This window comes from Streptomyces atratus, assembly GCF_014648655.1.
Taxonomy (GTDB): Bacteria; Actinomycetota; Actinomycetes; order Streptomycetales; family Streptomycetaceae; genus Streptomyces; species Streptomyces atratus.
In genome coordinates this window covers 115,344-172,070 of the sequence record NZ_BMRN01000011.1, presented here as the reverse complement: position 1 = coordinate 172,070, position 56,727 = coordinate 115,344, and the positions used below count along the sequence as shown (strand labels likewise).

At 69.6% G+C, this 56,727-nt stretch carries 53 protein-coding genes, 1 tRNA gene and 1 pseudogene (2 of these 55 running past the window's edge); 33 read left to right on the top strand and 22 right to left on the bottom strand.

Annotated features, from left to right (window positions below; translation table 11 throughout):
- The 3 genes from IEZ15_RS20545 to IEZ15_RS20535 all read left to right on the top strand — a co-directional run.
- Positions 1-149, top strand: partial view of a class I SAM-dependent methyltransferase gene (locus tag IEZ15_RS20545; RefSeq protein ID WP_189278741.1) — the end only. It extends 688 nt beyond the left edge of the window; only the last 149 of its 837 coding nucleotides appear in the window; its start codon lies beyond the left edge, outside the window; it ends in the stop codon at positions 147-149.
- Positions 150-202: 53 nt separating this feature from the next.
- Positions 203-592 carry a nuclear transport factor 2 family protein gene (locus tag IEZ15_RS20540; RefSeq protein ID WP_189278739.1) on the top strand — a complete coding sequence of 130 codons (390 nt, stop codon included), beginning with the start codon at positions 203-205 and terminating at the stop codon, positions 590-592.
- Between the two features lie 128 nt (positions 593-720).
- Positions 721-1,176: an MFS transporter gene (locus IEZ15_RS20535; RefSeq protein WP_189278737.1), complete on the top strand. Its 456-nt coding sequence runs from the start codon at positions 721-723 to the stop codon at positions 1,174-1,176.
- Between the two features lie 136 nt (positions 1,177-1,312).
- Here IEZ15_RS20535 and IEZ15_RS20530 read toward each other — a convergent pair whose 3' ends face one another.
- Positions 1,313-2,116: an SGNH/GDSL hydrolase family protein gene (locus IEZ15_RS20530; protein ID WP_189278735.1), complete on the bottom strand. Its 804-nt coding sequence runs from the start codon at positions 2,114-2,116 to the stop codon at positions 1,313-1,315.
- A gap of 416 nt (positions 2,117-2,532) precedes the next feature.
- On the opposite strand from IEZ15_RS20530, the gene IEZ15_RS20525 reads away from it, so the two are divergent.
- Positions 2,533-3,234 (top strand): response regulator transcription factor, encoded by a 702-nt coding sequence (locus IEZ15_RS20525; RefSeq protein WP_114245286.1) that lies wholly within the window; start codon positions 2,533-2,535, stop codon positions 3,232-3,234.
- The gene (locus IEZ15_RS20520) at positions 3,231-4,862 is read left to right on the top strand and encodes a sensor histidine kinase (protein ID WP_189278733.1); all 1,632 of its coding nucleotides are present in this window, start codon (positions 3,231-3,233) and stop codon (positions 4,860-4,862) included. The genes IEZ15_RS20525 and IEZ15_RS20520 overlap by 4 nt, the downstream gene beginning before the upstream one ends.
- A 93-nt stretch (positions 4,863-4,955) precedes the next feature.
- Here IEZ15_RS20520 and IEZ15_RS20515 read toward each other — a convergent pair whose 3' ends face one another.
- From IEZ15_RS20515 to IEZ15_RS20500, 4 genes are read right to left on the bottom strand one after another with little or no spacing between them, the layout of a single operon-like run.
- Entirely contained in the window at positions 4,956-6,173 is a 1,218-nt protein-coding gene (locus IEZ15_RS20515; RefSeq protein WP_189278731.1) for an ABC transporter permease, read from the bottom strand.
- A complete protein-coding gene (locus IEZ15_RS20510) occupies positions 6,170-6,913 on the bottom strand; it encodes an ABC transporter ATP-binding protein (RefSeq protein ID WP_189278729.1) in 744 nt (247 codons plus the stop codon). The genes IEZ15_RS20515 and IEZ15_RS20510 overlap by 4 nt, the downstream gene beginning before the upstream one ends.
- Positions 6,910-8,274, bottom strand: coding sequence for a peptidoglycan-binding domain-containing protein (locus tag IEZ15_RS20505; protein WP_229845999.1), 1,365 nt, complete (start codon positions 8,272-8,274; stop codon positions 6,910-6,912). Before IEZ15_RS20505 ends, IEZ15_RS20510 begins: the two co-directional genes overlap by 4 nt.
- Positions 8,275-8,287: 13 nt before the next feature.
- The gene (locus IEZ15_RS20500; protein WP_114249133.1) at positions 8,288-8,866 is read right to left on the bottom strand and encodes a hypothetical protein; all 579 of its coding nucleotides are present in this window, start codon (positions 8,864-8,866) and stop codon (positions 8,288-8,290) included.
- A gap of 694 nt (positions 8,867-9,560) precedes the next feature.
- On the opposite strand from IEZ15_RS20500, the gene IEZ15_RS20495 reads away from it, so the two are divergent.
- Together IEZ15_RS20495 and IEZ15_RS20490 are read left to right on the top strand one after the other, a co-directional pair.
- Positions 9,561-10,064, top strand: a complete 504-nt coding sequence (locus IEZ15_RS20495) for an FBP domain-containing protein (protein ID WP_114249132.1) — start codon at positions 9,561-9,563, stop codon at positions 10,062-10,064.
- Positions 10,065-10,244: 180 nt separating this feature from the next.
- A complete protein-coding gene (locus IEZ15_RS20490; RefSeq protein WP_114245281.1) occupies positions 10,245-11,303 on the top strand; it encodes an NAD-dependent epimerase/dehydratase family protein in 1,059 nt (352 codons plus the stop codon).
- A gap of 39 nt (positions 11,304-11,342) precedes the next feature.
- Here IEZ15_RS20490 and IEZ15_RS20485 read toward each other — a convergent pair.
- Positions 11,343-11,477 (bottom strand): annotated as a pseudogene (locus IEZ15_RS20485) (DNA-binding response regulator); the annotation flags it as partial.
- Between the two features lie 98 nt (positions 11,478-11,575).
- Between IEZ15_RS20485 and IEZ15_RS20480 the strand changes: the two are divergent.
- Positions 11,576-12,283, top strand: coding sequence for a glycosyltransferase family 2 protein (locus IEZ15_RS20480; protein WP_114245280.1), 708 nt, complete (start codon positions 11,576-11,578; stop codon positions 12,281-12,283).
- Positions 12,280-12,903, top strand: coding sequence for a TIGR04282 family arsenosugar biosynthesis glycosyltransferase (locus IEZ15_RS20475; RefSeq protein ID WP_189278727.1), 624 nt, complete (start codon positions 12,280-12,282; stop codon positions 12,901-12,903). The genes IEZ15_RS20480 and IEZ15_RS20475 overlap by 4 nt, the downstream gene beginning before the upstream one ends.
- A gap of 291 nt (positions 12,904-13,194) precedes the next feature.
- On the opposite strand, the gene IEZ15_RS20470 is transcribed toward IEZ15_RS20475, so the two are convergent.
- Entirely contained in the window at positions 13,195-14,811 is a 1,617-nt protein-coding gene (locus IEZ15_RS20470; protein ID WP_189278725.1) for an MFS transporter, read from the bottom strand.
- Between the two features lie 328 nt (positions 14,812-15,139).
- Between IEZ15_RS20470 and IEZ15_RS20465 the strand changes: the two genes are divergently transcribed.
- From IEZ15_RS20465 to IEZ15_RS20455, 3 genes are all read left to right on the top strand, one after another.
- Complete coding sequence (locus IEZ15_RS20465; RefSeq protein WP_189278723.1) at positions 15,140-15,469, top strand: ArsR/SmtB family transcription factor; 330 nt, start codon at positions 15,140-15,142, stop codon at positions 15,467-15,469.
- On the top strand, positions 15,466-15,735 hold the full coding sequence (locus IEZ15_RS20460; RefSeq protein ID WP_189278721.1) for a hypothetical protein: 270 nt from the start codon (positions 15,466-15,468) through the stop codon (positions 15,733-15,735). The genes IEZ15_RS20465 and IEZ15_RS20460 overlap by 4 nt, the downstream gene beginning before the upstream one ends.
- A 237-nt stretch (positions 15,736-15,972) precedes the next feature.
- Positions 15,973-18,183 carry an MMPL family transporter gene (locus IEZ15_RS20455; protein ID WP_229845998.1) on the top strand — a complete coding sequence of 737 codons (2,211 nt, stop codon included), beginning with the start codon at positions 15,973-15,975 and terminating at the stop codon, positions 18,181-18,183.
- A gap of 364 nt (positions 18,184-18,547) precedes the next feature.
- Here the strand turns inward: IEZ15_RS20455 and IEZ15_RS20450 are convergent.
- Together IEZ15_RS20450 and IEZ15_RS20445 are read right to left on the bottom strand one after the other, a co-directional pair.
- Positions 18,548-18,621 (bottom strand) — tRNA-Pro (locus IEZ15_RS20450).
- Positions 18,622-18,721: 100 nt separating this feature from the next.
- A complete protein-coding gene (locus tag IEZ15_RS20445) occupies positions 18,722-19,660 on the bottom strand; it encodes a metallophosphoesterase (RefSeq protein ID WP_189278718.1) in 939 nt (312 codons plus the stop codon).
- Between the two features lie 79 nt (positions 19,661-19,739).
- Here IEZ15_RS20445 and IEZ15_RS20440 point away from each other — a divergent pair, with 79 nt between their 5' ends.
- Positions 19,740-20,204: a GatB/YqeY domain-containing protein gene (locus tag IEZ15_RS20440; RefSeq protein WP_114245277.1), complete on the top strand. Its 465-nt coding sequence runs from the start codon at positions 19,740-19,742 to the stop codon at positions 20,202-20,204.
- Positions 20,205-20,301: 97 nt separating this feature from the next.
- Here the strand turns inward: IEZ15_RS20440 and IEZ15_RS20435 are convergent, their stop codons facing one another.
- A complete protein-coding gene (locus IEZ15_RS20435; protein WP_189278716.1) occupies positions 20,302-22,575 on the bottom strand; it encodes a transglycosylase domain-containing protein in 2,274 nt (757 codons plus the stop codon).
- A 386-nt stretch (positions 22,576-22,961) separates the two neighbouring features.
- On the opposite strand from IEZ15_RS20435, the gene IEZ15_RS20430 reads away from it, so the two are divergent.
- Positions 22,962-23,312, top strand: coding sequence for a WhiB family transcriptional regulator (locus tag IEZ15_RS20430; protein WP_176740522.1), 351 nt, complete (start codon positions 22,962-22,964; stop codon positions 23,310-23,312).
- Positions 23,313-23,325: 13 nt separating this feature from the next.
- Here the strand turns inward: IEZ15_RS20430 and bagB are convergent, their stop codons facing one another.
- Together bagB and bagA are read right to left on the bottom strand one after the other, a co-directional pair.
- The gene (bagB, locus tag IEZ15_RS20425) at positions 23,326-24,705 is read right to left on the bottom strand and encodes an ATPase BagB (protein WP_189278713.1); all 1,380 of its coding nucleotides are present in this window, start codon (positions 24,703-24,705) and stop codon (positions 23,326-23,328) included.
- Positions 24,702-25,700 carry an ATPase BagA gene (gene bagA, locus IEZ15_RS20420; RefSeq protein WP_189278711.1) on the bottom strand — a complete coding sequence of 333 codons (999 nt, stop codon included), beginning with the start codon at positions 25,698-25,700 and terminating at the stop codon, positions 24,702-24,704. The genes bagB and bagA overlap by 4 nt, the downstream gene beginning before the upstream one ends.
- Before the next feature lie 71 nt (positions 25,701-25,771).
- Between bagA and sp36 the strand changes: the two genes are divergently transcribed.
- From sp36 to IEZ15_RS20400, 4 genes are all read left to right on the top strand, one after another.
- Positions 25,772-25,930, top strand: coding sequence for a Sp36 family protein (gene sp36 / locus IEZ15_RS20415; RefSeq protein ID WP_003967454.1), 159 nt, complete (start codon positions 25,772-25,774; stop codon positions 25,928-25,930).
- Positions 25,930-26,400 carry a RidA family protein gene (locus tag IEZ15_RS20410; protein ID WP_114245273.1) on the top strand — a complete coding sequence of 157 codons (471 nt, stop codon included), beginning with the start codon at positions 25,930-25,932 and terminating at the stop codon, positions 26,398-26,400. The genes sp36 and IEZ15_RS20410 overlap by 1 nt, the downstream gene beginning before the upstream one ends.
- Positions 26,401-26,667: 267 nt before the next feature.
- A complete protein-coding gene (locus IEZ15_RS20405) occupies positions 26,668-27,576 on the top strand; it encodes an NUDIX hydrolase (protein WP_189278709.1) in 909 nt (302 codons plus the stop codon).
- On the top strand, positions 27,573-28,403 hold the full coding sequence (locus IEZ15_RS20400; protein WP_189278707.1) for an MBL fold metallo-hydrolase: 831 nt from the start codon (positions 27,573-27,575) through the stop codon (positions 28,401-28,403). The genes IEZ15_RS20405 and IEZ15_RS20400 overlap by 4 nt, the downstream gene beginning before the upstream one ends.
- An 84-nt stretch (positions 28,404-28,487) precedes the next feature.
- Here IEZ15_RS20400 and IEZ15_RS20395 read toward each other — a convergent pair whose 3' ends face one another.
- Positions 28,488-29,162: a Crp/Fnr family transcriptional regulator gene (locus IEZ15_RS20395; protein WP_014046869.1), complete on the bottom strand. Its 675-nt coding sequence runs from the start codon at positions 29,160-29,162 to the stop codon at positions 28,488-28,490.
- A 301-nt stretch (positions 29,163-29,463) separates the two neighbouring features.
- Here IEZ15_RS20395 and nth point away from each other — a divergent pair, with 301 nt between their 5' ends.
- From nth to IEZ15_RS20380, 3 genes are all read left to right on the top strand, one after another.
- Entirely contained in the window at positions 29,464-30,354 is an 891-nt protein-coding gene (gene nth / locus IEZ15_RS20390) for an endonuclease III (protein ID WP_373302593.1), read from the top strand.
- 62 nt (positions 30,355-30,416) lie between these two features.
- Positions 30,417-31,244, top strand: coding sequence for an NUDIX hydrolase (locus tag IEZ15_RS20385; RefSeq protein WP_229845997.1), 828 nt, complete (start codon positions 30,417-30,419; stop codon positions 31,242-31,244).
- 88 nt (positions 31,245-31,332) lie between these two features.
- A complete protein-coding gene (locus tag IEZ15_RS20380; RefSeq protein WP_114245269.1) occupies positions 31,333-32,538 on the top strand; it encodes a MarP family serine protease in 1,206 nt (401 codons plus the stop codon).
- A gap of 121 nt (positions 32,539-32,659) precedes the next feature.
- Here the strand turns inward: IEZ15_RS20380 and IEZ15_RS44860 are convergent, their stop codons facing one another.
- The 6 genes from IEZ15_RS44860 to IEZ15_RS20355 form a co-directional block, all read right to left on the bottom strand.
- Entirely contained in the window at positions 32,660-32,863 is a 204-nt protein-coding gene (locus IEZ15_RS44860; protein WP_229845996.1) for a hypothetical protein, read from the bottom strand.
- 106 nt (positions 32,864-32,969) lie between these two features.
- Entirely contained in the window at positions 32,970-34,061 is a 1,092-nt protein-coding gene (locus IEZ15_RS20375) for an alpha/beta fold hydrolase (protein WP_189278703.1), read from the bottom strand.
- Positions 34,058-34,591: a phage holin family protein gene (locus IEZ15_RS20370; RefSeq protein WP_114245266.1), complete on the bottom strand. Its 534-nt coding sequence runs from the start codon at positions 34,589-34,591 to the stop codon at positions 34,058-34,060. Before IEZ15_RS20370 ends, IEZ15_RS20375 begins: the two co-directional genes overlap by 4 nt.
- 47 nt (positions 34,592-34,638) lie before the next feature.
- Positions 34,639-36,045 (bottom strand): Na+/H+ antiporter NhaA, encoded by a 1,407-nt coding sequence (gene nhaA / locus IEZ15_RS20365; protein WP_189278701.1) that lies wholly within the window; start codon positions 36,043-36,045, stop codon positions 34,639-34,641.
- A gap of 218 nt (positions 36,046-36,263) precedes the next feature.
- Positions 36,264-38,264 (bottom strand): acetate--CoA ligase, encoded by a 2,001-nt coding sequence (gene acs, locus IEZ15_RS20360; RefSeq protein ID WP_189278699.1) that lies wholly within the window; start codon positions 38,262-38,264, stop codon positions 36,264-36,266.
- Between the two features lie 209 nt (positions 38,265-38,473).
- Entirely contained in the window at positions 38,474-41,263 is a 2,790-nt protein-coding gene (locus IEZ15_RS20355; RefSeq protein ID WP_189278697.1) for a bifunctional SulP family inorganic anion transporter/carbonic anhydrase, read from the bottom strand.
- A 357-nt stretch (positions 41,264-41,620) separates the two neighbouring features.
- Here IEZ15_RS20355 and IEZ15_RS20350 point away from each other — a divergent pair, with 357 nt between their 5' ends.
- Complete coding sequence (locus tag IEZ15_RS20350) at positions 41,621-42,985, top strand: polysaccharide deacetylase family protein (protein ID WP_373302592.1); 1,365 nt, start codon at positions 41,621-41,623, stop codon at positions 42,983-42,985.
- Between the two features lie 57 nt (positions 42,986-43,042).
- On the opposite strand, the gene IEZ15_RS20345 is transcribed toward IEZ15_RS20350, so the two are convergent.
- Complete coding sequence (locus IEZ15_RS20345; protein WP_114249129.1) at positions 43,043-44,038, bottom strand: ATP-binding protein; 996 nt, start codon at positions 44,036-44,038, stop codon at positions 43,043-43,045.
- 102 nt (positions 44,039-44,140) lie between these two features.
- On the opposite strand from IEZ15_RS20345, the gene IEZ15_RS20340 reads away from it, so the two are divergent.
- The gene (locus IEZ15_RS20340; RefSeq protein WP_114245262.1) at positions 44,141-44,965 is read left to right on the top strand and encodes a Fic family protein; all 825 of its coding nucleotides are present in this window, start codon (positions 44,141-44,143) and stop codon (positions 44,963-44,965) included.
- A 538-nt stretch (positions 44,966-45,503) separates the two neighbouring features.
- On the opposite strand, the gene IEZ15_RS20335 is transcribed toward IEZ15_RS20340, so the two are convergent.
- Positions 45,504-46,343, bottom strand: coding sequence for an HAD family hydrolase (locus IEZ15_RS20335; protein WP_114245261.1), 840 nt, complete (start codon positions 46,341-46,343; stop codon positions 45,504-45,506).
- A gap of 567 nt (positions 46,344-46,910) precedes the next feature.
- Here IEZ15_RS20335 and ssd point away from each other — a divergent pair.
- From ssd to IEZ15_RS20300, 7 genes are all read left to right on the top strand, one after another.
- On the top strand, positions 46,911-47,972 hold the full coding sequence (ssd, locus tag IEZ15_RS20330) for a septum site-determining protein Ssd (RefSeq protein ID WP_229846012.1): 1,062 nt from the start codon (positions 46,911-46,913) through the stop codon (positions 47,970-47,972).
- A complete protein-coding gene (locus IEZ15_RS20325; RefSeq protein WP_114245260.1) occupies positions 47,969-49,117 on the top strand; it encodes a TadA family conjugal transfer-associated ATPase in 1,149 nt (382 codons plus the stop codon). The genes ssd and IEZ15_RS20325 overlap by 4 nt, the downstream gene beginning before the upstream one ends.
- Positions 49,118-49,197: 80 nt before the next feature.
- On the top strand, positions 49,198-49,995 hold the full coding sequence (locus IEZ15_RS20320; RefSeq protein ID WP_189278824.1) for a type II secretion system F family protein: 798 nt from the start codon (positions 49,198-49,200) through the stop codon (positions 49,993-49,995).
- On the top strand, positions 49,992-50,786 hold the full coding sequence (locus IEZ15_RS20315; protein WP_189278696.1) for a type II secretion system F family protein: 795 nt from the start codon (positions 49,992-49,994) through the stop codon (positions 50,784-50,786). Before IEZ15_RS20320 ends, IEZ15_RS20315 begins: the two co-directional genes overlap by 4 nt.
- 59 nt (positions 50,787-50,845) lie before the next feature.
- Positions 50,846-51,046 (top strand): DUF4244 domain-containing protein, encoded by a 201-nt coding sequence (locus tag IEZ15_RS20310; RefSeq protein WP_189278694.1) that lies wholly within the window; start codon positions 50,846-50,848, stop codon positions 51,044-51,046.
- Entirely contained in the window at positions 51,033-51,443 is a 411-nt protein-coding gene (locus IEZ15_RS20305) for a TadE family type IV pilus minor pilin (RefSeq protein WP_189278692.1), read from the top strand. The genes IEZ15_RS20310 and IEZ15_RS20305 overlap by 14 nt, the downstream gene beginning before the upstream one ends.
- Positions 51,440-51,946, top strand: coding sequence for an Rv3654c family TadE-like protein (locus IEZ15_RS20300; protein WP_189278690.1), 507 nt, complete (start codon positions 51,440-51,442; stop codon positions 51,944-51,946). Before IEZ15_RS20305 ends, IEZ15_RS20300 begins: the two co-directional genes overlap by 4 nt.
- Here IEZ15_RS20300 and sftH read toward each other — a convergent pair.
- A complete protein-coding gene (gene sftH, locus IEZ15_RS20295) occupies positions 51,828-54,365 on the bottom strand; it encodes a DEAD/DEAH box helicase (protein WP_229845993.1) in 2,538 nt (845 codons plus the stop codon). The two genes, IEZ15_RS20300 and sftH, sit on opposite strands and share 119 nt — an antisense overlap.
- A gap of 78 nt (positions 54,366-54,443) precedes the next feature.
- Here sftH and IEZ15_RS20290 point away from each other — a divergent pair, with 78 nt between their 5' ends.
- The 3 genes from IEZ15_RS20290 to IEZ15_RS20280 form a co-directional block, all read left to right on the top strand.
- Positions 54,444-54,797 (top strand): STAS domain-containing protein, encoded by a 354-nt coding sequence (locus IEZ15_RS20290; protein ID WP_003967428.1) that lies wholly within the window; start codon positions 54,444-54,446, stop codon positions 54,795-54,797.
- A gap of 420 nt (positions 54,798-55,217) precedes the next feature.
- Positions 55,218-55,682, top strand: a complete 465-nt coding sequence (locus IEZ15_RS20285; protein ID WP_189278686.1) for an ATP-binding protein — start codon at positions 55,218-55,220, stop codon at positions 55,680-55,682.
- Between the two features lie 294 nt (positions 55,683-55,976).
- Positions 55,977-56,727 carry the start of a sodium-translocating pyrophosphatase gene (locus IEZ15_RS20280; RefSeq protein ID WP_189278684.1) on the top strand. Its footprint extends 1,691 nt past the window's final position, so the window shows 751 of its 2,442 coding nt (coding positions 1-751); its start codon is at positions 55,977-55,979; the stop codon falls past the right edge of the window.

Below are 56,727 nucleotides of genomic sequence, written 5' to 3'. Positions count from 1 at the left end.
TCGAGTTCCTGCACGAGCACGACTTCTCGCTCTTCGCCCGCTTCTCGGCGCTGGAGCGGGACGGCGACGGCTTCTACCGCTTCCCCGCCGGCCGTCCGCGCATCCCGCTGATGTACTCGGTCAAGGCGTCGCGCCCGGCCGGCTCCTGACCGGAGGCCGGCACGCAAGGCCCGTTGTCAGTGGTGGGGGTCAGACTCGAACCATGACCACGACTGCTGATCTGCGTACCGCGGTGAAGACGTACTGGACCGCGGCCGACAATCGCGACTGGGACATCTTCGCCACGACGCTCGCCGACGAGGTGCTGTACGACCTGCCGCAGACTCGCGAACGCATCCGCGGGAAGGAGCGGTACGTGCAGTTCAACCGGGAGTACCCGGGGGACCGGCACGTCCGCGTCGAACGGGTCGTGGCCGACCGGGAGGGGCAGCAGGTCGCTGTCCGGACGCTTTTCACGGTCGGCCCGCAGGAGTTGCACGCCATCCACTTCTTCACGTTCGACGCGGAGGGGCGGATCAGCGGGATCACCGACTTCCGGCCCGAGCCGTACGAGCCCCCGGCGGGCCGGGAGCACCTCGTCGAGCGGTACTGAGGCCGAACGGACGGGGGCGGGGGGCGAACGGGGTACGGGAGACGGGGAACGGGGAGCGGGGAACGTGATGGCGGCGGTGGGCGTCAGCCGGGCCGCGGGTCCTCCGGTCGCCCCATCGCCCGGGTCCGTTGGTCGTACCCGCGCTCGCCGTGCTCTCGGGCCCGGTCGGCAGCCGCATCGGAACGGGCCGCACCGCCGCACTCGGCTGTCTGCTGTTCGCTGTCGGGCCGGCCTGGTGGGCTGTCGCACCCGATACGGCTCCGCACTGCGCGAGCGGTGTCCTTCCCGGCATGATGATCACCGGCATCGGCGTCGGCTTCGCCCTTCCCACCCCGGTCGGCGCGGCCGCTGAGGCTCTCCCGCCCACCCGTTTCGCCACCGGATCAGCGGTCACCACGATGGCCCGCCGGACGGGTTCGGTGCTGGGTGTCGCCCTGGTGGTCACGCTGCTCGGTGCCCCCGACGGACCGGCCGAGGCGCTCGGCGCATTCCGGCACGGCTGGTGGGCGGCCGCAGCCACCGCCGTACTCGCCGCTGCGACCGCCCTCGCTCTGCACCGACGGGGCACGGCTGCCCGCACCTGAAGCGACACGCCCGTGCGCGAAGCAACACCGCCTGCGCCGGAGGCAGTGTGCGCGTGCCTGAACACAACAGAAGCGCGGTGGGCGGCCGGAACTCCCCGGCGGCCCGCCGCGCTTCTGTACCTCCGTCGTCCGCGTCCTACGCGGCCGAGCGGAAGGCCGGAAGATAGCCGCCCGACTGTCCGGCGGCCTTGGGGTGGTACGAGTTGTAGACGGGGAGCGTCACACTGTGGAGCCATGCGTCACCGGAGCACAGCTCATGCCCGGTGAACTCGTCCACCACGCTGGAGAACGTGAACCCGGCGTTGACCGCCTGCTTGGCGATGACACCGTTCAGGACGTCGGACGCGTTGTTGATGGCCGCCCGCTCCTTCTCCGAGAGCCCGGCGATGCAGCTGCCGCTCAGCTGGTAGAAGCGCGGGTATCCCAGCACCACGACATGTGCCTGCGGGGCCCGCGACCGAATGGAACCGTAGAGTGAACTCAGGCCGGACGGAAGCGAGTTCTGCATCTGCGACACGGCCGAGCTCACGCTGCTCAGACAGGTGGCCTCGCTGGACAGCACGCAGTCCTGCATGACATCGGCGAAGCCGACGTCGTTGCCGCCCGCCGTGACGCTGACCAGGCCGGTGGACGAGCTCAGTGCGCCCAGCTGGCTGCCGGCCACCGAACTCGTCGTGGCGCCCGAACAGGCGACGAAGGCGAAAGAGGAAGGTGAGTTCGCGGCTGCCCAGAGGTAGGGGTAGGCGTTGGTGCTGCGGCGGCAGTCGCCGCTGCCGGAGAGATAGCTCCCCGCGCCGACGCCGGACGAGTACGAGTCGCCGAGCGCGACGTACCCGCCGGCGGCGGCCGAGGATGCCGAGGCCGGCTGGGCGACGCCCAGAGCGGCCACGGCGGCGAGGACCAGAGTGGATGCGGACGCCCAGAATCTCCGTACTGACATGGCTGTCAGCCCTCCGAAGTGTGGGGGGTGGGTGGGGGGTTGAGTGAGCGCCACGTTTCTAGCAGCTGTTGGTACTCGCCGGTAATAGCTGCGAAAGAACTGGTCTGATATGCCCGAATGATCGTTCGGTCGCGATGGCTCCGCGCGTAGATAAACCTCTCGGAGCGCCTGAATCCACGTGCGAGACCTGAGTGTTCGGGCGGCGGCGGGCCCCGCGCCATGGCCCCTGAGGTGTGGGAGTCGACCCCGCGCGAGGCCGGTTGTCTGCGCCTGAACAGGCTGACGACGGGCTCTGTATGACGGGCCATCGGCCGCCTTGAGCGATCCGGTATCCGCGTCCGGAGTCCGGCTCCGCGGCAGCGGCTCATACGGATACTGGTACCCCTGTCACGACGGATCCCGGACGAGGAGTCTCGTTGAGCGCACGCATACTGGTTGCCGAGGACGACGTGAAGCAGGCGCGGTTGATAGGCATCTATCTGGAGCGTGAGGGGAACGAGGTCCAGATCGTCGCCGACGGCCGCTCGGCGATCGACCGGGCAAGGTCCTCCCGGCCCGACCTCATCGTGCTCGATGTGATGATGCCGAACGTCGACGGCCTGGACGTATGCCGGATCCTGCGCGCCGAATCCCAGGTCCCCATCCTGCTGCTCACGGCACGCACGACGGAGGAGGACATGCTCCTGGGGCTGGACCTGGGGGCCGACGACTACATGGCCAAGCCGTACAGCCCCAGGGAGCTGACAGCTCGGGTCAGGGCGCTGCTGCGCCGGTCGAAGGCGGCCGGGCGCACCGGTCCGGCGGTGCTCACGGCCGGCGACCTGGAGATCGACACCGCCCGTTTCGAGGTACGGGTGGCCGGGGTGCCCGTGGTGTTGACCGGCAAGGAGTTCGCCATCCTGACCGTGCTCGCGGGGGAGCCCGGACGGGCCTTCACCCGGGCGCAGATCATCGACCAGGTCTTCGGGTTCGACCAGAACGTACTGGAACGCACCGTCGATGCCCATGTGATGAACCTGCGGCGGAAGCTGGAGCGGGGGCGAGCGGACCGGAGGTATGTGGAGACCGTCTACGGCCGGGGATACCGATTGGCGAACGGGCCCGGTGCGGGGCAGTGAGCTTCAGACTGCGGGCGCTCGGCCTGCTGATGCTTGTCGCGATGGCCGCCACGGCGGCGACCGCCTGGCTGACTCTGCGGCAGGCGAACCTCCAGGTCCGCGACTCCGTCGCCGCCGGGCAGCAGGAGGTCTCGCGGATCACCGGCGAACTGTACGCGTACGGCTTCGCGCACGGCACTTGGGACGGGGTCTCGCCGACGGTGGGCGCGCTGGCGAAGGACACCGGTCAGCGCATCCGCGTCGCCACGGAGGCCGATGTTCTGGTCGTCGACTCCGACGCCCTTGCGGGCCGCGAACCCCGCACGGCCGGCAGTCGGCCCCCGGTCCTGGTCGATCCGCGCCCCACCCTGCGGTTGCCCACGGAGAAGGTCCCGCGGGTCTCGGTCAAGCTGACGGTGACCGCGATCACCGAGTACCGGGCTGCCGCGACGTACGCCGCATGCCTGACACGTGCGGGGGCCGCGGTGACGGCCCGGCCGAACGGTATCGGCATGCCCGTGATCAGCACGGAGCGCCGGCCCGCGCAGTGCAGGGAGCCGTCGGCCGACTCGGATCCCCGGATCGCCCAGGATCACGAAGCGGTGCAGACGTGCGAGTTCGATCCGCGGCTCGCGGCCTGTCTCCAGCGAGCCTTCAACAAACAGATCGCGGCCGCTGCGCCGCCCCGACTCCAGGTCCGTCTCGGAGCCAAGGACGAATCCCCGCCCACCCTGGCCGCCGCGCCCACGATGGCCGTCGCGGCGGGCGTCTTTCTCGCGGCTGTCCTCGGCGCCCTGCTCCTGTCCAGGGCCGTACTGCGCCCGATCCGGGCCCTGACCATGGCAGCGCGGGGGCTGGGAGAAGGCGACCTGGGGCGGAGGGTCGTCGTCTCCGGGCGGGACGAGATCGCCGAACTCGGTGGCGCCTTCAACCGGATGGCCGACTCCATCCAGGCGGGTGAGGACCGCCAGCGCCGCCTCACCGGCGACATCGCGCATGAGCTGCGCACCCCGCTGGCCAATCTGCGTGGCTATCTGGAGGCGCTGCAGGACGGCTATGTCGAGCCGACCCCCGAACTGCTGGAGTCCCTCCACGAGGAGGCGATGCTGCAGCAGCGGATCGTGGACGACCTGCAGGATCTGGCCCTGGCCGAGGCCGGTGCGCTCACCTACCATCGCGTCGATGTCGATCTGGGCGACATGCTGGAGACCTGCCGCACCGCCCACCGGGCCAGGGCCGAGACGGCCGACGTCGTACTGGAGCTCGACGTACCGCAGTCGGTACGTGTGTTCGCCGACGCCGACCGGCTGCGCCAGGTCGTCGGCAACCTGGTCGTGAACGCGGTACGGGTCACGGCGCCAGGCGGCACCGTGAACCTTGCGCTGGTCCGCGACGGCGACCTGGCGGTCATTCAGGTGCGGGACACCGGGAAGGGGATACCTCCCGAGGACCTGCCGCACCTTTTCGACCGCTTCTGGCGCGCGGACGCGGCACGGGGCCGCGCCACGGGTGGCAGTGGCCTGGGGCTGTCCATCGCCCGCCAGATCGTGACCGACCACCGGGGGAGGATCGATGTGGAGAGCACCGTGGGGGTCGGTACGACGTTCAGCGTCGTGCTCTCCACGGGCCCGGGGGGTATTGGAGGGTGAGCGGAGGCGGCCGACCGGCACGGGGCGGGCACAGGCTGACCGGCTCCGGCCAGCCGGAAACGCTGCCGCAGTCGCACGGCCGGCCCGCGCCCGTCACACCCCCGCGAGCGCCTCAGTGGGGGCGAGACGTCCGGCCCGAACCGCCGGGTAGAGGCCCGCGATCCCCCCGATCGCCAGTGTGACGGCGATGCCCGCCGCCCCGGACCACATCGGTACCTCGGTCGGCCAGCCCCGGGCATACGCGTACCCGGCGGTGATGACAGTACCCAGCACCAGGCCGCCGAGACCGCCCAGCGCGGACAGCAGCAGCGACTCGGTGACGAACTGGCCCCGGATCTGGCCGCCGGTGGCGCCCAGCGCCCTGCGCAGACCGATCTCCGGACGCCTCTCCAGTACAGAAATGATCATGGTGTTGCCGACGCCGACCCCGCCCACCAGCAGCGCGACCCCGCCGAGGCCCAGCAGCAGCCCGGTCAGCGCGGACTCGGTGGCCTCCCGTGCGGCCAGCGCATCGGAGGGCCGGGAGACCATCACCTCGTTGGGTTCGGCCGGATTCGCCGTCGCCGCGAGCACATCGCGCACGGCCGTCACCTGGCTGTTCCGGGCGCGTACGTAGATGTTCGACGGGTGGCCGTCGAAGTGCAGATACGTCTGCGCGGCCCGCCAGCCGACCAGCGCCGAGTTGTCGATCTCCGGCGCCAGCGGCACCGGATCGAGCACACCGACCAGGGAGAACCACTTCCCGCCCAGCCACAGGCGCATCCCGGGCGTGTACGCGTCCAGCCGCCGGGCCGCCCGGGAGCCGAGGACCACGGCCGGGTAGTCCTCGGTCGCCGACTCGAGCCATCTGCCCGTGTCGACGTGCCCGCCGATCGCGGGCAGGAGCCGCGGCCCGGCCGCGGCCACCTGAACACTGCTGGTGCGTCCGACCGGCACATGCTCATTGCGGTAGACCGCGGCGTCCTCGATCGCGCCGACCGCCGCCACCTGCTGCACCGGTCCGATGCGCCCGATCATGGGCACCGCCTCTTCGGGGAGGCTGCTCTTCCTGCCGTCGGGAGTCTGCCCGGGGGCGACCCGCAACAGATTGGTCCCCAGTTTGTCGAGTCTGCGGTCGACCTCGGCCCGGCTGGAGCTGGAGATACCGACGACGGCGACCATCGCGGCGACACCGATCGCAATGCCCAGCGCCGACAGGAACACCCGCAGAGGGCGGGTTCGCAGACCGGTTCCGCCGAGCCGGAAGATGTCGGCGGGTCGCAGCCGGGCGGGGCGCAGCGCGGTGACGTGCCCGTGCCTCGGGCGGCTCATCGCTCGGTTCCCGTACGGGGCAGGACGGGACCGCTGTCGGCGACTATCCGGCCGTCGCGCATCTCCACCCGCCGGTCGAACACCGCGGCCATCTCCCGGTCGTGCGTGATGACCACCACCGTGGTGCCGGCCGCGTGCAGCTCGCACAGGAGCTCCAGCACCGCCACACCTGAGGCGGAGTCGAGGTTGCCGGTGGGCTCGTCGGCGAGCAGAAGGGCCGGCTCGCCGATCACTGCCCGGGCGACTGCGGCCCGCTGCCGTTCGCCACCGGAGAGCTGGTGGGGGAGGTGGCCGATCCGGTGGTCGAGCCCCACACGGGTCAGCGCCTGAGCCGCCCTGCGGCGGCGCTCCCGCAACGGCACGCCCGCGTACAGCAGGCCGTCGGCGACGGTGTCCAGCACGGGCACCCCCACGGCCAGGTGGAACTGCTGGAACACGAAGCCGATCCGTTGCGCCCGCAGTGCGGAGATCTCACCGTCGGACAGCCCGGCGATGTCGTAGCCGTCCACGGTCACCCGGCCGCTCGAGGGCCGGTCGAGGGTGCCCATCAGATGGAGCACGGTCGACTTCCCCGAACCGGAGTGGCCGACGACGGCGACGAGTTCTCCGTACGTAATGGCGAGGTCGACCTCGCTGACCGCGGTGACGCGGCCCGGGTAGGTCTTCGACACGGCCGCGAACTCGACGACGGGTGTGCCCGGGAGCGGGCCGGACGGGCGGGACGGTCTTGCCGAGGTCACCTGGGGATCCTCACCTTCATGCCCTCGTGGACCTGGGGGCCGCTCACCTCGACCCGGCCGTCGGCGAACAGACCGGTCTTGACCGGTACGAAGCGGCCGGTACCGCCGCCCTCGCCGCCTTCGGCGAGTTCCAGTCCGTGGCCGCCCTCGGCCAGGGCGACCAGGGCGGCGACGGGAACGGTGAGTACGTCCTTGTGCTGGGTGACCACATGGCGGACCGTGACAGGCCCGCTCTCCAGCCTGCCCAGAGAGCTCTGGTCGTCGAAGGCGATCACGACGGATACGGTGGCCGCCTTCGCCCCGGAGCCGCCGTCCCCGCCTCCGTCCGCGCCCCCGCCACTGCCCGTGCCCCCACCGCCGGGCGCGGACGCGTCCTTGCCCACGCGGGTGACCTTCCCCTTGACCGAACGCCCGTCCGGGAGCTCCACCGTGACCTCGCTGCCCCGCCGCGCCCAGTTCATGTCGGAGGCGGGGGCATCCACGTCGACCATGCGCGAGGTGCTCGTGTAACTCAGCGGATTGCCGACGGCATCGGCCCCGACCCGCACACCGGTGCTCGCGATACGGACCGGACCGGGTGCGTAGACGATGTCCCCGGCGTCGACCTCGCCGGTCTGCGGCAGGCCGAGATCCTTCTGCCAGCGCTTGACCGCGGCGGCGGTCAGCGAGGAGTACGTCTCGTCCACGGTGAAGCCCGAGTAGCCGAGGGCGCTGAGGTTGGTCTCGAACTGGTTGACGTCCATACCGTGCAGCGGCACGGGCGGCTGCTGAGCGTCGCCGCCCCGACCGACTTCGGCACCACTGGCACCGTTTGAGCGCCGGCTGTCTGCGTCACTGCTCTCAGCGGTCTCGCCGCCCGGGTCGCCGCCGTGGCCGCCGCCGGCGCCGCTTCCCGCAGCCGAACCTTCGGCTTCCGTCATGCCCAGGCCGCGATACATGGGCAGAGTGCCGTACAGCAGCACCACGGGGCGGTCGTCGACACGTAGCACCGTCTCGCCGCGCCGCACGATCTTGTCCGATTCGGGCAGCCAGGTCACCGTTCCGCTCTTCTTGATCCGGAACGGAACTTCAGGCCCGTGCCCGAGGCGGCCGTCGATCTCGGTCCGGTCGGTCAGCGTGCCCCGAGCGACCCGCACCGCCTGGCCGCCGGTCCCCCGGCCGCCCGCACCGTCAGTACCCGCGCCGCCCCCGCCCAGCCCCAGGGCTCCGACCACGCCGACCGCGGCGACCAGCAGAATCCCGGACCCCAGGATGACGGGTCCGCGCCTGCGGCGCCTGGCCCCCCGGTCGTCCGCGCCCCTCTCCGTCACGTCTTCCCCCACTGCTGTCGGCTGATTGCCCGTGCCCTTCACGACGTTCACGGCGCCGGTTCCATCAGCCCTTGGGTGTGGGTGCGTCGACCGGGATACCGATGACCGGGGCGCACGCGCGCGCGGCGCGCTTGGCACCCGCCGATGCCGAGTCCCAGGGGGATTCCTGGAAGTGGCCGTCGGCACCGGTGTCGGGGAAGTCGGGCGCTCCGTGCTCCTGCATGCACTTCGCGTACCGCCGGTTCTTCCCGATCTCCTCCTCGGAGAGTTCGGGCCGCTGCTCCTTGAGGACGCTCTCAGGGATGGGCAGGCTGAGGCTCGCGCACTTCTCCTGAGCCTTGAGGGCTTTCGGATCACGCTTCCACTTGGAATTGTCGCCGAATTCGACCCTGCCCCTGGAGTCGGGATCGGGGGTGTCGAACCCTTCGTCGCGCAGGCATTCGACCCACTTCCGCTGCCCCTCGACATAGTCGGCCAGCTCGCTCGAACCGCTCTTGGAGGCCGTGGCGCCGGTCTTGCCGTTCGACGCCGAGGCGACCTCGTTCCCGCTGTTGCCGCCGCCTCCGCAGCCGGTCACGGTCAACGTCGCCACCGACACCACCCCGATCAGCAGCCTTCCCCCGTACCACCGACGCGCACTCATGCTCATGGGCTCCTCGCACATTGGCCGTCGCCCGGCTTCCGCTCCGGCCGGACGGCGACGAATGTAGGACCGCGCCCATGAAGGACCTGTGAAGAAGCCATCAAGAACTCTTCCGGGACCGCTCCGGGCCGGCGGACGGCCAAAACCGTCGGCCCTGACGACAACCGCCCTCTGTGGTGGCAACCCCGACGCGGGGTTGCCACCACAGAGGGCGGTTGTCGTAGATCTACGAGGGTCAGTTGTGACCGAACCTCCGCTGCTTCCGGTGGGAGACCTGTTCTGAGATCGAGTGCACCGTGTCCTGGGCAGCCGTTCGCTGCGTCGGCTGTTCCTTCGTCTCCGGAGCAGCGCTGCGTTCGTGGCCGCCGGTGCGGGCACCTCGGTTCTGCCGACTCTGCTTCTTGCCCACGATCGTGCCTCCTGTAACGGATCTCGGACGATGGGCCACTTCCAGATTCGCATTTGAGTGCGAAAGGTGCATCTCGGGCTTCCGTTGCCGAGAGCGCTTGTCCCGACGCAGGCGGCAGGGACTGGCCGCAGGCCGGGTATCCGCCCCTTCGCGGACCGGATCCGTGCCGCACGGGCATCCGTGGGCGGGGCACCGTCCAGGAGAAGGCCGCCCCTCGGCCGGGCGCTCACCGCACCGGGATATTGAGATGCGGGCCGGTCGGGGACGGACATAGGGTCGATGCTCGTGGAGCCGCTCAGTGAGAAACAGATCCGCTCATCCTTCGTGAACTGCACCAAGGGTGAGGCGGCGCGGCTTCGGCTGCCGCTCGACTTCGACGAACTTCCCTGGGATGACCTGGACTTCTTGGGATGGGTGGATCCTGGAGCGCCGCTGCGGGCACACCTCGTGGTGTCCCGCGCACAGGGTCCGCTGGGGATATCTCTGCGTATACCCTCCGTGAGGCGTACCAGCGCCGTGAAGTCCAGCATGTGCCAGATCTGCCTGACAGGTCACGCCTCCTCCGGGGTCACCCTGCTCGCTGCCCCCTTGGCGGGCGCCCGGGGCCGCGAGGGCAACACAGTCGGTATCTACATCTGCGCGGACCTCGCCTGCCCTCTGTATCTGCGGGGCAAGCGGCAGCCGAAGCTGCGTTCCGGGCGGTACGAGGAGTCCCTGACGCTGGACGAGCGCCTCGCGCGCATGTCGGGCAATCTGGATGCCTTCGCGGCCAAGGTCGCCGCGGCGTAAGCCCTCACGAGCACAGCCCGTCACCCCGTAAGGAAGCAAAAACGTCCGACGGGGAGGGGGAGGTGTCCCGACCGGGCCGTAATGAGCCGGGGCCGGGGCCGTGACGGCCCGCTTTCTTACGGCTCGCTGACGTGCGCGCGTACCGGGACGCGGCGCCGCCCGGTCCGTACGGTGGGGCGCATGCGTGTACTTGTGACCGGTGGTGCGGGGTTCATCGGGTCGCACATCGTCAAGACCCTGATCTCCCGTGGGCACGAACCGGTCGTGCTGGACAGCCTGCTCCCGACCGCGCACCGGAGCGTGACCGGGCCGCCGGAGCTGGGCGGTGCCGCGTGGGTGCGCGGGGACGTACGAGACCGGGACGTGGTGCGGCAGGCGTTGAGCGGGATGGACGCGGTGTGCCATCAGGCCGCGATGGTCGGTCTCGGAAAGGACTTCGCGGACGCGCCCGACTACGTGGGTTGCAACGATCTCGGGACCGCCGTGCTGCTCGCCGCGATGGCGGAGACCGGGGTGGAGCGGCTGGTGCTCGCCGGGTCGATGGTCGTGTACGGCGAGGGGCGCTACGAGTGCCCGAGCCACGGGTGGGTGCGGCCCGGTCCGCGCGCCGAGCAGGATCTGGTGTCGGGGCGGTTCGAGCCGCTGTGCCCACAGTGCGGTGCGGAGCTGTCGCCCGGGCTGGTGGGGGAGGACGCGCCGGCTGATCCGCGCAATGTCTACGCGACGACCAAGCTGGCCCAGGAACACCTGGCGGCCGCATGGGCCCGTACCACCGGTGGTCGTGCGGTGTCCTTGCGCTACCACAACGTCTACGGCCCTCGGATGCCCCGAGACACCCCTTACGCCGGAGTGGCTTCCCTCTTCCGTTCGGCACTCGCACGGGGGGAGGCGCCCAGGGTCTTCGAGGACGGCGGACAGCGCCGGGACTTCGTCCATGTCCGGGACGTGGCCGCAGCCAACGCGGTGGCGCTCGAAGCCATCGACGTCCGGGTGCCCGGAGCTCTGACCTCGTACAACACCGGCAGCGGCGATCCGCACACGGTGGGAGAGATGGCGGCGGCCCTCGCGGCCGGGCACGGCGGGCCGTCCCCGGTGGTGACCGGGGAGTTCCGGCTCGGGGACGTACGGCACATCACGGCCGACTCCAGTCGTCTGAAGTCGGAGCTGGGCTGGCGGCCCGAGGTCGGATTCGCCGAGGGCATGGCCGAGTTCGCTACGAGCCGGCTGCGGGGAGGATGACCTCGAAGCGGCAGCCGCCCGTCACGTTCCGCACGTCGGCGCGGCCGGGCCGTCGGCGGCCCGGTCCACGGTGAAGCCCGCGCGCTCCGGACAGCCGGTCAACACTTCGGCGACGGTCGGATCGTCGTCCACGACCAGGACGTGCTGCGCTGTGTGCACGGGGCCGCCTCGCACCGGGCTCCGGCCGACGGACGCACCGAAGTGGCGCAGGGGAGCGATGTCCGCGTTTCGTAAGGACTTCGGATGCCTTCTGCCCGGTTCGGATTCGTACGGTGAAATCCGTGACCGACTCGAATTCCGCGGCCCCGTACGCGGTGAACGTTGTCCTGCCCTGTCTGGACGAGGCAGGGGCCCTGCCCTGGGTCCTGGAACGGATCCCGCCCGGCTGGCGGCCGATCGTCGTCGACAACGGATCGACCGACGGATCCCCGGAGATCGCCCGTTCTCTCGGTGCCACCGTGGTGAGCGAGCCGAGGCGGGGCTTCGGCGCCGCCTGCCATGCGGGCCTGCTCGCGGCGGACGCGGACATCGTCTGCTTCTGTGACTGCGACGCCTCGCTCGACCCCGGCCTGCTCACCTCCTTCGCGGCCCAAGTGGCCTCAGGAGAAGCCGACCTGGTTCTGGGGCGGCGGCGTCCGCAGTCTCGCGGGGCCTGGCCCCCGCACGCCCGCGCGGGCAACCTCGCTCTCGCCCGGATGCTGCGCCGTCGCACCGGTCTGCGCCTGCACGACCTCGGCCCGATGCGGGCCGCGCGCCGCGAGGCGCTGCTTTCCCTCGGCCTCACCGACCGGCGCAGCGGCTACCCGCTCCAGATGGTGGTGCGCGCCGCCGACGCCGGCTGGCGGGTGCGGGAGAGGGACGTCCCGTATCTGCCCCGCACGGGGAAGTCGAAGGTCACCGGAACGTGGCGGGGCACCTGGCACGCGGTACGGGACATGCGGAAGGTGCTGGGCGAGGAGCCGCTGGAGGCGGCCCGGTGAGCACCGTGCTGGTCATCGCCAAGGAGCCGGTGCCGGGCCGGGTGAAGACCCGGCTCACTCCGCCCTTCAGCCCCTCGGAGGCGGCCCGGCTCGCCGAGGCCGCGCTCGCCGACACTCTGGAGGCGGTGCTCGCCACGCCCGCCGACCGCCGAGTCCTGGTCCTGGCGGGGAATCCCGGCGCCTGGCTGCCCGTCGGCTTCGAGGTGGTGCCGCAGTCCCCGGGAGGGCTCGACGAACGGCTGGCCGCGGCCTTCGTCCGATGTACCGGGCCGACACTGCTGATCGGAATGGACACCCCGCAGGTGACTCCGGCACTCCTGGCCACCGGACTGGAATTCGGTCGTTGCGACGCCTGGTTCGGGCCGGCGCACGACGGCGGCTTCTGGGCCCTCGGACTCGCCGCGCCGGACCCGGAACTGCTGCGCGGTGTCCCCATGTCCGTACCGGAGACCGGGAGGGTGCAGCGCCGTCGGCTGACGGAGGCCGGTCTCACCGTCCGGGACCTGCCGGCGCTGCGGGACGTGGATACCGCCGCCGACGCCCTGGCGGTGGCCGGGAAGGTCCCGGGCAGCCGTTTCGCCGTGCTGTACGCGGCGCTGACCGGGACAGGCGTCAGGTGAGCGCCCTGGAGCCGGCGCGGCCGGTGGAATCCGTCGGGCCGTCGGCTCCCGGGCATCCGCGCGGTCCTTGGATCCGCTTCGGGCCCGGCGGGCCGACCCGTACGACCGCGCCCTGCGTTCCGGGCGCGGCCCGCTCTTCCTGTGACGTGGTGACGGCTGGTTGCCGCCCCTGGAGATCGAGCGCTGGTGTGCGGCGGCGCACAGTGCCGACAGCAGTGTGCCGGCCCGGTGCCGGGGCCCAGTGCTCGACATCGGGTGCGGACCGGGGCGGCTGGTGACCTGTGTCAGCGGCTATGGCTCCGTCGACCGGGGCTGGGACGTCGGGATCCGGTGGGTGAAGAACATCGCGAGGACAGCGGCGAGGGCGAGGATGGCGAGTGCGGCGCGCAGGCCGTCGAGCCTCGCTTCGGCGTTCGCGTCGAGCGTCGCCCGAGTCACCTCCGTGCTTGTGCCGGCCTCTTCGAGGGCGGTCTTGAGCTGGGCGTCCGACAGGAAGGTTGCTCCGCTTCGGAGCTCGACGGTCGCCTTGCTCTTGACGCCGGCCGGGACCGCCGGATTCTGTTCGACGTTGGCCAGGAACGAGGACGTGAGCGCGGCGATCATGATCGACCCGGCGAGTGCGGTTCCGAGCGAGGCGCCGAGGTTGGTGACGGCGTTCTGGACGCCGCCGACTTCTGCGCTCTGCTGCTCCGGCACTGCGGACACGGTGACTGACCCGAGCTGGGACGCCAGCGATCCCATGCCTAGCCCGATCAACAGGAGTGGGATGGTGACGATTTCCGCACCGGCGTCTGCATCGAGCGCGGCCATCAGGGCGACGGCGCCCGTGAGCAACGCGAGAACCCCGAGCCGCACCACGCGCCGCGGCGAGACGTCGGGGAAGAAGCGTGGGATCAGGACTGCGGCAGCCAGCAGCGTGATCGAGAGCGGCAGGAGGCGGGCACCGGTCGTGAGCGCGGACAGGCCCAGCGCAACCGACAGATAGAGCGGTACGACGAAGAACACGCCCATCTGCACGAGGTACTGGAAGAAGAACATCGTCAGCCCGCCGGTGAGCTGTTTGTTCTCCAACATGGATGGGTGAATGAGCGGCTCCCTGCGCTGCTCCACGAGTCGGGCCTCCCGGCGGAGGAAGAGCCAGACCAGAAGCAGCCCTGCCAGCATCAACCACACGACCAGGGAAACCCCGAGCCACGAAGGCGCGTCGGGCTTCGGCCTGAACCAGCCCCATTCGTCCGAGCGGAGCACCCCGTAGACGAAGATCCCGAGCCCGAGCGCGGAGAGCGCGGCGCCGACGAGATCGATGCGTGGGCGTTCGTCGCTCGCAGTGTCAGCGATGCGACGGGCAAGCACCAGGATGCCGAGGACCACCAAGACCTCCCCGGCGAAGACCCACCGCCACGAGAAGTACGTCGTGGCGACACCCCCGATGAGAGGCCCGAGCGCGATCGCCACGGCCCCTGCTGCCGCGACGAGTCCGTAGGCCGCAGGACGACGTTCCGTGGCGAAGTTGCCGGCCACGAGCGCCACGATCGCGGGGAGGATGAGCGCCGCTCCGACCCCCTCGAGGAACGACCAGCCGAGCAGCAGCACAGGCAGGTTGGGCGCGAGCGCCGTGATGAGGGATCCGCAGCCGTAGATGCCGCAACCGATCACGAACGCGCGTTTGCGGCCGATCAGCGCCCCGGCCTTACCTCCGGGGATCATGAACATCGCCATCACGAGGGTGTATGCCGTGATGGCCCCTTGGATACCCGTCACCGTCGTGCCCACGTCGTCGGCCACGGTCGCGATCGAGACGTTCATGACAGAGCTGTCGAGCGCCATCAGGAACTGACCGGCAGCGAGCGTCAACAGGACGAGTCGCGCCGTTGCCGAACTCGGAGCAGTGCCTGCCCTGGGTGCCATGGGCGAATCGTCCCAGCCGCCCCGGCGGGCGGATCCGCGACCCGCCATGGAGATCAACCGGTTGGCAGGCGTGAGGTCGGCGTAGCGGCTTTGGGCGGGAGCTGCCATGGGGCCTCGCTATTGAGCGGCGTCCGTACTGAGGAGGCGCGCCGAAGCCATGGACGAGGGGTCTCTGCCCGACCCGGCCGGGGGGTGAAGGCGCTGCTCGCCTCGGCGGCCGATCGCCTCGTGGCCTACGCGACGCAATCGAAGAGAGCAGTGGTCGCATTTCCCATGCTCACACGAGAAGGCACCTGCTAACATTTTTTGGCATGTGCTGGATGTTGACATGAGAGACCGCACGCCGACGGGCGACGACCTGGTGCGGGTGCTGGCCACCCTGTCCAACCCGCACAGGCTGCGGGTCGTTGCGGCCCTCGTGGGGGGACGGAACTACGTGAGCCAACTGGCGCGCGAGCTGGACATCAGCAGGGCGCTGCTCCAGGTCCATCTGAAAAAGCTGGAGGCGGCCGGTCTGGTCTCCTCCCGGCTGGAGCTGTCGGAGGACGGAAAAGCGATGAAGTTCTACGAGGTGAGCCCTTTCTCGGTCCACCTGACACCGGAGTGCATCGAGAACGCCGTCGAGACGCTGACCATCGAGAAGGGATCACAGCGATGAACGATCACGAGTGGCAGGAAGTCATCGGAACCATCGGCATCTTCGTCCTGCTCATCGCCGTGGTTGTCACGATCATCTGGCAGGGCGCCATCAGCTTGCGGGCCAAGGCTCAGCTGGCGCGCGAGAGCGAGTACAAGAAGCTCGCCGAAGCCGCTGTCACCGGGCAGCAGAACATCGAGCGACAACTGGCCGAGATCGGTGGCCAGGTCTCCGAACTGCAGAGCCGTACGGACTCGATCGAGCGGGTCCTCAAGGACGTCGAGTAACCCGCGCGGGGGCTCCGACAGAGCCCTGGGCCGTCGAGCGGCAACTCGACGGCCCAGGCATGGAGAGACGAACCACCTCGCCGCAGGCGAGTTTGCGCAGGAACACCCCACCAATGAAGAGGAGAGCAGCTCATGCTGCCCAGGAGCAAGTCCGCCCCCCGCCCGCCCGACGGCCCCGATACGGGCGCAGGGGGCTTACCGCCCCGCTCCGATACGGCCGGGCCCGACCGTCCCGGCGTGATAGCGGCTGTCGCGGGCTGGTCCACCCGGCACCGCGCCCTGGTGATCGCCGGGTGGCTCGCACTCGTCGTGGTCGCCTTACTGTCCAGCGCACTTGCGACGGGGGACGGCGCCCGCTCGGTCGATCCCGGAGAGGCAGGCCGTGCCCAGCAGATGGTGCAGGCGCAGGGCAGCGGCGACTCCATCCGGGAGAACGTGCTGATCCAGTCGCGTGACGCCGGCGGCGACCACCGGTTCGTGGACGACCCCGAACTGCGCGAGGCCGCGGGGGATTTGGTGGCCGAGCTGCGCCGGACACCGGGCGCGGTGCGCGATGTCGGTTCCCCGCTGGTGGCGCACGGTGAGCGCTGGGTGTCACAGGACGGCCGCTCCGGTCTGATCACCTTCGAAGTGGCAGGCAACGAGGGACAGTTCAAGGCCCACTACACGGCTGCGGTGAAGGCCGTGAAGCAGGTGCAGGAGAGCCATCCGCGGGTACGGTTCGCCCAGGCGGGCGACCACAGCCTCTCCGAGGCGGTCAACGACGGAATCAAGGACGACCTCAAGCGCGCCGAGACGACCTCTCTACCGCTGACGCTCCTGATCCTGCTCGTCGCCTTCGGCTCTCTCATCGCCGCCGGCATCCCACTGCTGCTGTCGGCGACCACCGTGGCGGCCGCGTTCGGGCTGCTGCAACTCGTCAGCCAGTGGGTACCGTTCAACAGCGCCGCTTCCGCCATCGTGTTGCTGATCGGCATGGCTGTCGGCATCGACTACTCGCTGTTCTACCTACGTCGGGTGCGGGAGGAACGGGCCGCCGGGCACGACGTGCGGGAGGCGCTGCGGATAACGGCACGCACCTCGGGCCATGCCGTCGTGGCGTCCGGCCTGACCGTGATGGTCTGCATGACCGGCCTGCTGTTCACCGGTGTGGATGTCTTCAAGGGCCTGACCGCAGGCACCGTCCTGGTGGTCGGCCTCGCGGTGCTCGGCTCCGTGACGGTCCTGCCCGCGCTGCTCGCCGCACTCGGCGACCGGGTCGACAAGGCTCGTATCCCTTGGCTCGGCCGCCGCAGGATCGCGGCGAAGGAGTCGCACCTCTGGAGGCGGGTGGCACGGGCGGTCGTACGCCGGCCCGTGGCGGCCGGCGCTACGGCAGCCGTGGCCCTGCTGCTCATGACGCTGCCCGCGCTCGGGATCCGGTTGCAGGACGCCGCAGTGACCGCCAGCCTGCCGCCCGGTGTCTCGACCGCGGTGGACGCCGCGACCGCCATGCAGCAGGAGTTCCCGGGGTCCGCGACCGCGGCCCGGGTGGTCTTCGACCGTGCAGACGGTACGTCGGCCGACACCCCCGAGGTACGAGAGGCGATCGACGGGCTCCACGAGCAGGCCGCCGTCGGCCACGGTGCGCTGCGGGAACCGATCACGGTCGTGCCGGTCGGCGACGCGATGGTGGTACGCGTGCCGCTGGAGGGCGCCGTCACCGATCCCGTTGCGAATCGGGCCCTGGCGACCCTGCGCGACCAGGTTCTCCCCTCGACTCTCGGCACGGTGCGGGGTGTCGACTACGCGGTTGCGGGCAGGACCGCCATGCCGCACGACTTCGCGAAGCAGGTGAACAGCCGGACCCCGATCGTCTTCGCGTTCATCCTCGGCCTCGCGTTCCTCCTGCTCGCGGTGACGTTCCGGTCATGGACCATCCCGCCGGCTTCGATCCTGCTCAATCTGCTGTCCATCGGCGCTGCTTACGGGGTGTTGACCCTGGTCTTCCAGGACGGCAACCTGGAGTCGCTCCTGGGGTTCAACTCCTACGGGGGAGTGGTGAGCTGGCTACCGCTGTTCATGTTCATCATCCTGTTCGGCCTGAGCATGGACTACCACATCTTCATCCTCAGCCGGATCAGGGAACGTTGGCTCGCGGGCACGGAGCCGCGTGAGGCGGTCGTCGGAGGCATAGCGGCCAGTGCGGGCGTCGTCAGTAGTGCGGCGCTCATCATGACCGGTGTCTTCACGGTCTTCATGACCTTGTCCGCCATCGAGTACAAGATGCTGGGCCTCGGCATGGCACTGGCCATCCTCATCGACGCCACCGTTGTACGTGGCGTGCTGCTGCCTGCCGCGATGTCCCTGCTCGGAGAGCGGGCCTGGAGCCGCAGGACCGGCTCGATCGCTGGCGGCGGCCGAGGGTGCGGCAGGCTCAGCCCGTTCAACGCCGGTCGTCGGCGTTGAACGGGTGACCGCCGTGTCTGCTGCCCGTGCGGCGGCCCGCTGCCGCGGCGGCAGCGGTGGACCTCCTGAAACCCGGCGGCCACGGCAACGCCTGGCTTGTCGTGGCCGCGCCATGGCCGAGGCCGGCAGCGCACTGGCCTGCTGGTCGCTGAGTTGACACTCGGTCGTTGGTGAACGCGGCAACTGGCTTCGCGATGGCATACGTACAGCTGCCTTCAAGCGCCGCACTTCGCAGGTGACCGCAGGCTGTCCTCGGGGAGGCCACGGCCAGGGCCTTCTCCCGGATTTCTCAAGCGATCTCCAGAAACCACTCAGGGGCCTGATCCATAAAATGAATCAGGCCCCTGACCTGGTGTTTCATCTGTCGGGGTGGCGGGATTTGAACCCACGACTTCTTCGTCCCGAACGAAGCGCGCTACCAAGCTGCGCTACACCCCGATGTCGCCGGTTTCTCGGCGACATCGATTACTTTAGCCCACCCGCGCCCTCAGACGAAATCCGGTTTATGCGCTGCTGAGGGCGCGAGGGTCGTGGGTGCTCAGTCCCGGGGCGTCAGGGTCAGCAGGGTCGCCTCGGGCGGGCAGGCGAAGCGGACCGGGGTGTAGCGGTTGGTGCCGCAGCCTGCGGAGACGTGGAGGTAGGCGCGATGGTCCTCGACGGAGTGGGTGGAGAGGCCCTTGACCCGGTCCGTGTCCAGGTCGCAGTTGGTGACCAGGGCACCGTAGAAGGGGATGCAGAGCTGGCCGCCGTGGGTGTGACCGGCCAGGATCAGGGGGTAGCCCTCCGCAGTGAAGGCATCCAGGGAGCGCAGGTAGGGGGCGTGGACCACGCCGATGGAGAGGTCGGCGCCCGTCTCGGGGCCGCCCGCCACCTCCGCGTAGCGGTCGCGCTTGATGTGCGGGTCGTCCAGGCCGGTGAAGGCGATCTCCAGGCCGTCGACCTTGAGGCGGCCGCGGGTGTTGGACAGGCCCAGCCAGCCCGCCTCGTCGAAGGCGTCGCGCATCGGTTCCCACGGGTTGTGGACGACGCCGACCGCGGGGGCGTTCCCGTTGAGGCCGTGCTTGCCCTGGGCCTTCTCGAAGAGGTAGCGGGCAGGGTTGCGGAGCTTGGGGCCGTAGTAGTCGTTGGAGCCGAAGACGTACACACCCGGGAACTGCATCAGCGGACCGAGCGCGTCGAGCAGCTCGGGTACGGCCTCGGGGTCCGAGAGGTTGTCGCCGGTGTTCACGACGAAGTCCGGGCGCAGCCCGGCCAGCGACTGCAGCCAGGCGCGCTTCTTGCGCTGGCCGCTCACCATGTGGATGTCGGAGACCTGGAGTACGCGCAACGGTCGTGCCCCGTACGGGAGTACGGGGATGGTAACCCGTCGCAGGCGGAACGAGCGGGCCTCGAATCCGGCGGCGTAGGCGAGGCCGACAGCGCCGACCGCTGCGCCGACTGCCGTGACTTTCAGGGGTACTCCGTAGCGTGCGCGCATGTGTCCATCGTCGCAGACACGGTGCGGCGGGAAGAAAACCGGCGGGCGGTGGGCGGCCCGTACCTGCCACAATCAGCACATGACCACGCTCAAGTCCAAGCTCAAGGAAGATCTCACCACGGCCATGAAGGCGCGTGACGAGCTGACCTCGTCCACGCTCCGGCTGACCCTCACCGCCATCACGAAGGAGGAGGTCAGCGGCAAGACGGCGCGCGAGCTCTCCGACGACGAGGTGCAGAAGGTGATCGCCAAGGAGGCGAAGAAGCGCCGCGAGGCGGCCGAGGCCTTCGCCCAGGGCGGCCGGACCGAGCAGGCCGAGCGCGAGAAGGCGGAGGGCGAGCTGCTCGACGCATACCTGCCGAAGCAGCTGAGCGACGACGAGCTGGGTGCGATCGTGGCGTCCGCCGTCGAGGAGGCGAAGGCCGCCGGGGCCGAGGGGCCGCGGGCGATGGGCGCCGTCATGAAGATCGTGAACCCGAAGGTCGCGGGGCGCGCGGACGGCGGCCGGGTGGCTGCCGCGGTGAAGAAGCTCCTGGCGGGCTGAGGCCGCGCGACGTACGGGACAGGGATGTACGAAGTGGGGCGCCCCGGATCGGGATCGATCCGGGGCGCCCCACCTTCATGTGCGTGAACCGTACGGGTCAGGGACCCTGCGCACCGCCGTCGGTCTGACCGTCGCGGCCGCCGGTGTTCCCGCCGATCAGGTCCGGCGGGATGCTCATGCCGGGGAACGGATTCTTGTCCCCGGGCTTCTTGCCGGGCTTGTTGCCCCCGGGACCCGGCCTGCCATGGTCCTCGTCATTGCCACGGTCCTCGCCACGGTCCTCGCCATCGCCGTGCCGCTCCGGCGGGTCCGGGATGTTGACGGTGTTGAAGGCGGGGGCGGTTACTCCATTGAGGGCGCCCGTCATCGCGTCACGCCAGATCGGTCCGGGGACCTGTCCGCCGTACACCTTGTCCTGGTACACGCCGCCGATGGTGATGCGCTCCATCTCGACGCTCTGGGACGGGCTGCCGACCCAGACCGCGCCGGACATGTTCGGCGTGTAGCCGACGAACCAGGCGTTCTTACGGGCGTCGGTCGTACCGGTCTTGCCCGCGTTGTCGCGGCTCTGGAGGCCGGCCTCCTGACCGGTACCGGAGTCGACCACGCCGCGCAGCAGGGTGTTGATGGTGTCCGCCGTGGTCTGCGACATCGCCTGCGAGCAGGTGGTCTTCGGTATGGGCAGCGAGGTGCCGTCCGCCGTCTTCACCGACTCGATGGCGATCGGTGTGCAGTACGCACCGCGGTTGGCGAAGGCGGCGTAGGCACTGGCCATCGTCAGCGGCGACAGGCCATTGGAACCGAGGGTCAGTGTGGACGGGTTCTGCGGCAGCTTGGTGCCGTCGCCCTGCACTATGCCCAGCTTGTCGGTCATCTTCGAGACGGGACACATGCCGATGTCCTGGAGCATCTGCACGAAGTAGGTGTTGACGGACTTCTCCATCGCCACCTTCAGCGGGTACGGCCCCTTCTCGGACTCGTTCTCGTTCTCCAGGTGATACTTCGGCACGCCGTCGTTGACCCACGGCTTCCCGCAGGACTGCACCGTGTCCGGGTAGTCCATCTCGTACGGGGAGGGATAGGACTGCGTGGCCGGCTTGCCGCCCTCTATCGCCGCGGCGGCAAGGAACGGCTTGAACGTCGAACCGGTCGGGAAGCCGTAGTTCGAGCCGCCCATGCTCTTGTTGACCGAGTAGTTGTACTGGGTCTCGTTGGACCCGAAGCCGTACGGCTTGGACTGGCCCATTCCCATGATCTTGCCGGTGCCCGGCTGGACCAGCGTCACAGCCGTCGCGACCTTGTCCGACTTGTAGACGTGGCTCTTGATCGAGCTCTGCACCGACTGCTGGGACTGCGGGTCGAGCGTCGTCCGGACTGTCAGACCGCCCCGGTTCCAGATCTTGGCCCGGTCCTCCTTGGTCTTGCCGAAGACCGGGTCGGAGAGAAAGACCTGGCGTACGTAGTCGCAGAAGAAACCGGCTCCGCTGACGGCCGTGATGCAGCCGTTCTGCGGCTTCTTGACCTTCAGCTTGATCGGGTTCGACTTCGCCTTGTCGGCCTCGGCCTGCGAGATGTCACCGACGTCGGCCATGCGCTGGAGCACGGTGTTGCGGCGCTTGGTCGCCTCGGCGGTGTCGTTGACCGGGTCGTAGCGGCTCGGCGACTGCACGATGCCGGCCAGCAGCGCGGACTCCTCCAGCGTCAGGTCCTTCGCGTGCTTGGAGAAGTAGCGCTGCGAGGCGGCCTCGACGCCGTACGCCTGCTGCCCGAAGAAGGTGATGTTCAGGTAGTTCGTCAGGATGCGCTTCTTGCCGAGGTTCTCCTCGACCTGGATCGCGTACTTCAGCTCCTGGATCTTGCGGCCCATGGTCTGCTGAGTGGCCTGCGCGACCTTGTCCGGGTCGTCGCCGGCCTCCTCGACGAAGACGTTCTTCACGTACTGCTGGGTGAGGGTCGAGGCGCCCTGCGCGGTCCCGCCCTCCTGCACATTGCGGTTCAGCGCGCGCAGGATGCCCTTGAGGTCGATCGCCCCGTGCTCGTAGAAGCGGGCGTCCTCGATCGCCACTATCGCCTTCTGCATGTACGGCGAGATGTCCTTCAGCTCGACCACCGTGCGGTCGCGCGAATAGACGGAGGCGATCATTCCGCCCTTGCTGTCCAGGATCGTGGTGCGCTGGCTCAGTGGTGGAGTACGGAGATTGGCCGGGATCTCGTCGAATCCCTCGACTGTCCCCTTGGTGGCGAGGCCCAGTGCTCCGGCGGCCGGCAGCGCGATGCCCGCGAGCACGACTCCGGAGAGTGCGGCGACACCGAGAAACTTGGCGGCCTGCTGGGTCGCGGTGAGACCCCCGCCCGAGCGGTTCTTTGGCATGGGGGCAGCCTACGTTCTCATTCGCCGGACACGCGTATATGCATTGGCCTAAGCTGCTCCTAACTGTCACAGCAGTCCCGTTGCGTATCAACCCCCGTGCGCGATCCGGCCACGCGTTCAGGCACTCCCGAATTCTCCCCCTGTGTCATCGAACGTCCGTTGTGATCCAGGTGAACTGTCCTGATTCTGCTGGGGCATTCAGTTATGTCCTCACCTCACTCCCCTGGGTGATCTGCCGCATACGCATAGTCCGTTCGGGCCATTCAAGATTGGGCCCGAAGGGGGTGTTGTGCTGTCGCCGCCTTCCGTAACGTCCTCAACTGGCAGCGGTGAATATGCCGCTGCCGCCGTGGGGGAGCCTCGATTCGGGAGAGGACGGCGCCGTGATGGGCTGGGTAACCGACTGGAGTGCGCAGGCAGCCTGCCGCACTACCGATCCGGATGAACTGTTCGTACAAGGGGCAGCGCAGAACAGGGCCAAGGCGGTGTGCACCGGATGCCCGGTGCGGACCGAGTGCCTGGCCGATGCGCTGGACAATCGCGTCGAATTCGGCGTGTGGGGCGGAATGACGGAGCGGGAGCGTCGCGCACTGCTGCGCAGGCGGCCCACCGTCACGTCCTGGCGCCGGCTGCTGGAGACCGCACGCAGCGAGTACGAGCAGTCCACGGGCATCCTGCCCGTGGCGATCGGGCTGGACGACGACGAACTGCACGAGAGGTACGCCGCGGTGGGGTAGAGCGGACGTGCGGCTACGCAGCTCCGGCCGGGGTGGAACCGGTCGCGAGCCGGTGCCCGATGGCCCGAAGCCCCGCGAGGTCATGTACGTCACCGGGCAGCGCGGCCACTTGGGTCACGGCGACCTCGGGGTGCAGTGCGGTGAAGCGGTCGCGTGTGCGCTGTTCACGCGCGACCACCTGCATCCGTTCCGCGTGCAGCCGCAACAGACCTGCGGTCAGCTGCTCGACGGAAGCGTCCTCGGTCACGGTCTCGGTCCTGGTTGCGACTTCGGGAGCCGGTTCGGGATCTGGCTCGCGGTCTTCGGTGTCCTCGTGCTCGGAAGGATCGGGATCGGCAACGGCTTCGGGAGAGACGACCGACCAGTCGGCCGGGTCACGAAGTCCAGCCTTCCCGGCCGTCTGATCCACAATGCCGACCCCGTCAAGATTTTCTGCGGCCGCAAGTGCGAGCTCGGCAGAGAGCCGGGCGGCGTCGCTGCCATGGACACGGTTGAGCACCAGGCCGGCCAGCGGCATTTCCTCCGCGGCCAGCCGTTCCACGAAGTACGCCGCCTCGCGCAGCGCGTCCCGCTCCGGTGTCGCGACGACGAGGAACGCCGTACCGGGCGCCTGCAGCAGTTTGTACGTGGCATCGGCCCGGGTGCGGAAGCCGCCGAACATGGTGTCCATCGCCGCCACGAAGGTCTGTACGTCGCGCAGGAACTGACCGCCGAGCAACTTGCCGAGGGTGCCGGTCATCATCGACATGCCCACATTGAGGAACTTCATCCCTGCCCGGCCGCCCATCTTCGCCGGGGCCATCAGCAGCTTGATGAACCTTCCGTCCAGGAACGAACCGAGCCGCTTCGGTGCGTCCAGGAAGTCCAGCGCGGAGCGCGACGGCGGGGTGTCGACGATGATCAGGTCCCACGCGTTGCGCGCGCGCAGCTGCCCGAGCTTCTCCATCGCCATGTACTCCTGGGTGCCCGCGAAACCGGCCGACAGGGACTGGTAGAAGGGGTTCTCCAGGATCGCGCGGGCCCGTTCGCCGTCCGCGTGCGCCTCGACGATCTCGTCGAACGTCCGCTTCATGTCGAGCATCATGGCGTGCAGTTCCCCGGCGCTCTCGCCGTCGATGCCCGACACCCGGCGCGGGATGTTGTCCAGGGAGTCGATGCCCATGGACTGGGCGAGCCTGCGCGCCGGGTCGATGGTGAGGACGACGACCTTACGGCCGCGCTCGGCCGCCCGTACACCCAGCGCCGCGGCGGTCGTGGTCTTGCCGACCCCGCCCGAACCGCAGCACACGACGATCCGGATGCCGGGGTCGTCGAGCAGTGCGTCGGTGTCCAGCGCGGGTGCGAGTGCGGTGGCCCTGTCTGTGGCCGTGTCCGCGTCCGTGCCCTGTGTCATGTATCCACCCCTTGTCCCACCCCTTCGCCCACCCCGTCACCCACGCCCTGCTTGCGGAGTTCGGTCGCCAGGTCGTAGAGCCCGGCCGGGTCCATGCCCTCGCCGATCAGCGGGAGTTCGTGCCCCGGCAGCTCCAGGCCCGCGAGTACCTCGCGCTGCTCACGCTCCAGCTCGACCCGCTGGGCATGCTCGGCCGCCTGCTCGACCAGGGGGCGCACGAGCCCCGCGGAGCCGGTCACGCCCGCCCGGGTCAGCGCCCTGGCGATCTCCTTGCGGCGGCCGCCCGCGGCGGTGCGCAGCGCGTCCTCGTCCAGCAGATGCGGTCGCACCATGTTCACGATGACCCGGCCGACCGGCAGTTCGGCGGCCCGCAGCTCCGCGATGCCGTCCGCGGTCTCCTGGACCGGCATCTCCTCGAGCAGTGTCACCAGATGGACAGCCGTTTCGGGGGACTTCAGCACCCGCATCACGGCCTGCGCCTGAGTGTGTATAGGGCCGATCCGGGCCAGCCCCGCCACCTCGTCGTTCACGTTGAGGAAGCGGGTGATGCGCCCGGTGGGCGGGGCGTCCATGATCACGTAGTCGTAGACGTACCGGTTCTGCTTGTCCTTGCGGCGTACGGCTTCGCAGGCCTTGCCGGTCAGCAGCACGTCCCGTACACCGGGCGCGATCGTGGTGGCGAAGTCGATCGCGCCGAGCTTCTTGAGCGCCCGGCCCGCGCTGCCGAGCTTGTAGAACATCTGGAGGTAGTCGAGAAGGGCGCGTTCGGCGTCGATCGCGAGGGCGTACACCTCGCCTCCGCCCGGCGCGACGGCGATCTTGCGCTCCTCGTACGGAAGAGACTCCGTCTCGAAGAGCTGGGCGATGCCCTGCCTGCCCTCGACCTCCACGAGGAGAGTCCGCCTGCCCTCGGTCGCGAGGGCGAGCGCGAGGGCGGCGGCGACCGTGGTCTTACCGGTACCACCCTTGCCGCTGACGACCTGGAACCTGCTCACGTATTCGAGCCTAACCAGTCGGGCCGCGGGCTACGCACGAGGCTGCGCGTGCCAGGCATTACAGTCGGGCCATGACCAAGTGGGAATACGCGACCGTGCCTCTTCTCGTGCACGCGACCAAGCAGATTCTGGACACCTGGGGCGAGGACGGCTGGGAGCTGGTCCAGGTCGTTCCCGGCCCGAACAACCCCGAGCAGCTCGTGGCCTACCTGAAGCGGGAGAAGGCGTAGTGGCGGGCGCTGTAGAGGCGAAGCTCGCCGAGCTCGGGCTGACGCTGCCGGACGTCGTGCCGCCGCTGGCCTCGTACCAGCCGGCCGTGCAGTCGGGGGTGTACGTGTACACCTCCGGCCAGCTCCCGATGGTGGACGGCAAGCTCGCCGTCACCGGCAAGGTCGGTGCGGAGGTCACGCCCGACGAGGCCAAGGAACTGGCGAAGACCTGCGCGCTCAACGCGCTGGCCGCCGTGAAGTCCGTCGCGGGCGACCTGGACCGGATCGCGCGAGTCGTGAAGGTCGTGGGTTTCGTCGCCTCGGCATCCGACTTCACCGGGCAGCCCGCCGTGATCAACGGCGCCAGCGAGCTGCTGGGCGCGGTCCTCGGCGACAAGGGCGTGCACGCGCGCAGCGCGGTGGGCGTCGCGGTGCTGCCGCTGGACGCGCCGGTGGAGGTCGAGGTCCAGGTCGAGCTGGTCGGGGCCTGAGCCGTAGGTCTGCTGAGGGTGGTCTGCCGGGGCCCGGGCCGTGCGTCCGCTGCGGATCGCAGGCGGTCGCTCGCTCGCTGCCGCGGCTCTGCGGTCCTCAGGGCCTGAGCCGTACGCCCGCCGTGGTCCTTGGGCGGTCGCTGCCGTCCGCTGTCGATTCTCCGATCCCGTCCGGTCGTGATGACCGGGCGGGATCATGTGTGTACGGGGCATGTACGGATCAATGTGCCTCTCGAACATCGTCGCGGTTCCGGATAGCCTCCGGCCATGTCCAATGGTCAGTGGTACCCACCGGAATGGCCCGACCGGATCCGGGCACTCGCCGCAGGCGAGCTGACGGCCGCGACCCCGAAGCGGGCTGCCACCGTGATGCTGCTCCGGGATCCTGCCGCTGGCACCGGGGGCGGCCCCGCCGTCCACATGCTGCGCCGCCGAGCCTCCATGGCCTTTGCCGGAGGGGCGTACGCCTATCCGGGTGGCGGGGTCGACCCGCGCGACGACGACCGGCTCGTCGGCTGGGCCGGACCCGCGCTGGAGAGCTGGGCCGAGCGGCTCGGCGTCGGTACACCGGCCGAGGCGCAGGCCATCGTCTGCGCGGCGGTCCGTGAGACGTACGAGGAGGCGGGTGTCCTCCTCGCCGGCCCGACCGCCGACACGGTCGTCAGCGACATCACCGGCGCCGACTGGGAGGCCGACCGCGAGGCACTGGTCGGCCGCGAGCTCTCCTTCGCCGAGTTCCTGGACCGACGCGGTCTGGTGCTGCGCTCCGATCTGCTGGGTGCCTGGGCGCGCTGGATCACCCCCGAGTTCGAACCGCGCCGCTACGACACCTGGTTCTTCGTCGCCGCGCTCCCCGAGGGCCAGCGCACCCGCAACGCCTCCACGGAGGCCGACCGCACGGTGTGGACAGCGCCCGGAGAGGCCGCCGACGGGTACGACAGGGGCGAGTTGCTGATGATGCCGCCGACCGTGTCGACGCTGCGGGCGCTCAGGCCGTACGGGACAGCCGCCGAGGCCCTGAAGGCGGCGGATTACCAGGACCTCACCCCCGTACTGGCACAGGCGCGTCTGGAGGGCGACGAGTTGGTGCTGAGCTGGCCGGGACACGACGAGTTCACCAAGCACATCCCGAGCGGGCCGACAGGTGCAGGTGGCGCGGGAGGCGAAGCCGTATGAGCGACGCGGCCGCGCTGCCCGGCCAGCCACGCGGCGGGGTGCTGTCCGGACCCGCCACCACCCGTACCGTCAACGTCCTCGCACCCAACGCCTCGGCGATGACGCTGGACGGCACCAACACCTGGATCGTCGCCGAGCCCGACTCCGACCTCGCGGTTGTCATCGACCCGGGCCCGCTGGACGACACACATCTGCGGGCCGTCATCGACACCGCGGAGCGGGCGGGCCACCGGATCGCGCTCACCCTGCTCACCCACGGGCACCCGGACCATGCGGAGGGCGCGGCGCGCTTCGCCGAGCTGACCCGTACCGAGGTGCGCGCCCTGGACCCGGCGCTGCGCCTCGGCGACGAGGGCCTGACCACGGGCGATGTGATCACCACCGGGGGCCTGGAGCTGCATGTCGTGCCGACCCCCGGGCACACTGCGGATTCGCTCTCCTTCCATCTGCCCGCCGACCGGGCGGTGCTGACGGGGGACACGATCCTCGGACGCGGCACCACGGTCGTCGCGCATCCGGACGGGCGGCTCGGTGACTACCTCGACTCGCTGCGGAGGCTGCGTTCGCTGACGGTCGACGACGGCGTGCACACGGTGCTGCCGGGGCACGGCCCGGTGCTGGAGGACGCGCAGGGCGCGGTCGAGTTCTACCTCGCACACCGCGCGCACCGGCTGGCCCAGGTGGAGACGGCGGTCGAGGCCGGATACCGGACGGCCTCGGAGGTGGTGGCGCAGGTGTACGCGGATGTGGACCGGTCCCTGTGGCCCGCGGCGGAACTCTCGGTTCTGGCGCAGCTGGAGTACCTCAGCGAGCACGGGCTGATCTAGGACGGAACGGATATGCACAAGGCCCCGCCGTGCGGCAGGGCCTTGGGTACGGAGATGGCGTCCGGTCGGGGCCGACCGGGCCGGCTAGCGGGACCGCTTGGCCAGGCGCTCCACGTCCAGCAGGATCACGGCGCGCGCCTCCAGGCGCAGCCAGCCGCGGCCGGCGAAGTCGGCGAGCGCCTTGTTGACCGTCTCGCGGGAGGCGCCGACCAGCTGGGCCAGCTCTTCCTGGGTCAGGTCGTGGACGACATGGATGCCTTCCTCGGACTGGACGCCGAAGCGGCGCGACAGGTCGAGGAGGGCACGGGCGACACGGCCCGGTACGTCCGAGAAGACCAGATCGGACATCTGGTCGTTGGTCTTGCGCAGTCGGCGGGCGACGGCGCGCAGCAGGGCCGTGGCCACCTCGGGGCGGGCGTTCAGCCAGGGCTGGAGGTCGCCGTGGCCCAGGCCGAGGAGCTTGACCTCGGTCAGCGCGGTCGCGGTGGCGGTGCGCGGGCCCGGGTCGAAGAGCGACAGCTCACCGATCAGCTCGCCGGGGCCGAGGACCGCCAGCATGTTCTCGCGCCCGTCGGGGGAGGTGCGGTGGAGCTTCACCTTGCCCTCGGTGACCACATAGAGGCGGTCGCCCGGGTCGCCCTCGTGGAAGAGCGCGTCGCCGCGTGCGAGGGTCACCTCACTCATCGAGGCGCGGAGCTCCGCGGCCTGCTCATCATCGAGCGCCGCGAAAAGCGGGGCGCGCCGCAGAACGTCGTCCACGAGTTCTCTCCTTGTCGGCCTGTTCAGGGAACCGTGGTCCCCATCATGCCGGACGGTAAAACAGTGCGATCAATCACAAACCAGTTTGACGCACGGGAGTGCCGAACCGTGAGGCAGGGGGCCGATCGGGGGTGGATACGCGGCGACCGGGGCGGATGTCGGTGTGTGGCTCTAGGCTGGCCGAGTGTCCAAATCGCCGGTGAGAGCGCAGGCCCAGGGGGCTGATGGGGTGTCGGAAGGCCGTGATTCCGCTGTGGGCGAACAGGCTGCGAGTCGCCCGAAAAAAGCGACAAAACGCCCTGTGGGTGAGCAGGTCCCGAGGGCCGGAGTGAAGACCGCAGCGAAGCCCGCCGCACGGGCCGCAGCCGAGTCCGCCGCGAAGGCCGCCGTGAAACCCGCGAAATCCGGAGCAAAGCCCGGTGCGAAACCGGAATCGCGTCTGGCGATGGTCCGTCGTGCCCGCAGGATCAACCGTGAGCTCGCCGAGCTCTATCCGTATGCCCACCCCGAGCTGGACTTCAGGAATCCCTTCGAGCTTCTCGTCGCCACGGTCCTTTCCGCCCAGACCACCGATCTGAGGGTCAACCAGACCACCCCCGCCCTCTTCGCCGCCTACCCCACCCCCGAGGACATGGCCGCGGCCGTCCCGGAGGAATTGGAAGAGCTCATTCGGCCGACCGGCTTCTTCCGGGCCAAGACCAAGTCGCTGATAGGCCTCTCCGCGGCGCTCAGGGACAGGTTCGGCGGCGAGGTGCCGGGTCGGCTCGCCGATCTCGTCACGCTTCCGGGAGTCGGCCGCAAGACCGCCAATGTCGTGCTCGGGAATGCCTTCGGCGTGCCGGGCATCACGGTCGACACCCATTTCGGGCGCCTGGTCCGCCGCTGGAAGTGGACGGAGCAGGAGGACCCGGAGAAGGTCGAGGCCGAGATCGCCGCGATCTTCCCCAAGAGCGAGTGGACGATGCTCTCGCACCGCGTCGTCTTCCACGGCCGCCGCATCTGCCATGCCCGTAAGCCCGCCTGCGGCGCCTGTCCGATCGCTCCGCTCTGCCCGGCGTACGGGGAGGGCGAGACGGACCCGGAGAAGGCCAGGAAGCTGCTGAAGTACGAGATGGGCGGTCAGCCCGGGCAGCGGCTGAGCCCGCCGGCGGACTACCCGGGCAAGCCCGCGCCGGCCCTGGGGGCCGGCTGACGCACGGCGCTCGCTCCGGAACGAAATGCGTGATGACAGGCGTTGTGAGACGAGGGGTGCCTATGAAGACGCACGAACAGAGCACGCAGAGCACGCACGAACAGAGCGCGGATGCGGCAGCCGCGCCCGCGGCGGTCGGCCCCGCTGTGGTCAACCCGGCGGCCGTGAGCCCCGCTGCGGCGGTCGCCGCGGCCGCCGCAGCGGCAGGCGCAGGTCACGACGGAGCCATCACCGTCACGACCGAGGGCCTGCCGGACTGGCTCGACCCCGTGGCCCATGCCGCGCGGACGATCGAGCCGGACCAGCTCAGCCGCTTTCTGCCGCCGGAGAGCGGCGCCGGGCGGCAGTCCGCCGTGCTCGTACTGTTCGGGGAGGGTGAGCGCGGTCCCGAGCTGCTCCTCATGGAGCGATCCGGAAGCCTGCGTTCCCACGCTGGGCAGCCTTCCTTCCCCGGCGGCGCCCTGGACCCGGAGGACGGCGACCAAGCCACTACAGGGCCGCTCAGGGCCGCTCTGCGGGAGGCTCGGGAGGAGACCGGCCTCGATCCGCGCGGAGTGCAGCTCTTCGGAGTGCTGCCCCGGCTCTACATCCCCGTGAGCGGCTTCGTCGTGACACCGGTCCTCGGCTGGTGGCGGTCGCCGAGCCCGGTCGGCGTCGTCGATCCGGGTGAGACAGCCCGGGTCTTCACCGTCCCCGTGGCGGATCTCACGGACCCGGCCAATCGCGCGACCACGGTCCATCCGAGTGGTCACCGAGGCCCGGCATTTCTGGTCGAATCCGCCTTGGTCTGGGGTTTCACGGCCGGAGTGATCGACCGGATTCTGCACTTCGCGGGCTGGGAGCGCCCGTGGGACACCGCCAAGCAGGTGCCGCTCGACTGGCGCGCATGACAGGCTGACTCCCGTGCTGCGCTGTCCGGCCCTGCCCGGACCCAGTCGAAGGAACAGGCCCGGTGACGAATCTGCGAGGCTATAGACGGTGAACGTGCTGGACATCCTGTTGCTGGCCGGCGCCGTGTGGTTCGCGGTCATCGGCTATCGCCAGGGGTTCGTCGTCGGCATCCTGTCGGTGATCGGGTTCCTGGGCGGCGGTCTCGTAGCCGTCTATCTGCTGCCGGTCCTGTGGGACCAGCTGACGAACGGCTCCGAAGTCTCATCGACGGCAGCCATCGTCGCCGTCGTCATCGTGATCGTCTGTGCCTCGGTGGGCCAGGCGTTCACCACCCATCTCGGAAACAAGCTCCGCCGGTACATCACGTGGTCGCCGGCGCGCGCTCTCGATGCCACCGGCGGTGCCCTGGTCAATGTGGTCGCGATGCTGCTGGTCGCCTGGCTGATCGGCTCCGCACTGGCCGGTACCACACTGCCTACGCTGGGCAAGGAGGTCCGTAGCTCGTCGGTCCTGCTCGGCATCTCCCGGGTGATGCCGGCCCAGGCCTCCACATGGTTCACGGACTTCTCCTCGGTCCTTGCGCAGAACGGCTTCCCGCAGGTCTTCAGCCCCTTCGCCAACGAGCCGATCACCGAGGTCCAGGCCCCGGACCCGGCGCTGGTCGGCAGCCCCGTGGCGGCCGTCGCCAAGAAGTCCATCGTCAAGGTCGTCGGTACGGCCCCGAGCTGCGGCAAGGTCCTCGAAGGCACCGGTTTCGTCTTCTCCGACCGCCGGGTGATGACCAACGCCCATGTCGTCGGCGGCGTCGACGAGCCGACCGTCCAGATCGGCGGCCAGGGGCGGCTGTACGACGCGAAGGTCGTCCTCTACGACTGGCAGCGCGACATCGCCGTACTCGACGTGCCGGACCTCGACGCGAAGCCGCTGAAGTTCACCGACACCGATCACGACGCCGGCACCGGGAACAGTGCCATCGTCGCGGGATTCCCGGAGAACGGCTCGTACGACGTGCGGGCCGCGCGCGTCCGGGGCCGTATCGACGCCGACGGACCGGACATCTACCACCGGGGCACTGTCCGCCGCGATGTGTACTCGCTCTTCGCGACCGTCCGTCAGGGCAACTCCGGCGGACCGCTGTTGACCCCCGACGGCAAGGTGTACGGAGTCGTCTTCGCGAAGTCGCTCGACGACCCCGACACCGGCTACGCGCTGACGGCCGACGAGATCCGCCAGGACATCGCGCACGGCCGCACCGCCAACCAGCAGGTCGACAGCCAGGCGTGCGCCCTCTAGCCAGAGCCTTGCCGGCCCTGATCCGCCGGACAGACCCTGGGCGTACTGCCCCGCAGCAGCCGGGAGCGTCGTGGAAGTCCCGCCCGGTCGGTGAACGCTCACCGGCCGGCCGGGGCGGACATCATCCGCGTGGATGGCGCAGCCGCGCCGAGACCCAGCGGGCCCGACGGCGCAGAATGCGCGGAATGCCGAGCCGGGGATCATGCAGAACATGCATATCGTGCACCCGGCCCTGGGGGCCGCCCCCCTCATGAGTGCTCGGACTCGCCGTGGCGGTCGAGCGACGGTTGCGTGCGGCGTCACCGAAGTCGTGCGTCCAGCCCATACACCGACGTCTGCCCGTGCCTCATGGTCGGTAACCGCCCATCCGCCAGCCAATTGGCCTATGCGCCAGGCAATTGGCTGTTCGTCGGACAACTGTGCCCGTACGGCTACCGGTCGGGCTCGGAATCCTTGAGCCAGTTGATGAGTTCGGCCGAGAACCCGCGCGGATCCTCCTCGTGGGGGAAGTGCCCCAGACCGTCGAAAAGTCGCCAACGGTACGGCGCTTCGACGTACTCGCCGGACCCCGCCGCGCTCCGCGTACGGATCGCCGGATCGAGTGAACCGTGCAAATGCAGTGTGGGTACCCGCACCGGCCGCTTCATGCGCCGGTTGAACTGGATTCCGTCCGGACGGGCCAGGGAGCGCACCATCCAGCGGTACGGCTCGATCGAGCAGTGCGCCGTCGACGGGATGCACATCGCGCGCCGGTAGACGTCGACCGCCGCATCGTCGGGGAACTCAGGGGTCCGGGGGCCCGCCCATTCGCGGATCAGCCGCCCCACCAACGCCGCGTCGTCCGCGACGAGCTGACGCTCCGGCACCCACGGGCGCTGGAAACCCCAGACGTACGAGCCCGCGCGGGACTGCGCGAAGTCGGAGAGCATCGAGGAACGCCAGCGGCGCGGATGCGGCATCGACGAGACCACGAGGCGGCGCACCAGCTTCGGCCGCATCACCGCGGCCGTCCAGGCGAGGTAGCCCCCCATGTCGTGGCCGACCAGGGCGGCGTCCGGTTCGCCGAGCGAGCGGATCACGCCGGTGATGTCGAGCGCCAGGTTGGCGGGGTCGTAACCCCGGGGCGTGCGGTCACTGCCGCCGACTCCGCGCAGATCCATCGCCACGGCCCGGAAACCGGCGTCGGCCAGTGCGGTGAGCTGATGGCGCCAGGTCCACCAGAACTGCGGGAAGCCGTGCAGCAGCAGCACCAGAGGCCCCTCGCCGAGCTCGGCGATGTGGAAGCGGGCGCCGTTGGCCGCCACGTCCCGGTGGGTCCACGGCCCGTCGAGCCGTACGGGCCCACCGGAGCCGACCGGGCCGGGGGAACTCGGCAGGTCGGAGGGGCCCGAGGGGCCTGAGCGGCCGGGCGAGCCCGAGGAGCCGTCCGGGCCCGCCTGGCCGTCCTGGCTTACCTGGCCTTTCGGACCTGCCTGACCTTCCGGGCCTACTGGGTCGGATGCACTGGAATCGGGGACCGTCATGTGGACGAGCGTGCCACAGCGGACGCCTTGTCCTGGACCGAAGACTTCTCCAGAGCCTTGTCCGCCGGCCTGCTGCCCACAGCAGCCGGACGGCTCGCCCCCGTCGTGACAGCGGGCCGCGGGTGCGGCTTGACGCCCTGCAGCACGGCCGCCGTCTGCTTGGCCGAAGCGATGGACTTCTCCGGCGGCTTCACCTTCTTGAGCTTGGCGATGGCGAACAGCGCGAGCAACGCACCCAGCACGATGAAGGCGGCGCCCACGATCGTGAACGACACGGCGAGGCCGAGCCCCAGGTAGTGGATTCCGTACGCCGCCGCGAAGCTCAGCACCGGGATCGCGAACAGAACCAGCACGCCTGCGATGACGAACGCCACGCTCCCGGTCACGCCACGCTTGACATCCTGCCGCACTTCGGCCTTGGCCAGGGCGATCTCGTCGTGCACCAGTGCGGACATCTCGGCCGTCGCCGCGGCGACCAACTGCCCGAGACTGCGGTCGGCACTGCCCGCGTTGTTGCCGGGGTCGCTCATCCCTGACTCCCTCTCCTGCTCTCCTGCTCAATACATCTGGTGTCAGATCATGCCGGACTGTCCGGCTTGCTGCTCGCTGCCCCCGCCAGTTGGGCAAGGCGGCGGTGCTCGGCCGCCTTCTTCTCGTGGATCGCGGCCATCCGCAGGTGGTACTCCGGGTCGTCCTGCTCGTAGACGTCGGGCACACCGTCCTCGTCCTCGTCGAGCTCCTCCGCCTCGTACAGCGTCCGGTATCTGCGTACCCGGAGCTTGAGCAGTACACCGGAGAGTACGGCGGCTGTCAGCGAGCCGAGCAGCACGGCGGCCTTGATCTCGTTGATCATGTCCTCGTCGCCGGCGAAGGCCAGTTCACCGATGAGCAGCGAGACGGTGAAGCCGATCCCGGCGAGCGAGGCGACTGCGAAGACATCCGCCCAGGCCAGGTCCTTGTTCAGCTCCGCCTTCGTGAAGCGGGTGGCCAGCCACGTACCGCCGAAGATGCCTATCGTCTTGCCGGCGACGAGCCCCAGGACGACACCGAGCGTCTCGGGCCGGGTGAAGACGCCCGCCAGTGCGCCGCCGGAGAGGGAGACACCCGCGGAGAAGAGGGCGAACAGCGGCACGGCGATACCGGCCGACAGCGGGCGGATCAGGTGTTCGATGTGCTCGCCGGGGGAATGGGTCTCGCCGTCCCGCCGGGTGCAGCGGAGCATCAGGCCCATGGCGACACCGGCGATGGTGGCGTGGATGCCGCTGTTGTACATCAGGCCCCAGATGACCAGGGCGAGCGGTACGTAGATGTACCAGCCGCGCACATTCCTGCGCAGCAGCAGATAGAAGACGGCGAGACCGATGAAGGCGCCGGTCAGCGCCATGAAGTTGATCTGCTCGGTGAAGAAGACCGCGATGATCAGGATCGCGAAGAGGTCGTCGACGACGGCGAGCGTCAGCAGGAAGGCGCGCAGCGCGTTCGGCAGCGAGGTGCCGATGACCGCGAGGACGGCGAGCGCGAAGGCGATGTCGGTGGCGGTGGGGACGGCCCAGCCGTCCGTGGAACCCCCGCCGGTCACGGCCACGAGTGTGTAGACGACGGCCGGAACCGCCATTCCACACAGCGCGGCGACGACCGGGAGGGCGGCCGCCCTGGGGTCGCGCAGTTCGCCCGCGACCAGTTCCCGCTTCAGTTCGACGCCCGCGACGAAGAAGAAGACCGCGAGCAGCCCGTCCGCCGCCCAGTGCTCCACCGAGAGGTTGAGGCCCAGCGACCCGGGACCGAAGTGGAACTCGCTGACAGCCGCGTAACTGGAACCGAAGGTGTTCGCCCACACCAGGGCGGCTATCGCGGCCACCAGCAGGATGACTCCGCCGACGGTCTCGGTGCGCAGGGCGTCCGTGAGGTAGTTCCGCTCGGGGAGGGACAGGCGCGCCAGAAAGGGGCGGCGGGAGGAAGAGGGTGTGGGGGTGGGGGTGGCCACGAGTGAGGACCTCCGGGTCGGTACGGCAGCGATGGCATGGCTGATGCACTTGCCGACCAGACTTCCCGGCACACCCTGTGGAGATTTCTTATTGCTTTGTTGACGCGGCTGCCACTGTACCCGGGGTGCGCGGGGCGGTATCCAGTGATCTTCACCTTAAATGCCCGAGGGGCACCCGGCGCGTTGCCGGATGCCCCTCGGAGACGTACTCGCCCTGGTCAGTCCTCGGATGAGGAGGAGGACGGCAGCTGGGTCTGGATGAGGTCCATCACCGACGAGTCGGTGAGCGTCGTGACGTCGCCCAGCTCGCGGTTCTCGGCGACGTCGCGCAGCAGACGCCGCATGATCTTGCCTGAGCGGGTCTTCGGCAGCTCGGCGACCGGCAGGATCCGCTTCGGCTTGGCGATCGGGCCGAGCGTTGCGCCGACATGATTGCGCAGCTCCGTGACGAGCTCGTCCGAGGCGGCAGCCGTACCGCGCAGTATCACGAAGGCGACGATGGCCTGGCCGGTCGTCTCGTCGGCGGCGCCGACCACGGCAGCCTCGGCGACCGAGGGGTGCGAAACGAGCGCCGACTCGACCTCTGTGGTCGAGATGTTGTGCCCGGATACGAGCATCACGTCGTCGACCCGGCCGAGCAGCCAGATGTCGCCGTCCTCGTCCTTCTTGGCGCCGTCGCCCGCGAAGTACTTGCCCTCGAAGCGTGACCAGTACGTGTCGATGAAGCGCTGGTCGTCGCCCCAGATGGTGCGGAGCATCGACGGCCACGGCTCGGTGAGGACGAGATAGCCGCCCCCGCCGTTCGGAACCTCGTTGGCCTCGTCGTCGACGACCGTGGCGGAGATACCGGGCAGGGCGCGCTGGGCGCTTCCCGGCTTGGTCTCCGTGACGCCCGGCAGCGGCGAAATCATCATGGCGCCGGTCTCGGTCTGCCACCAGGTGTCCACGATCGGGCACTTGTCGGCGCCGATGTGCTTGCGGTACCACATCCACGCCTCGGGGTTGATCGGCTCACCGACCGAACCGAGGACCCGAAGACTGCTCAGGTCGAACTTGGCGGGGATGTCGTCACCCCACTTCATGAACGTACGGATCGCGGTCGGCGCGGTGTACAGGATCGTGACGCCGTACTTCTGCACGATCTCCCAGAAACGCCCCTGGTGCGGGGAGTCGGGCGTGCCCTCGTACATGACCTGCGTCGCGCCGTTGGCCAGCGGGCCGTAGACGATGTACGAGTGGCCGGTCACCCAGCCGATGTCTGCGGTGCACCAGAAGACATCGGTCTCCGGCTTGAGGTCGAAGACCGCGTTGTGGGTGTACGCGGCCTGCGTGAGGTAACCACCGGAGGTGTGCAGGATGCCCTTCGGCTTACCCGTCGTGCCGGAGGTGTAGAGGATGAAGAGCGGCTGCTCCGCCTCGAACGCCTCGGGGGTGTGCTCGGCGGACTGCCGGCCGGTGATCTCGTGCCACCAGACGTCCCGGCCCTCGGTCCATGCGGTGTCCTGGCCGGTGCGCCGCACCACGAGGACATGCTCGACGCTGTCGAAACGGGAGACGGCGTCGTCCACGGCGGGCTTGAGTGCGGACGGCTTGCCGCGGCGGTAGCCACCGTCGGCGGTGATGACGACCTTGGCGTCCGCGTCCTGGATACGGGCGGCGATGGCGTCGGCGGAGAAGCCGCCGAAGACTACCGAGTGCGCCGCGCCGATGCGGGCACAGGCCAGCATCGCGATGGCGGCCTCGGGGATCATCGGCAGATAGACGGCGACCCGGTCGCCCTTGCCGACACCGAGCTCGGTGAGGGCGTTCGCTGCGCGGGAGACCTCGTCCTTCAGGTCGGCGTAGGTGATGGCGCGGCTGTCGCCGGGCTCGCCCTCGAAGTGGATGGCAACCCGGTCGCCATGGCCGGCCTCGACATGGCGGTCCACGCAGTTGTACGCGACGTTGAGCTTGCCGTCCGCGAACCACTTCGCGAAGGGCGGGTTGCTCCAGTCGAGCGTCTCGGTCGGCTCCGTGGCCCAGGTCAGGCGACGGGCCTGCTCGGCCCAGAAGCCCAGCCGGTCCGCCTCGGCCTGCTCGTACGCCTCCGCTTTGACGTTGGCATTGGCGGCCAGATCGGCAGGCGGTGCAAACCGCCGCTCCTCCTTGAGCAGATTGGCCAGGCTTTCGTTGCTCACGACATCTCCCATTCCCAGGGTGTCCGTTGTGTCCCGGGGCATAGCTCATCAGGCCAAAGGCCAGGTGACAAGTGTCTGCCCGGAATTGGTTTAGACCTGTGTCTCGTGTATGGAGACACGGTCCCGCCTCCACGTGCGGTCCGGTGCGGCGCGGCGCTGTGCACCACAGTGCGGAGCACAGCGGCACAGAGCCGTACGGAGCGACACGGAGGCGGGACCACAAGGTCTCACGGACCGGGGGCGAATGTGGTTCAGACGCCGGTACGTTCCAACTCGCCGGAACCGGCTGGATCACCCGGGGCGGTGGGCCTGGGGGTGTCGGCGTCGCCGGGCGAGCGGGAGTCGGACGGGGTGTGGGAACCGGCCAGGGCGTGGGCGTCGGCCGGGGTGTGGGAATCGGACGAGGCGTGGGCGTCGCCAGGGTCCACGCGGTTGAATACCTCGTCGAGCGTGAGCCCGTCGCTTGCCCCCTCGGCCAGCAAATAGGCCTGCGCCTCGCCCACATGGAAGTACATCCCGTGCAGTTGCAGTGTGCCCTCGGCGAGCCGCCGTGCCACCGATCCATGGGCCCGCAGGTGGTCCAGCTGCTGGACCACATTGGTGAGGCAGAGCTGTTCCACCGCATCGGCCGGAAGGCGGCCGGAGATCCGGGCCCAGGCATGATGCCGGGATTCCATCCGCTTCAGGCTCGGCAGCCCATGTCTCAACCAGCGCCACAGGGACGTCAGCGGAGTGTCCGGGTCCGGTTTGGCGCCGAGCAGAGCCTGCATCGCGCCGCAGCCGGAGTGCCCGCAGACGGTGATGGACTCCACCTTCAGCACATCCACCGCGTACTCGATCGCGGCGCCCACCGAGTGGTCACTCGACTCGGCGTCCGGCGGGGGCACCAGATTGCCGATGTTCCGTACGGTGAACAGATCACCCGGGCCGCTCGCCGTGATCATGCTGGTGACCAGGCGGGAGTCGGCGCAGGTGATGAAGAGCTGGGAGGGGCGTTGACCCTCGCGGGCCAACCGAGCCAGCTCCTCGCGCACCAGCGGAGCGGTGTTCCGCTGGAACGAACTCAGACCGCTGAACAGGCGGTTGCCGCCGGTCCGGCGCGGGGCGGCGGTGGGTGAGCCGGCCGGGCCGGGGGTGCTGTGGGTTCCGGAGGTGTCGTGGGATGTGTGCTGCTCGGGGGAGCGGTCCTCGACGGAGCCGGATCCGCAGTCGGGGGCGCGGCCCGTGTCGAGGCGGGCGTGGTGGGTCTCGGGCGTCTGGCCGGGCCGGTCGTGGCAGTGATGGTTGCGCCACGGCGTCCAGGGGCGGCAACAGGAATGCGCCGCCGAGGCGGGCTCGGCGATCCGACCGCCGGACCTGCCGGTGAAGACGACCCGGCCGCCGTGGGCCGTCTGGGCAATGCTCCAGTCCTGGATCGTCTCGTACGCCGCATGGTCCATGAAGAAGCCGTCCAGCTCGACGACGGCATCCCCGTCCTGGGGCAGCCGGGCGAGCGCCCGACTGAGCCGGGGCACCGCGAGAAACGTCAACTGGCCCCGTACGACCACCAGATGCTGGCCGCCTTGTTCGGTCACGGTGATCCTGGTCCGGGCCAGCCGGTGCATCGCGACGGCCACCGCCACCGCGATGCCGATCACTACACCCTTGAGCACACCGAAGAGGAGCACGCCGGTGATCGTCGCCCCGTACACCAGGAATTCCCGGTGCTTATGGACATTGCGGATGTGGGCGAAACTCACCATCTGGATGCCGACCATCATGACCAGCGCGGCGAGCGCGGCCAGCGGGATCTGCTCCAGAGCGGCGACCAGCAGCCCTGCGGCGAGCAGCACCCAGACGCCGTGCAGCACGGTGGAGGCGCGGCCCGTCGCTCCGGCCCGAACATTTGCCGAACTGCGCACCGCACCGCCGGACACCGCCAGCCCACCGACAAGCCCGGACAGGGTGTTGGCGATGCCCTGGGCACGCAGCTCACGATCGAGATCGGAGCGCCTGACGGGTGGGTCCGGCAGGGACGGACAGGCCGGGCCCGGGCGGCCCTGGGCCAAGGCCGAAGGCGAAACCGGACCCGAAACCGGACCCGAGGACGAAGCCGGACCCGAGGACGAGGCCGACGTCGAGTCGGCTTTGGGCCGCGCAGCCGCTTGCCCGCCGGCGCGGTCGGCCGACAGCTTGTCCACGGCGACCGAGGCGAGCAGCGACTCCAGACTGGCCACCAGCATCACTGTCAATACAGCGGTGGCCAGAGCGAGTACAGGGCCGTGCGGCATCTCCGGCAGTGCGTGCGAGCGCCAGGACGGCAGATCGACCCGGGCGATCCCGGGCGCCGTGATCGCGGCCACCACCGTCGCGGTCACCACCGCGGCGAGGGCAGCCGGAATCCGCCGTACTACCCGGCCGATCCGCCCCGGAATCCGCGGCCACAGGATCAGGACGGCGATGGTCAGTACGCCGATCAGCGGGGCGGCTGGACTCACCCGCCCCAACTGGTCCGGGAGGGCGAGGGCGTTGGCGACGGCCGAACTCTGAGGCGAGCCGCCGAGCACGATGTGCAGCTGGGCGAGTGCGATGGCCACGCCGATGCCGGCGAGGGTGCCGTGCACGATGGCGGGGCTGACGGCCAGGGCGCTGCGTGCCGCCCGCAACGAGCCCAGCAGGATCTGCAGAAGTCCCGCGCCGATGGTGATCGCGCAGGTGGTGCGCCAGCCGTAGATCTGGATCAACTCGGCTGTGACCACGGTCAGTCCGGCGGACGGGCCGCTGACCTGGAGGGGTGTGCCGCCGAGCAGTCCGGCGACGATTCCGCCGATCGCGGCGGAGATGAGGCCGGCCTCCAGCGGGGCGTCCATGGCGACGGCGAGGCCGAGCGACATGGGGACGGCGAGCAGGAAGACCGTGATCGATGCGGACAGGTCAGCGCCCGCGATGCGGAATCGTCCGTTGCGCGGTGGCGGGCTGTGCGGTCGTTTGATTCCCGAGGCGCGGGGTGGACGCGAACTGCGGGATGTGTGGTCATGACGAGTGGGGACGCAAGCAGACATGTTCCCGTCTCCTCCGGGGCAGCGCGGTCGCGGAACGTGGGGGACGCGGCCGTGGGTCACGGCGTGCAGCGGCGGGATTTCTCAACTCTCAGTAAACAGATCGTAATGGAGAGTAAAGATCTCTGTCCATGCTTGAGATCAAATGGCCCATCTAATCACCTGTTCAAGTGAATAATCAGCTTTTCATTCGGCTTGTCATATTAATTTCTGCATGACTGCATGTGACCTTGACCTTGACCGCGCCGCGTCTGCACTTCAACGCAAATTTCCCGCAAGGAAGAGGGTGGGCGGATGATGGGCGCCACGAAGAGAGCCGCCGCGAAAAGGATCGCTGCTGAGCGGGTCGCCCTGGGTGTCATGACCGTTGCACTCGCCGCGGGAGTGGCCGGCTGCTCCTCCCGAGCGGATTCCAGGACCGGAGCCGCCGGACCCGCTGCCGTGAAGCGAGACGCCGGAGCGAAGAAGAACGTCCCCCGAGCCGCACCCGAAAGCATGTTCCGGCTCATCGGCGACGGCTCCACCGCCTTCACGGGCAGCCAGCCGAAGCAGCCCGTGGTGCAGCGCCTGGCACCCGGCCAGAAGCCCCCGCAGTTCGTGGTGTTCTCGTGGGACGGCGCCGGAGAGGACAGCCAGAAGCTGTTCTCGCACTTCCGTGAGGTGGGCAAGAAATACCACGCGAACATGACGTACTTCCTCAGCGGTGTGTATCTGCTGCCTGAGGGAAAGCGTGAACTCTACGACCCGCCGAAGCACAGCGCCGGCAGCTCCGACATCGGCTTCAACGACACCGAGGGAATCCGGAACACCATCACTCAGGTTCGCGGCGCCTGGGAGGACGGCGACGAGATCGGCACGCACTTCAACGGCCACTTCTGCGGCCCCGACGGCGGCGTCGGCACCTGGTCCGTCGATCAGTGGAAGAGCGAGATCAACCAAGCCAAGGCCTTTGTGAAGAGCTGGAAGACCAACGACCCCGACCTCAAGGGCGAGCAGCCGCTTCCCTTCGACTACGACAAGGAGCTCATCGGTGGCCGCACCCCCTGTCTGGAGGGGCAGAAGAATGCGGTGGCCGCAGCGCGGGAGATGGGCTTCCGCTACGACTCCAGTGGCGTCGACAACCAGGTCTGGCCGAAGAAGAAGGGCGGCATCTGGGATCTTTCCATGCAGCTCGTCCCGGTTCCGGGGCGCGACTTCGAGACCCTGTCGATGGACTACAACTTCATGTTCAACCAGTCCGGTACGACGCAGAGCGATCCGGGCCGACACGAGTACTGGGGCAACCAGATGCGAGACGGCCTGATCCAGGCCCTCGACCGCGCGTACGACGGGAACCGCGCCCCGCTGATCATCGGCAATCACTTCGAGTCCTGGAACGGCGGCACGTACATGCGGGCCGTTGAGCAGACCATCGCGACGGTCTGCACCAAGGAGGGCGTCCGCTGCGTCTCCTTCCGGCAGCTGGCCGACTGGCTGGACGCACAGGACCCGGCAACGCTGGCGAAGCTGGGCACGCTCGATGTCGGCCAGGCCCCGGCGAAGGGCTGGACGGGCTTCCTCCACGAAGCCGCGACCTCGGGGGCGGACGCGGACCGTGTGCCGGGGGCCGGCACGACTCATGCTGGGTCCGGCGCGGATCAGGCCGGTCGCCGGCTCGGTGACCGCGCTCGGCGACGGTGCTCGGCCACCGAGCTGCACGCCCTTCGGCTGGCGACTGCCGCGTGAGGGTGCCATGGCGCCCGGCCGGAACGAGGGCATCCTCCTGGCCCGGGCGCCGACGGATCAGGCGGGCTGAGCGGCGCTGTCCTGCACGTACCGCTCGTCGAGTACGAAGGCCGGGTCGACCTGGGCGGCCAGGTCGGCGCCCGTCTTCTCATTGCCCCAGCTCTCCGCGTTCTTCAGATGGAAGTGCACCATCTGCCGCGTGTAGCGCTCCCAGTCCCGCTGCTCGTACGAATCCTCCGCGGCGTTCTGCAGCGCCTGCAGGGCCATCCGGTTGTCCGCCTCCAGCAGCTCGAAGCGGGCAGGCCTGCCCTTCTCCATGGCCCGTACCCAGTCGGAGTGCCCAACGCTGACCAGCAGATCGTCGCCCACCTCGGCACGCAGGAAGTCCAGATCGTCCTCGCCCTGCACCTTGTTGCCGATGACCTTCAGCGCGACCCCGAAGTCCCGGGCATACTCCTTGTACTGGCGGTAGACCGAGACGCCCTTACGGGTCGGCTCGGCGACCAGGAATGTCATGTCGAAGCGGGTGAACATCCCGGAAGCGAAGGAGTCCGAACCTGCTGTCATGTCGACGACGACATAGTCGTCGGGGCCGTCGACGAGATGGTTGAGGCAGAGCTCGACCGCGCCGACCTTGGAGTGGTAGCAGGCCACACCCAGATCCGACTCGGTGAATGGCCCGGTGGCCATCAGCTGGATCTCCCCGTCGTCGAGCCGAACCGTGCGGGCACACGCGTCGTAGATCGGGTTGTTCTCGCGAACCCGCAGCAGCCGCGAGCCCTCGCCTGGCGGAGTCGTTTTGATCATCGTCTCGACAGAGGCGATGCGGGGGTTGCTGCCGCGCAGATACTCCTTGATCAGAGGCAGCTGGGCTCCCATGGCGGGCAGTGCCGCGGCCTCTTGGTCGTCGAGGCCGAGCGCGGCCCCGAGGTGCTGGTTGATGTCGGCGTCCACCGCGACGACATGGGCTTCATTGGCGGCAAGGTGGCGGATGAAGAGCGAGGACAGCGTGGTCTTGCCGCTGCCGCCCTTCCCTACGAAAGCGATCTTCATGTTCACCTAGGGTAGTGGTGTCATTGCGTTCTGCTGTCACTCTTCGTGAAGAAGGCCACTCTCGGGCGGTATCGGTGTAGGGGGCGCGTAGCCTCGCTACTTATGAGTACGACTGCCTCTGATCCGCTCGCCGCCCTGGGCACCCTGCCGGGGGTCGTCGACGCGGTGGACTCCGTACGCAAGGCCGTCGACCGGGTCTACGGTCACCGCGTCATGCGGCGCCGCAGCAACGAGGTCACCGCCGAGGCGGCGCTGCGCGGCGCCCGCGGCTCGGCGGCGCTGTCCGGTGCCGACTGGAATCTGGAGGAGGTGCGCCGGCGTACCGACTTCAGCGGTGAGGGTGAGGCGCATGTGATCGGAGCGGCCCTGAGGCTCACCGCCGAAGCGGGCCAACTGCTCTCCATCTGGCGGCAGTCGCCGCTGCGTGTCCTGGCGCGGCTGCATCTGGTTGCGGCAGGCGGCGCGGCGCCCGAGGATACTGTCGGCCGGCCACGGCTGGCAGGCGAACCCGTGGACGAGCCGCTGATCGAAGCGCCGCTGCCGGACGCCGAGGAGGTGGCGGGGCGGCTGGAAGGGCTGTCCGGATTGATCCTTTCGGGCACTGCGGCGCCCGCGCTGGTGACGGCAGCGGTCGTGCACGGTGAGCTGCTGGCTCTGCGTCCCTTCGGTTCGTACAACGGCCTCGTCGCGCGTACTGCCGAGCGGATCGTGCTGATCGGGAGCGGCCTGGATCCCAAATCGATCTGCCCCGCCGAGGTGGGCCACGCCGAGCAGGGGCGGGCGGCGTACGTCGCTGCGTTCGAGGGTTACCTGTCGGGGACGCCTGAAGGGATGGCGGCCTGGATCGCGCACTGCGGGCGCGCCGTGGAGCTGGGCGTCAGAGAGTCGACGGCGGTGTGCGAGGCGCTGCAGCGAGGTGCTGCGTAGCAGCGTTGTTCGGTTCCGCGGGCTAGGCACGGCGGATGCGGCTGATCGATGACTTCGCCGCGGTAACGCCAGCGCGGTAACTCCCCTGGCGTAACTTCACTGCCCGGCAAAAGGGTTGCGGCGGTACCGTCCTCGGTACCGCCGCTGGCATGTCTACCCAGTTACCATGCGTCCTCGATATGTGCCCATCAGGTCGGGGGCTTTACCCGTTTCCTGGTGCGGCTGGCCCGTAATCGACGGGTCGACGTCGCGTGGGTGCTCGGTTTTCATGCTCGGTCCGTGGGGCCTTCTCTGCGTTATCAGGTAATCCTCTCGGATGTCCTTGGTCTCGCGGGCCGTTGAGTCCTTTGTACTCCAGAGCCGGGGTGAGCGGTAGTGCTGGCCACACTTCTTTACTTTTAGGTTCAATTACGGGCGAGTTGGACAACTTGGTTCGGCCGGATGAATTGGACTCATCGGTCGTCCTGTTCGATCCCATCGATGGGGCCGGGCGGCGGGGTCCGGGGGTGCGTAGGGGTGCCGCCGTCCGGCCCGTACATCAGGTGGAGGTCGTGGTGGTGCGGCGGCGGGAGCTGTACCAGACCAGTCCCGCCGTGACGGCGGCTGCGCCCAGCGCTGCCGCAGCGACCAACGCCGGGCGCGGCGGCATCGAGAACGTCGGTAGGCGCTGCTTGAGTCGGACCGGTCGGTCAAAGGTGAGAATCGGCCATTCGCGAAGGGTCGCTTCGCGCCGCAGGGCGCGGTCCGGATTCACTGCGTGCGGGTGGCCGACCGACTCCAGCATCGGTACATCGGTCGCGGAATCGCTATAGGCGTAGCAGCGCGACAGGTCGTATCCCTCCGACACTGCGAGCGCCTTGACCGCCTCGGCCTTCGTCGGCCCGTACGCGTAGTACTCCACTTCGCCGGTGAAGCAGCCGTCGTCACCGACGACCATCCGGGTGGCGACGACTCGGTCGGCGCCGAGCAGCTCGCCGATCGGCTCGACGACCTCGGCGCCCGAGGTCGAGACGATCACCACATCGCGTCCGGCGGTGTGATGCTCCTCGATGAGCGTCGCCGCTTCGTCGTAGATGATCGGGTCGATCAGATCGTGCAGGGTCTCGGCGACGATTTCCTTCACTTGCTGGACGTTCCAGCCCTTGCAGAGCGCGGAGAGATATTCCCGCATCCGCTCCATCTGGTCGTGATCTGCACCCCCGGCAAGGAACACGAACTGTGCGTACGCAGTGCGCAGTACAGCGCGGCGGTTGATCAGTCCGCCTTGGTAGAAGGACTTGCTGAAGGTCAGCGTCGAAGACTTCGCAATGACCGTCTTGTCCAGGTCGAAGAAGGCTGCTGTGCGCGGCAAGAAGCGGTTTTCCACAAGGCTGAGCATAGGGGCCCACCATTCGGCGTAAACTCTGGCGCGTGGGTTTGCCTGAGAAGGCTCTCGGGTACACCATGGAAGTCACGGATCGTTCGCGACCGTGCTAACCCGGTCCGGCTCCTCCCCCCCCCGAGTCGGCCGTGGGGACGACCCCCGCTCTCCCCCCCGGCGGGGGTCGTCGCATGTCCGGACGCGTTTCTGCCATTCGGAATCAAGCACTCTGCCTCCATTTCGGCCGTGATGGCCCGCTTCTCGTTCCATCTCTCACCATCTTGACTCGTCACGGTGCGTAGCGGAAGTGCTGCTCTCCGGAAGTCGCCGGTATGAGCGACAGAGATATTCACAACGGCAGAGTTGTCCACAGTTTTTGAGCAAGATCCACACGATTTCCCGAAGCGCTGCACGGTGATTCCAGCCGCGAAGTCCGCGGCTTGCGGAATCGCCGATCTCGGAACGTTCCGGGATCACCGCGAACCGCGATGAAGGTGCAGTGAGAAGGGGGCGGAGATCGTGGCTGAATCCATCGCACGGGATCGTCTGCCGACCGTCGGGGTGCGGCGGGGCGGACCGTTGATCGTGACCGAGGATGTGGAACTCCTCGACGATCTGCTGCGGCTGTGCGCGGCCGCCGGAGCGGAACCAGAAGTTCATCACTCGTTGCCCGAACGCAGAGGCGGCTGGGAGCAGGCCCCGATGGTTCTCGTGGGGGACGATGCCGCCCAGCGGTGCCGCGGAGCGGCGCGCAGGCGCGGTGTGATGCTCGTAGGCCGGGACCAGGACGCCCCGGATGTCTGGCGCCGCGCCGTGGAGATCGGGGCCGAATATGTGCTGAGGCTGCCCGATTCGGAGGGGTGGCTCGTCGATCAGATCGCCAATGCGGCGGAAGGCGTGGGCCGGCCGGCACTCACCGTCGGGGTGATCGGCGGACGGGGCGGATCCGGTGCATCCACACTGGCCTGCGCCCTCGCGGTGACCGCGGCCAGGGCCGGACGGCGGACCATGCTGATCGACGGTGACCCGCTCGGCGGGGGCATCGATGTACTGCTCGGTGGCGAACGGGCCGAGGGAATGAGGTGGCCGGATTTCGTCCATTCCAAAGGGCGGGTCGGTGGAGGCGCACTGGAGGAGTCGCTGCCCGCACTGCACGGTCTGCGGGTGCTCAGCTGGGGCCGCGACGACTGGGTGGTCATTCCGCCACAGGCCATGCAGGCCGTGCTGGCTGCCGCGCGCAGGCTCGGCGGGGTGGTGGTCGTCGACCTGCCGCGCAGGGTCGACGAGTCGGTGGCCGAGGCGCTTGCGCAGCTGGATCTCGGGCTGTTGGTGGTTCCCGGAGAGCTTCGCGCAGTCGCGGCGGCGAAGCGGGTGGCGTCGATGGCCGGGATGGTGCTGGACGACCTGCGGGTGGTGGCCCGCGGCCCGTACGCGGCGGGCCTCGACGAGCGGTGGGTGGCGCAGGCGCTGGGGCTGCCGCTTGCCGGTGAACTCCCACTCGACTCCGGATTGCTGGCCACCCAGGAGGGCGGCGCGCCACCCGGCGGCAATGCGCGCGGTCCACTGGCCAGGTTCTGCGCGGCGTTCTGGGAGCGGGCACTCGTCCCGGAGGGTGCAGGGGGACGCGCCGGTGGGGGTGCGTCGTGACGGAGACGCTGCTTGACGCCGTGCGGCAACGGCTGGCACAGAGCGGCGCGGCGCCGACCCCGGCCGGGGTCGCGGCAGCTCTTCGGGCCCAGGGACGGCTGCTCGGCGATGCCGAAGTGCTCGGCGCGGCCGATGAGTTGCGTGGCGAGCTGGTCGGCACCGGGGTGCTGGAACCGCTGCTCGCCGACCCGGCCGTGACAGATGTCCTGGTCTCCGCGCCGGACCGGGTGTGGGTGGACCGGGGCGGCGGGCTCGAACTCACCGGGGTGACCTTTCCGGACGCTGCTGCGGTGCGCAGGCTGGCACAGCGGCTGGCGGCCGTGGCGGGGCGGCGGCTGGACGACGCCCGGCCCTGGGTGGACGCCCGGCTGCCGGACGGCACCCGTATGCATGCTGTGCTGCCGCCGGTGTCCGTCGGCTCGACGTGCCTGTCGCTGCGGGTGGTGCGGCCCAGGGCCTTCTCGCTGACGGAGCTGGTCGCGGCGGGGACCGTGCCGCCGGGTGGTGACCGGGTACTGAGGGCGTTGGTGGAAGCCCGGGTCTCGTATCTGATCAGTGGGGGGACGGGGGCTGGGAAGACGACCCTCTTGTCGAGTCTGCTGGGTGCGGTCGGGGAGCGTGAGCGAATCGTGCTCGCCGAGGACTCGGCGGAGCTGCGGCCGGACCATCCGCATGTGGTGCGCCTGGAGTCGCGCCCTGCCAACCAGGAGGGGGCGGGACGAGTGACTCTGAAGGACCTGGTGCGGCAGGCGCTGCGGATGCGGCCCGACCGACTGGTGGTCGGGGAGGTGCGGGGCGCCGAGGTCACCGAACTGCTGGCCGCGCTGAACACCGGCCACGAGGGCGGCTGCGGGACGGTTCATGCCAATGCAGCCGAGCACGTCCCGGCCCGCCTTGAGGCGTTGGGGACGGCGGCGGGACTGGACCGGGCAGCACTTCACAGCCAGTTGGCGGCCGCGCTGTCGGTGGTGGTCCATCTCGTACGGGACCGGGCCGGACAGCGGCGGATCGCCGAGGTACAGGTCCTGGAGCGGGATGCGGCCGGGCTGGTGGTGACCGTGCCGGCACTGCGCTGGGGTATCGACGGATTTGTGCAGGAGCGGGGCTGGGGGCGGCTGCGGTCGATGACCGGGGGTGCGCTGTGAACGGTGGCACGGCGGTGGGTCTGTCGGCCGGCGCGAGCTTTGCGGCGGTCTTGTGCGTCGGGGTGGCGGCCTGGCTGGTGATGGTGCAGGACCAGGGGCGTCGGCGAGCGCGGGTGCTGTTCGTCGACAGGGCGGTGGAGTCGCCGCTGCGTGAGCGCTGGGAGCGGATTCGGGCTTGGTTCCAGGAGCGGTTGCGGGCGCGGCGGGAGTGGCTCTGTCTGCCGGTGGCGCTGGCCATTGCCGTGCTGGGGGAATCCGTGCTGCCGGTGCTGGCGGTGGTGGTGGCGGTGCCGCTGGTGCGGCGGTGGCTGCGGGGACGGGCCCTGACGCAGGAGCGGGAACGCCGGGCCGATGGGGTGGTGGAGTTGTGCGGTGCCGTCGTGGGTGAGCTGCGGGCCGGGCACGAGCCGGGGCAGGCGTTGCTCGTCGCTGTCCGCGGGACCGGGGTGATGGGAACGGCGGAGGCCGCTGTGTCCGCTGCGGCGCGGTTCGGCGGCGATGTGCCGGGGACGCTCGGGCAGGCGGCTCGGGAGCCGGGTCTGGACGGGCTTGCCGGGGTGGCGGCCTGTTGGCGGGTGGCGGTGGACGGCGGGACCGGGCTCGCGGCGGGCCTGGACCGCCTGGAGGGTGCGCTGCGGGCGGAGCGACGCAGACGGGAGGAGTTACGGGCCCAACTGGCCGGTGCCTGGTCGACGGTGGCCGTGCTCGCGCTGCTGCCGGTGCTGGGTCTGGGGCTGGGGGCGGCGCTCGGGGCCGATCCGCTGAGGGTGCTGCTGCACACGCCCGCCGGGCTGGTCTGTCTGGTGGCGGGTGGGTTGCTGGAGGCGGCCGGGCTTTGTTGGGCCGGCCGGATCGTACGGGCGGGGGAGGCGGCGTGAACGGGGTCACCGGCGAAGTCGTCCACCGGGCGGCGGCAGCGTGGGCGGTTCTGGGCGCGGCTGCGTATCTGGCCCTCGCCCTGGCGGGACGGCGGCAGAGGCGGACGGTACACCGTCGGGGTGCGGTGCTGCTGGCCATCGGCCTGGAGAAGCGTCGGCGCGGGCGGACGGTTTCCGGCGCCCGGGTGAAGGAATGGATTGCGCCACTGGGTGCTTTGGCGACAGGCGTGGTCCTGATCGGCGGCCTGCCGGGGTTCGCTACCGGGCTGGCAGGGGCGTACGGCGCCTGGAGGTGGCAGCGGGCCCGGCGCAGCCGCGAACCGGGGGTCGGCGCTGTGGAAGCGGCGCAGGTCTCGCGGCAACTCCCGTTGGCGGCGGACCTCTTGGCGGCCTGCATTTCTGCCGGAGCCGGGCCCCGAGAAGCGGCGGAGGCGGTGGGGGAGTCGCTGGGCGGACCGGTCGGCGTGCGTCTGGCGCGGACGGCCGCGGAGATCCGGCTCGGTGGTGAACCTGCGGTGGCCTGGGGGCGGTTCGGGGAGATACCGGGCGCGGGTGCGCTGTCCCGCTGCCTGGACCGGGCGGGGTCGACCGGGGCTCCGGCGGCGGAGCCGGTGGCGCGGCTCGCCGAGGCGATGCGGGCGGAGCGGGCGAGCGCGGCCGTGGCGCGCGCCCAGCGGGCAGGCGTGCTGATCACCGCACCGGTCGGGCTCTGTTTTCTGCCCGCTTTCCTGGCGGTCGGGGTGGCGCCGGTGGTGATCGGTCTGGCGACCGGCCTGCTTCACAACGGGTGACAGAAAAGTACTAGTAAGTATCTATGCGATATGAATTATGTATTTCGCGGGGGGTTGAAATGGCACAGCGAATCAGGGGCTGGGTGCGGAGCATGGCGCGCCGAGTCCGGTCGGACAACGGAATGACGACATCCGAATATGCGGTGGGGACAATCGCGGCCTGTGCGTTCGCGGCGGTGCTCTACAAGGTGGTCACCAGCCAGCCGGTCATGTCCGCACTGCAGTCACTGCTCAAGGACGCGCTCGATGCGAAGTTCTAGGAGCAGTTCCGGGGCGTGCGCCGGAGGTCGTTCCAGGACCGTGTGCGGGGGTGGAGACCGGGGGGCGGTGACGGCGGAAGCGGCCATGGCGATTCCGGTGCTGGTGGTGTTCGCCCTGGCGCTGGTCTGGGCGCTGATGGCCGCCTCCGCCCAGATCCGCTGCGTGGACGCGGCCAGGGCCGGGGCGAGGGCGGCGGCCCGCTCGGAACCGGAGGCACAGGTGCTGGAAGCCACTCGTTCGGCGGCACCCGGTGGGGCCGAAGTCGCGATGGAGCGGACCGGGGAGCTGTGGCGGGTACGAGTGGCGGCGCCGATGCCCGGACCCGGCCCACTGGCCTTCAAGCTCCATGCGGATGCGGCAGCACTTGCAGAGGACACTGTGGGGGTGACGCCATGACCGGGACAGGAGGGGGAGCCCGGAAGGCCGTCCTCGGGTGGCTGCACAGGAGCGGGGATCACGGTCCGAATCGAGGTCGGGCCCCGGACCGGGACAGAGGCCTGGCGACGGTGTGGGTGGCGATGACCACGGCCACGTTGTGCGCGGTGTTCGCGGTCGTGCTGGCGCTCGGACAGGTGATGGTCGCCCGGCACCGGGCCGGCGGTGCGGCGGACCTGGCAGCCTTGGCCGCGGCCGACCGGGCCCTGCAAGGGCCCGGGGAGGCGTGCGGGGCGGCCGAGGAGGTGGCCGCGGCACAGGGGGCGGTGGTGGTGCGGTGCACGGTGCGTGGGGAGATCGCCGATGTGACGGCCCGGGCGAGTTTCGGGCCGTACGAACCGGCGGTCAGGTCCCGGGCCGGTCCTTCGGCGGCTGCTCCCGGCTCTCCGGATCCGTCGCCTCCGACAGTTCCGGAGGGCCCGGCTCCCCCGGGTCCGGCGGAGCGGACCGGAGGAGTTCGCTGAGGAGGCGCACGGCGCCCCGCTTGTGCAGCGGATCGTTGCCGTTGCCGCACTTGGGGGATTGGATGCAGGACGGGCAGCCCGCTTCGCATTCGCAGGACGCGATGGCCTGGCGGGTCGCGGTCAGCCACGTACGGGCGGTGTGGAAGGCCCGCTCGGCGAATCCGGCACCGCCCGGATGACCGTCGTACACGAAGACCGTGGGCAGCAGGGTGTCCGGGTGCAACGGCACGGAGACGCCACCGATGTCCCATCGGTCGCAGGTGGCGAAGAGCGGCAGCATCCCGATCGATGCGTGCTCCGCGGCATGCAAGGCGCCGCCCAGGATCTCCGGGTTGATACGGGCGGTGTCGAGCTGGTCCTGCGTGACCGTCCACCACACGGCGCGCGTGCGCAGAGTGCGGGGCGGCAGATCCAGCTTGGTCTCGCCGAGGACCTCGCCGGTGATCAGTTTGCGACGCAGGAAGGAGACGACCTGGTTGGTGACTTCCACGGAGCCGTAGCAGAGCCGTCCGTCGCCCCACGGGATCTCGGTGTCGGTCTCCAGGACGGCGATGGCGGTGGTGTCGCGTGCGGTCGTCGAGTACGGCGGGTTGGCCTCCTCGACCAGGGCCACCGAGTCCTCCAGGTCCAGCTTCCGGACCAGATAGGTGCGGCCCTGGTGGAGGTGGACGGCGCCTTCGTGGACGGCGGTGTGCGCGGCCGGTTCGTCGACGGTGCCCAGCAGCCGGCCGGTGCCCTCCTCGACGATCTGGACGGGGCGGCCGCCCTCGCCGCGGATGTCGGTGAGATCGGCGGCGCGCTCGCGGCGGGTCCAGTGCCAGCCCGATGCCCGTTTGCGCAGCAGCTTCGCTGCCTCCAGCTGCGGCAGCAGTTCGGCCACGGCCGGGCCGAAGAGCTCCAGATCGGACTCGGTGAGCGGGAGCTCTGCAGCGGCGGCACACAGGTGCGGGGCGAGGACGTACGGGTTGTCCGGGTCGAGGACGGTCGACTCCACGGGCTGTTGGAAGAGCGCCTCGGGATGGTGGACAAGGAAGGTGTCCAACGGGTCGTCGCGGGCCACCAGGATCGCCAGGGCACCCTGGCCGGAGCGTCCGGCGCGGCCCGCCTGCTGCCACAGCGACGCCCTGGTGCCGGGATAGCCCGCGATGACGACGGCGTCCAGGCCGGAGACATCGACGCCGAGTTCGAGGGCGGTGGTGGCGGCCAGGCCGAGCAGTCGGCCGGAGTGCAGGGCGCGCTCCAGGGCGCGGCGTTCCTCGGGGAGATAACCCCCGCGGTAGGCGGCGACCCGGGCAGGCAGGGAGCGGTCCACCTCGGCGAGGCGTTCCTTGGCGATGACGGAGATCAGTTCGGCGCCGCGCCGGGAGCGCACGAAGGCGACCGAGCGGACGCCCTGGACGGTCAGATCGGTGAGGAGGTCGGCTGTCTCGGCAGTGGCGGTACGGCGCACGGGCGCGCCCTTCTCGCCATGCAGCTCGGTGAGGGGCGGCTCCCACAGGGCGAAGATCATTTCGCCGCGCGGCGAGGCGTCGTCGGCGACCTCCTTGACCGGGAGACCGGTGAGGCGGCCCGCCGCGACGGAGGGCTCCGCCGCGGTGGCCGAGGCGAGAAGGAAGACCGGATTCGCTCCGTAGCGGGCGCACAGACGGCGTAGCCGGCGCACCACCTGGGCGACGTGGGAGCCGAAGACACCCCGGTAGGTGTGGCACTCGTCGATGACGACGAAGCGCAGGGTGCGCAGGAAGGAGGACCAGCGGGGGTGGGACGGGAGTATTCCGCGGTGGAGCATGTCGGGGTTGGTCAGGACGTAGTTGGCGTACTGGCGCACCCACTCGCGTTCCTCGACCGGGGTGTCGCCGTCGTAGACCGCGGGCCTGATGGCGTTGCCGAGCGGCGCCGCGAGTTCCTTCACCGCTCGCCTCTGATCGGCGGCCAGGGCCTTGGTGGGGGCGAGATACAGGGCGGTCGCGCCACGGCCGTTCGGGGCCTCGGAGCCGTCGAGCAGTGCGGTGAGTACCGGGGCGAGGTAGGCGAGCGACTTGCCGGACGCCGTGCCGGTGGCGATGACCACGGATTCGCCGTCCAGGGCATGCTCGGCGGCGGCCGCCTGGTGTGCCCAAGGGTGGTCGATTCCGACTTTTCGGATCGCGGCGATCACTTCTGGCCGGATGCGATCGGGCCAGATGGCATGGGTTCCCGTACGCGGGGGCAAGTGCTCCGTATGAGTGATGCGCGCGGACCGGCCCGCCGCTGCGGCGAGCCGGTCGAGGACCATGGCGGGAGAGGGGCGGGAGTCCCTGTTCTCGGGTGGTCGACTGGGGCGGTGATTCTTGGCCATCGGCACCGAGTGTGTCACTGGCATGACGGACAATGGTCCCAAGGCGTCGTGCATGGCTGCTGGTAAGTGATTGAATGCCATCGCGGCTGGCGATCCGTCCCCTGGCTCCGCCGGGGAGACCGAGGGGCGACCGCTCGATAGCAAGGTGCTGGAGGATCCGTGGACCTGTCCTTGTCGACTCGCAATGTGTCCGGCCCTGGTGGCGACCGTACGGTCGTCGAGGTCGGTGGCGAGATTGATGTGTATACCGCGCCCAAGCTGCGCGAGCAGTTGGTCGAGTTGGTGAATGACGGCAGCTACCACCTGGTTGTCGACATGGAGGGAGTCGACTTTCTCGACTCCACCGGCCTCGGCGTGCTCGTGGGCGGCCTGAAGCGTGTCCGGGCCCATGAGGGCTCGTTGCGCCTGGTCTGCAACCAGGAGCGCATTCTCAAGATCTTCCGGATCACTGGTCTGACCAAGGTGTTCCCGATTCACACCACGGTCGACGAGGCAGTTGCGGCCACCGACTGACGGTCGGTCCGCGGCCGGTTCGGCACGGTCGGTGCACCGGTAGCCGTGACCGGCGGGCGGCCTGACCGCCGATTGCCTCAGCCAGGCAGTCGGCCGGTCGGGCAGTCAGTGGTCGGGATCTGGGTATCCAGTACCCCGACCGCTGAGCAACCGGTCGGCGTCCGGTCTGTCGGCCGACTGCTTGACGGTCGGCTGTTCGGCATTCGGCCGCTCGGGAACAGGCCGTCTGCCGGTTCGGGCGCCTGTCGGTCAGTCGACAGCCTGTCCGTCAGTGGGCCGGAGGTCGGCGACCAAGCCGGTCGGCCGACGGCTTCGCCGGTTCCGGAACAAGACTGGAAGAAGACTGGAAGAAGAGCAGGGGTGTCGGGCAGCCCGCCCGGGTCCCCTGGGATGCACGCCCGTACGTCTGAGGGGGATCGCATGGCCACCGTTGAACTCCGCTTCAGCGCCCAGCCCGAACACGTCAGGACGGCCCGCCTCGTGGCAGCCGCCGTGGCGCGCCGGGCGGGGGTCGATGAAGCCGTGCTCGACGAGGTCAGACTCGCCGTCGGTGAAGCCTGCAGCCGCGCAGTCGGGCTGCACCGCAGCCATGGCATCACCGCTCCCGTCTCCGTCGTTCTGACCGAGGAGGAGAAGTCCTTCTCCATCGAGGTCGGCGACGAGGTGCCCGGGCCGGGTGCCGAGCCCGCTCCCGCAGCAACACGCGGCGCCACGCCCGGCGTGGGACTCGACGGTCCGGATTCCGAGGCCGACGCCGACGGCGAGGACGAGATGGGTCTCGCAGTCATCAGCGGCCTCGTCGATGATGTGGAAGTCAGATCGGGGGCCAACGGCGGAGTGATCCGCATGAGCTGGCCGAAGACGCCCGTGACGGTGCTTCCCTGAGGCGCCGCAGGCGTCACGGGCGGTCCGACCGTCCCGATTCCTCCGAAGTCATCCCCCGATCCATTTCTTGATCCCTCTTTTGGGCCCTGCTGAGCAGGGCCTTTTTTCATTTCTGTGTGATCATTGGTCTACGGAAAATGTGCCTGCCCCATTACTGCATTCGGGTCGATCCGTGACCGCGATCATTTGCCGATCCGCCGTTAAGGTCAATTACATTTACCGCGCACTGTTTTGATCAGCTCCCGCTCCCTACAATCCGTCCACGTCTTGAGCGCTGAGCGTCAAGGAGGACGTATGGCGGAGTTCTTCAACACCCCACTGGCAGGACTGACGCAAGATTCCGCACTTTCCACACCTTCCGGTCGACCCGCATCTCTCGCGGCCGCGGTACTCACCGATGAAAACCGCGTCATCGTGATCGCCGTCGCGGTCGTCGCCATCGCCGCACTGGTCGTCGCCCGGCTGCTGGTGCGCCAGGTGCTGGCGGCCGGTGAGGGCACCGACCGCATGAAGGAGATCGCGGCAGCCGTCCAGGAGGGCGCCAATGCCTATCTGGCCCGGCAGCTGCGCACCGTCGGCATCTTTGCCGTCGTGGTCTTCTTCCTGCTTCTGCTGCTTCCGGCCGACAACTGGTCGCAGCGCGCGGGCCGTTCGTTGTTCTTCCTGGTGGGTGCGCTTTTCTCGGCGGCCACCGGATACATCGGGATGCGGCTTGCCGTACGCAGTAATGTCCGTGTGGCTGCTGCTGCGCGTGAGGCGACTCCCGCGGAAGGGGAACCCGAAAGGGATCTCACCGCTGTTTCGCACAAGGCGATGAAGATCGCTTTTCGTACCGGCGGCGTGGTCGGAATGATCACCGTGGGCCTCGGGCTGCTCGGTGCTTCCTGTGTCGTCCTCGTCTATGCCGCCGACGCGCCCAAGGTGCTGGAGGGCTTCGGTCTCGGCGCCGCGCTGATCGCCATGTTCATGAGGGTCGGAGGCGGTATCTTCACCAAGGCCGCGGACGTCGGCGCCGACCTCGTCGGCAAGGTGGAGCAGGGCATCC

Bases quoted from the DNA above. Each gene is read 5' to 3' on its own strand.
- IEZ15_RS20305 (WP_189278692.1), top strand. From the start codon at position 51,033: ATGCGAAGTTCTAGGAGCAGTTCCGGGGCGTGCGCCGGAGGTCGTTCC.
- IEZ15_RS20355 (WP_189278697.1), bottom strand. From the start codon at position 41,263: ATGTCTGCTTGCGTCCCCACTCGTCATGACCACACATCCCGCAGTTCG.
- IEZ15_RS20375 (WP_189278703.1), bottom strand. From the start codon at position 34,061: ATGACGGTCCCCGATTCCAGTGCATCCGACCCAGTAGGCCCGGAAGGT.
- bagB (WP_189278713.1), bottom strand. From the start codon at position 24,705: ATGACACAGGGCACGGACGCGGACACGGCCACAGACAGGGCCACCGCA.
- IEZ15_RS20345 (WP_114249129.1), bottom strand. From the start codon at position 44,038: ATGAAGATCGCTTTCGTAGGGAAGGGCGGCAGCGGCAAGACCACGCTG.
- IEZ15_RS20320 (WP_189278824.1), top strand. From the start codon at position 49,198: ATGGTGCAGGACCAGGGGCGTCGGCGAGCGCGGGTGCTGTTCGTCGAC.
- IEZ15_RS20445 (WP_189278718.1), bottom strand. From the start codon at position 19,660: ATGCGCGCACGCTACGGAGTACCCCTGAAAGTCACGGCAGTCGGCGCA.
- IEZ15_RS20340 (WP_114245262.1), top strand. From the start codon at position 44,141: ATGAGTACGACTGCCTCTGATCCGCTCGCCGCCCTGGGCACCCTGCCG.
- IEZ15_RS20465 (WP_189278723.1), top strand. From the start codon at position 15,140: ATGAGAGACCGCACGCCGACGGGCGACGACCTGGTGCGGGTGCTGGCC.
- sftH (WP_229845993.1), bottom strand. From the start codon at position 54,365: ATGGCATTCAATCACTTACCAGCAGCCATGCACGACGCCTTGGGACCA.
- IEZ15_RS20285 (WP_189278686.1), top strand. From the start codon at position 55,218: ATGGCCACCGTTGAACTCCGCTTCAGCGCCCAGCCCGAACACGTCAGG.
- IEZ15_RS20370 (WP_114245266.1), bottom strand. From the start codon at position 34,591: ATGAGCGACCCCGGCAACAACGCGGGCAGTGCCGACCGCAGTCTCGGG.
- IEZ15_RS20440 (WP_114245277.1), top strand. From the start codon at position 19,740: ATGACCACGCTCAAGTCCAAGCTCAAGGAAGATCTCACCACGGCCATG.
- IEZ15_RS20500 (WP_114249133.1), bottom strand. From the start codon at position 8,866: ATGAGTGCGCGTCGGTGGTACGGGGGAAGGCTGCTGATCGGGGTGGTG.
- acs (WP_189278699.1), bottom strand. From the start codon at position 38,264: ATGCCCCGGGACACAACGGACACCCTGGGAATGGGAGATGTCGTGAGC.
- IEZ15_RS44860 (WP_229845996.1), bottom strand. From the start codon at position 32,863: ATGGGCTGGACGCACGACTTCGGTGACGCCGCACGCAACCGTCGCTCG.
- IEZ15_RS20515 (WP_189278731.1), bottom strand. From the start codon at position 6,173: ATGAGCCGCCCGAGGCACGGGCACGTCACCGCGCTGCGCCCCGCCCGG.
- IEZ15_RS20460 (WP_189278721.1), top strand. From the start codon at position 15,466: ATGAACGATCACGAGTGGCAGGAAGTCATCGGAACCATCGGCATCTTC.
- sp36 (WP_003967454.1), top strand. From the start codon at position 25,772: ATGACCAAGTGGGAATACGCGACCGTGCCTCTTCTCGTGCACGCGACC.
- IEZ15_RS20300 (WP_189278690.1), top strand. From the start codon at position 51,440: ATGACCGGGACAGGAGGGGGAGCCCGGAAGGCCGTCCTCGGGTGGCTG.
- IEZ15_RS20540 (WP_189278739.1), top strand. From the start codon at position 203: ATGACCACGACTGCTGATCTGCGTACCGCGGTGAAGACGTACTGGACC.
- IEZ15_RS20335 (WP_114245261.1), bottom strand. From the start codon at position 46,343: ATGCTCAGCCTTGTGGAAAACCGCTTCTTGCCGCGCACAGCAGCCTTC.
- IEZ15_RS20530 (WP_189278735.1), bottom strand. From the start codon at position 2,116: ATGTCAGTACGGAGATTCTGGGCGTCCGCATCCACTCTGGTCCTCGCC.
- IEZ15_RS20405 (WP_189278709.1), top strand. From the start codon at position 26,668: ATGTCCAATGGTCAGTGGTACCCACCGGAATGGCCCGACCGGATCCGG.
- IEZ15_RS20470 (WP_189278725.1), bottom strand. From the start codon at position 14,811: ATGGCACCCAGGGCAGGCACTGCTCCGAGTTCGGCAACGGCGCGACTC.
- IEZ15_RS20400 (WP_189278707.1), top strand. From the start codon at position 27,573: ATGAGCGACGCGGCCGCGCTGCCCGGCCAGCCACGCGGCGGGGTGCTG.
- IEZ15_RS20385 (WP_229845997.1), top strand. From the start codon at position 30,417: ATGAAGACGCACGAACAGAGCACGCAGAGCACGCACGAACAGAGCGCG.
- IEZ15_RS20310 (WP_189278694.1), top strand. From the start codon at position 50,846: ATGGCACAGCGAATCAGGGGCTGGGTGCGGAGCATGGCGCGCCGAGTC.
- IEZ15_RS20430 (WP_176740522.1), top strand. From the start codon at position 22,962: ATGGGCTGGGTAACCGACTGGAGTGCGCAGGCAGCCTGCCGCACTACC.
- IEZ15_RS20490 (WP_114245281.1), top strand. From the start codon at position 10,245: ATGCGTGTACTTGTGACCGGTGGTGCGGGGTTCATCGGGTCGCACATC.
- IEZ15_RS20435 (WP_189278716.1), bottom strand. From the start codon at position 22,575: ATGCCAAAGAACCGCTCGGGCGGGGGTCTCACCGCGACCCAGCAGGCC.
- IEZ15_RS20350 (WP_373302592.1), top strand. From the start codon at position 41,621: ATGACCGTTGCACTCGCCGCGGGAGTGGCCGGCTGCTCCTCCCGAGCG.